Origin of the sequence: Salinivibrio sp. MA440, from assembly GCF_001996265.1 — a bacterium.
Classification (GTDB): Bacteria; Pseudomonadota; Gammaproteobacteria; order Enterobacterales; family Vibrionaceae; genus Salinivibrio; species Salinivibrio costicola.
In genome coordinates, this window is sequence record NZ_MUFI01000016.1 from 1 (window position 1) to 57,671 (window position 57,671).

Sequence of the window (57,671 nt, forward strand, 5' to 3'; positions counted from 1 at the left end):
ACATTAGTCAGAATTTTATATCGCAGAGGGTTGTTGTTAAATTTCATCAACGCACACTGCTAACGAGATTTAAACTGTGATCTTAGTTCATTAATGTTTACTATCTGTTTGTTTTTAAGTGTTTTTTGTCTATTTTGTAATGCGCTTCCAGCCAGTTGACAGAACCTCAAATGTTCTGCACGATTAGCCACGAAGTTTCAGTGAACTGGCATTTTGTGCTTCGCAGCGTGTGCTGCCGGTAACAGAGTGACAGTCACCATAAAACAGAGTTCCATGAAAGAACTCATAATGACTAAATAGAAAAGGCAGTGGATTAACCATGAAAAAGACTATTCTAGCAATGGCAGTACCAGCTCTGCTGGCTGCTGGCTCAGCATCAGCAAGCATCAACCTGTATGACGCAGAAGGCGTTAAAGTCGACGCATCGGGTGCCGCTGAAGTTCAGTACATCCAAGAAATCGGTAACAACCAAGACGGCAAATGGCGTCTAGACGATGGCGACTTCGCTATCAATACTGAAGTAGCGGTTTCAGACAAGCTTTCTGTCATCGGTGCAATGGCATTTGAATTTGAAATGAATGATGCCAACAGCAACAAAGACCAACTGAAAGGCGAAAGCCGCTCAAATGTCGAGAACGACGAGCTGTACGTTGGTCTAAAAGGCGATTGGGGTCAGTTTACAGCTGGTCGTCAGTATTTGTTGATGGATGACGCTGGTATTACCAAAGATTATGAGCTTTCTGTAAATAGCTTTGGTGCAGACTATGAGCAAGCCGCTCAAGTTGGTAAATATATTTACGATAACGGTACATTCTACGGTGCCGTGACATATAACGACAAAAGCGACGGCGTCGAAGATGGAAGTGCTAATTCACCAGCAGGCGACGATGTTCGTGTTTATGAAGGCCGTCTAGGTTATCGCGTAGCAGATATTGATGCGCGTGTTTACTATCAAAAAGCGGATAATGTTGATCGTGTAAACAATGACGACAAAGATGCCTACAACTTTGAAATCGAATATGCAGGTATCGAAAACGTAGGTATTGCTGCATCATATGGCCGCACATCATCTGATATCGGCGGAGTTGACACAGATACTGACTACATCTCTATCGCCGCTGACTACACCATGGGTAAAGCTACTTACGCAATCGGTTTTGATAACCAAGACGTAGATGGGCAACAAGACGATCTAAACGGTTACTACGCTAACGTCACTTATGCATTGCACAACAATGCAAAAGTATACGCTGAAGTAGGTGACAGCGATGGTGACGAACAAGATTGGGGTTACGTAGCAGGTATGGAAGTTAAGTTCTAATTGAGCTTAAACCCTATTGCTAAGTTATAGCACTGATTATAAAAGCCGCCTTAGGGCGGCTTTTTTCGTCTTACCGTTTGGAGTGACAATGAAAAAGTTAACAAGGGCCGCATGGATGCTGGGTGCACTGATGGCATCAAGTGTCATCCATGCAGCGGAAATTACCTCCGCCCGTCATATTGAATTTTTAGTGGTGGATGGCAGCAAAATCAGTTTTGACAACTGGGCGCCGCAGCAGACCATTGAACTTGCTAATGGCACCCACCAGTTGGTGATGCGCTTTGATGGCGAAGTGCAACGCGGCAGTAAAGAGGTAATTTTTACCTCGCGTCCGTATTTGTTTGAGCTAGACGTTGATGGCCGCGATGCCACCATTAACATTGATACTAATCTAAGAGTGAAAACCCAGGCGACCAGCTATTTTGATGATAACCCACAATGGCAGGCTGAGTTTGATAATGGCGAGGTAATGCCGTTAGAGGCCGTCGAGCTTAAAGGTGATGGCTTTGGCGCCTATGCCGATATGGAAGCGCTGGTGGCCGAGTACAACCGCGAAAACGGTATTATTATCGACCAAGGTGAAAGCAAAAACCTTAACGACGTATTAGTCGAGGTCGACGACCAAGGACAAACCTCTATTAAAGGCGATGCCTTGTCGCAGCTTAAGCTTTGGTACACCAAAGCCAGCGACCAAGAGCGTAAAACCTTCCGTCGTTGGATCATTGATCAAGATTAAGCGCGTGTTCGGGGGAGGCGTGGTAGTCAGTATCACCCATTTGACAGCTTTAAACGGTCAAGAAAAAACGCGCCCAGCTGATGCTGGGCGCGTTCCGTTTAAGCCACGGTGAGACAAGCGAAAGTCGACCTTGGGCTCACACCGATTTACGGGGGCCCGTTGTCGCACGGCGAGTGGCCGGATCGTGATGATAATAGTTTGATGCGCGGCACTGCGGACAGCGCTGCTCCGCGGCATCCTTGATTAAATCATCGAGTGGAATGTCACTCTCACAATCGGCACACAATCCGTAAATTTCCAAATCCATGGCACACAAAGCCGCATCGACTTTTTCCAGACGTTCACCGAGGCAACGAATTGCACCAGGCAGGCCTTGGCTTTCTTTGATCAGCTCTGTGACAGTCAGGGTGTCGCAATGCTTGTCCCAGTCTTCACGCAAACGCGTGGTTAAGGTGGCGATCAGCTCGGCACGCTCACGAGTGAGCTTACGCCGCAGCTGCGCAAGAGTATTTGTATCCATGGTCAGTTCGCTTGATTGGCTAAATGACGTTTATCATGACCCAATGCACCAAGTTGTTACCCTGATGTAAATCAATAATCGGATTAAAACCTTACAAAACGTCCGTTTTTAGCGGGGCCAAGCTAGGCTATAGTAACCGCTCACTGATGGTATGTTGTTGTGAGCGTTGTAACCTATGAGTCACGAATTTAAAGAACCTTATAACCTAAAGTATTTTATCGGCTTTTTGTTGGTCTTACTGATCCCCACCTTACCCGCAAGCCTCACTTGGCTCGGGATTGTATTTGGCGGTTAATCACCGCCTTATTCAATACTGCCTCATTTTTCCTAAGCTCGCCCTGTACCCATTGCGGCTGGATCACTACACTGGGGTAAGAGGGTCACCCTGGTGACGCGCAGCAATAAGGGCAAATTGGCTATGCAGTCAAAAGCGGTGCAGTCAAACGCGCCACAGTCAAAAGCGCGACAAACAACACCCGCGCCGCCAGCTCCATCCGTCGCTTGGCGTTGGGCGTGGAACGGTTTGGGTTGGTTTTGGGTCGCACTCGGTGCCGCCGGGGCGTTTTTGCCTGTGTTACCAACAACCCCGTTTTTGTTGCTCGCAAGCGGCTGTTTTATGCGTGGCTCCCCCCGAATCGCCAATTGGCTTCATGCCCATCCAACGTTCGGGCCAATATTGACTGACTGGTACCAACAACGCGCCATCAGCCGGCGGGTCAAAAAGCGGGCAACGGTGATGATCGTGGCCAGTTTCTCATTCTCAATGTACATGGTGCCAGCACTCTGGTTAAAAGGCATGCTACTGCTTTGTCTGATTGTGCTCTTATGCTGGTTTCTCCGCCTGCCTGAGACGGAATCTGTTGCTGGTACGGCCGAAAATTCATAACATGGCGGTTTGCGTTTTTTACCGATGAGAATTGGCCATGAGCAACGACAACTTGGATGTGATTAAACAAAGCATTCAAACCATTCCTGATTACCCTAAGCCAGGCATCTTATTTCGTGATGTCACCAGCTTGATGGAAGACCCGACCGCCTACCAGGCCACCATTGATACCCTGGTAGCAAAGTATCGGGATCAAGGCTTTACCAAGGTGATTGGCACCGAATCGCGCGGCTTTTTATTTGGCGCGCCCTTGGCCTTAGCGCTGGCATTGCCATTTGTGCCGGTGCGCAAGCCAGGCAAATTGCCACGGGCGGTGATCAGCGAAAATTACCAGCTAGAATACGGTGAAGATACGCTTGAGATCCACAGTGATGCCATTGATGACGGTGATAAAGTGCTGGTGATCGATGACTTGCTGGCCACCGGTGGCACCATTGAAGCCACGGTCAAATTAGTGCGTCGGTTGGGCGGCACCGTGGAACACGCCGGTTTTGTGATTAGCTTACCGGATATTGGCGGTGAGGAAAAACTGACGGCGCTTGGCGTTAGTGTGTACAGTTTGTGCGAGTTTGCCGGCCATTAATGGTGAACACGACGCTGGGCCTTGGGTCATTTATCAGCCACTAGGAAGCCAATTGACATGAGTTATCAAGTTCTTGCACGCAAATGGCGCCCCCATAACTTTGACGCGGTGGCGGGGCAGAGCCATGTGCTGACGGCGCTCGCCAATGCGCTCGATCATGACCGCCTGCACCATGCTTACCTGTTCAGTGGAACGCGGGGAGTGGGCAAAACCACCATCGCACGTATTTTTGCCAAAGGATTAAATTGCGAGCAGGGCGTGTCGTCCTCACCGTGTGGCCAATGCGCCACCTGCCGTGAAATTGATGAAGGGCGTTACGTTGACTTGTTGGAAATTGATGCAGCGTCACGCACCAAGGTAGAAGATACGCGCGAGCTGCTTGATAACGTCCAGTATAAACCCGCACGCGGACGGTATAAGGTGTACCTGATTGATGAGGTCCACATGCTGTCGCGGCATAGTTTTAATGCCTTGCTTAAAACGCTGGAAGAGCCACCCGAGTATGTGAAATTTTTGCTGGCGACTACGGATCCGCAAAAATTGCCGGTGACCATTTTGTCGCGCTGCTTGCAGTTTCATTTAAAACATTTTGACGCCAGTCAGATCCAAACCCAGCTCGATTACATTCTTGGCCAAGAGGGCGTCGAAGCTGACGCGCGCGCGCTGATGCTACTGTCACGTGCGGCAGAAGGCAGTATGCGCGATGCGCTGAGCTTAACCGATCAAGCGCTTGCGCTCGGTAACGGTCAGATTAGCACCCGCGCAGTAGCAGAAATGCTAGGGACCTTAAGCAGTGACAATGCGTTGTTGTTACTGGAAGCATTAGTAAATCAAGATGCAGTTGAGCTGATGAATGGGCTGGCGCAGATTGCACAAATTGGCGTCGAATGGGATGGGTTGCTTAAAGAGCTCGCAGGCCAGCTTCATCAAATTGCGTTGGCGCAAACACTGCCACAAACCCGCGATGATGCAGAGGGTGATCACGCGCGCATACAGGCTTTAGCGTCGCGCTTAACGCCGCAAGATGTGCAGCTATGTTACCAAATAGCGCTGCAGGGTCGACAAGATTTACCCTATGCCCCCGATGGACGTGCGGGGCTAGAGATGGTATTGCTGCGGATGTTGGCGTTCCAGCCGGTTAAAACGGTGCCTTATGAGCCGGTGACTATTGCCGTGCCCGAACACGCCCCAACGTCGCAGGCGCAGCCAAGCGCCTCAAGTATGGCGTCAGACGCACAGCCCAAAGCGGCGAGCGAAAACCCTGATCCGACACAAGCAATTAGCGCATTAAAAGCGCAAGTTGCCGCGTCGGAGCGCCGTGGGCCTGCCTCATCCGAATCATCTATCTCGGCGACACCCTCTGCGCCTGACACTAGGCCGGCCGATCCGATCGCATCTGTGCCTGATCACGCTTCGTCGGCGGCTGATCACGATGACAGCACACCGATATCGCCTGCATCGGCTCCAGCTAAGGATACGACGCCAGCAACGGACGCATCAGACGTGCCAGCCAGTGAGGTACCCGCGTCTGCGGCATCGAGTTTGATTCAAGCCCGCAACCAGCTGCGTAGCAGGATGAAGCGACAAACCAGTCAGACAGAGTCTGGCGCAAAAAAGGCGAGACAGACACCGGCCAAGAGTGATGCATTATCTGTGTTGGATCGCGTTGCGACCGCTGCAGAATCGACATCGCCTGTGTCTGACGCCAACTCAGTCGCGACCTCCACCGCAACGTCATCTGAGCCGGTGCCCGCACGGCAACGCGACACATCATTGGCGGCGACGGAGCCTTATCAATGGCGTCCTTCTCAGCCCCAAGCCAAGGCGCCAGCCACCGTGTCGTCGTTGACGCCAAAGGCGCTCAAACAAGCGCTTGAGCATGAGAAAACGCCAGCAATGCGCGATAAGTTGGTGCAGGAGACTAACCAACAAGATCCTTGGTGTGCGTTGGCCGATAGCCTTGAGGTCGAGCGGCTGGTGAAACAAATGGCGCTCAATGCCGCTATGGTGCGTGAAGGCGACCAGGTTCGGCTGACATTAAGGCCTGATCAATCACATCTGAATACCGAAAAAGCGCAGCAACAATTAACTCAGGCCTTGACGACGGCATTGGGTGCCCCCATAACCTTGGAGGTACAGCTCGGGGAAGCGGGAATCACACCGTTAGAGCGGCGAGAGCAGCTCTATCAACAAAAATTAGCGCAGGCGACACACAGCCTGCATAATGATCCGAATGTCACTTTTATGCTTCAACGCTTTGCGGCGGAGTTAGAGGAAGACAGCATTCGACCAATTTAAGACACCTAACCAAGAGAGAGAATTATGTTTGGTAAAGGCGGCATGGGTAACATGATGAAGCAGGCGCAGCAAATGCAAGAGCGCATGCAGAAAGTACAAGAAGAAATCGCCAGCATGGAAGTGACAGGCGAAGCGGGCGCAGGCATGGTGAAAGTCACCATGACAGGCAGCCACAGCATCCGTCGTGTCGACATCGACGATAGCTTGATGGAAGATGACAAAGACATGCTGGAAGACTTGATCGCGGCCGCATTCAACGATGCTGCCCGTCGTGTTGAGGAGCAACAAAAAGAGAAAATGGCGGACGTGACAGGCGGTATGCAGTTACCACCAGGCATGAAAATGCCATTTTAATCTATGCGCACCAGCCAGTTACTTGAACAGCTGATGGACTCGCTGCGTTGTTTACCTGGGGTGGGTCCCAAGTCGGCGCAGCGAATGGCGTATCATCTTTTGCAACGTAATCGCCAAGGGGGGCTTGCCCTGGCGCAGTCACTGAGCACGGCAATGACCGACATTGGCCACTGCAGCCAGTGCCGGACATTTACAGAGCAAGACGTGTGTGCCATTTGTGATAACCCGAAACGACAAGCAACCGGACTGATTTGTGTGGTTGAAAGCCCGGCCGATATTGCCGCCGTTGAAGCGACCGGCCAATATGCCGGGCGCTATTTTGTCTTAATGGGGCACTTGTCGCCATTAGATGGGATTGGGCCGGCAGATATCGGTTTAGACGTTTTGGAAAAGCGCTTGCAAAGTGAACCGATTGAAGAGCTTATTCTGGCGACCAATCCCACGGTAGAAGGGGAAGCCACGGCGCAGTACATCGCCGAGCTTTGCCAAGAACACCAAGTGGGCGCGAGCCGTATCGCCCACGGTGTCCCCATGGGTGGTGAGCTTGAATTGGTGGATGGCACCACGCTGTCGCACTCCATTATTGGCCGCCAACAGCTTAAATACCGCTAACGGCGTCAATATCGCTAACCGCTTATCAAGCCTAACCGCCCGGTTAGGCTTTCTTTTTCTCAACTGATGTTTATTTGACCAGTCACACCTTGAAAGCGGCTGATGTGGCCCTTATATCCTGGGGTACTGAATATGAATTCTTCGTGACGTGGGTCGATTACCCACTCAGCCTTTAAACATCATAGTGTTAGGTAGATTGACATGAGCGTGAAAACCCCAGAAAAACACCAGTTTGGTTCAGATACCTCCAAATTGCTGCAGTTGATGATCCATTCTCTCTACTCAAACAAAGAGATCTTTCTTCGAGAGCTGGTCTCAAACGCGTCGGACGCCGCGGATAAGCTGCGCTTTAAAGCGCTATCAGCGCCTGAGCTGTATGAAAACGACGGTGATCTGCGTGTTCGTCTGTCTTTTGATAGCGAAGCCGGCACACTCACCGTGTCTGACAACGGCATCGGCATGAGCCGTGACGATGTTATTGCCAATCTCGGCACCATCGCCAAATCAGGCACCGAAGAGTTTTTAAAACAACTGAACGAAGACCAAAGCAAAGATTCCAACTTGATTGGCCAGTTCGGTGTCGGTTTTTACTCCGCCTTTATTGTCGCGGATAAAGTGACGGTACGTACCCGTGCTGCAGGGCTTGGAGCTGACGAAGCGGTGCAATGGGAATCGACCGGTGAAGGTGAATATACACTTGAGCCTGTTAGTAAAGCGGAACGTGGCACCGACATTACGCTGTACCTCAAAGACGATGAGAAAGAGTTCCTTAACGACTGGCGCCTGCGTGAAGTGATCGGTAAATATTCGGATCACATCGGTATTCCGGTTGAAATGTGGACACAAGAGAAAGACGAGGAAGGCAACGAGACTGGCGAAGGCAAATGGGAGCAAGTGAACAAAGCGCAAGCGCTATGGACCCGTGCCAAGTCCGATATCTCTGCTGAAGAATATAAAGAATTCTATAAGCATGTTTCGCATGATTTTGCAGAGCCGCTAACCTGGAGCCATAACCGGGTTGAAGGTAAAAATGATTACACCAGTTTGTTGTATATCCCCTCTAAGGCGCCGTGGGATCTTTATAACCGCGAGCACAAACATGGACTGAAACTCTATGTACAGCGCGTGTTCATCATGGATGATGCGTCACAATTTATGCCAAGCTACTTGCGCTTTGTACGTGGTTTGATTGATTCTAACGATTTGCCGCTCAACGTGTCGCGCGAGATCTTACAAGATAACAAGATCACCCAATCGCTGCGGGGGGCGTGCACCAAGCGTGTTCTGTCGATGCTAGAAAAACTGGCCAAAAATGATGCCGACAAGTATCAAACATTTTGGCGAGAGTTTGGCTTGGTGATGAAAGAAGGCCCAGCGGAAGATTTCAGCAATAAAGAAAAAATTGCTGGCTTGCTGCGTTTTGCTTCAACCCAAGAAGACAGCGCTGAGCAAACGGTGTCGTTGGCCGACTATGTGTCGCGCATGAAAGAAGAGCAAGACAAGATCTACTACATCACGGCAGATAGCTATAACGCCGCGAAACACAGCCCACACTTGGAGCAGTTTAAAGCCAAAGGCATTGAAGTGATCTTGATGTACGATCGCATCGATGAATGGCTGATGAGCTACCTGACCGAGTTCGATGGCAAATCGTTCCAAGCGATCACCAAAGCGGATCTCGACCTCAGCCAATTCGACGATGAAGAGGCAAAAGCAGAGCGCGAAGAAACCGAAAAAGCGTTTGAATCTGTGGTTGAGCGGGTGAAATCTCACCTGGGTGAGCGGGTGAAAGATGTGCGCACCACGTTTAAGCTTTCAGACACCCCAGCTGTGGTTGTGACTGATCAGTTTGAAATGGGCACACAAATGGCGAAGTTGCTAGAAGCCGCTGGCCAGCAAGCGCCTGATGTGAAATACATTTTTGAGCTAAACCCAGAGCATGATCTCATCAAGCGCATGGCGGATGAAAGCGACGAGCAAAAATTTGGTACTTGGGTAGAAATGTTGCTCGGCCAAGCGATGTTGGCAGAGAAGGGCAGCATGGATGATCCGTCAGAGTTCTTGGCGTCGGTCAATCAACTTCTGACCAAGGTATAATCGACACAGGTCGAGACAATCAACATACTCAGTGACGAACGACAAGCCCGGCCGGATGCCGGGCTTGATAGCGTTTGGCTAAGCGTGTATGTTTCGGGTCTTTGCGGCGATAGACGCAGTTTAACGAAACCTAAATAATCATAAAGGGGATCACTATGCGCATCATTCTTTTGGGTGCACCGGGCGCGGGTAAAGGGACGCAAGCGCAGTTCATCATGGAAAAATACGGGATTCCGCAAATTTCTACCGGTGACATGTTGCGCGCCGCGATTAAAGCGGGCACTGAGCTTGGTTTAAAAGCCAAAGCAGTTATTGATGCGGGCGAATTGGTGTCTGACGACATTATTCTTGGCCTAGTTAAAGAGCGTATCTCGCAAGATGATTGTGCCAACGGCTTCTTGCTAGATGGGTTCCCACGTACGATTCCGCAAGCGGATGGTCTTAAAGAGATCGGTATCGCGATCGATTACGTACTCGAATTCGACGTTCCGGACGACGTTATCGTAGAGCGTATGAGTGGTCGCCGTGCTCATCTGGCCTCTGGTCGCACCTATCACCTGGTTTATAACCCACCGAAAGAGGAAGGGAAAGACGACGTGACGGGCGAGCCGCTGGTGGTGCGTGATGATGATAAAGAAGAGACAGTGCGAGCGCGTCTAAACGTGTATCACAATCAAACGGCACCACTGATTGCGTACTATAAAAAAGAAGCCGATGCCGGCAATACCCAGTTTGTCACTTTTGACGGCACCCAAGCGGTTGAGCGGGTTAGCACCGAGATTCAAAAAGTACTCGGCTAATCAGCGCCACGCCCGATGCGGTGTAACCCTATGACGTCATCGGTATGACGGATAGCAGAAACCGGAGCAGACGATTAGTCGCTCCGGTTTTTTTATGGCAAGCTGTATGTCACTCATTACTATTATTCGCTCTTTGACTGAGCCGATGCCAAGGACAACCATAATGACAGAAAATAAACACCAAGTTGGCGTGCTATTGGTCAACTTGGGGACGCCAGATGAACCGACGCCCGCCGCTGTAAAGCGCTTTCTCTCTGAGTTTTTGCATGATCACCGAGTGGTCGATTTAACCCGCTGGTTATGGTGCCCATTATTACACGGCGTGATTTTGCCTGTACGGTCACCCAAGGTCGCCAAACTGTATCAAAGTGTATGGATGGAAGAAGGCTCACCGTTAATGGTGTATGCCAAACGTCAGCGTGATGCGTTAGCGAAACAAGTAGATATGCCAGTTGCTCTGGGAATGACGTATGGTACACCGTCAATCATCCAGGGCATTGAGACGCTGGAGCAACAAGGCTGTGAAAAGGTTCTAATCGTACCGCTTTACCCACAATACTCGGCCACCACCACCGCGGCGGTCTTTGATAAGGTAGCCAAATCACTCAAAGGGCGACCACGTATTCCCGAATTGCGCTATGTGCATCATTATCACGAGCACCCTGCTTATCAATCCGCTTTGGCGGCGTCGGTGAAACGCCACTGGGAGCAGCATGGAAAAGGGGATCGCTTGTTATGTTCGTATCATGGGATCCCGCAGCGTTTTGCCGATAATGGCGACCCGTATCCGCAGCATTGTCAACAGACCACCGCGTTGCTCCAAGCCGAATTAGGTTTGCCAGATGATGCCATTATGATGAGTTATCAATCACGGTTTGGCCGTGAAGAGTGGCTGAAGCCTTACACCGACAAAACCTTGGAAGGGTTGCCAGCCCAGGGGGTCAAAACGTTAGATATCATGACTCCCGCGTTCTCATCTGATTGCTTGGAAACCTTAGAAGAAATCGCCGGAGAGTGTCGTGATATCTTCTTAGAAGCCGGTGGCGAAGCCTTTCGTTTTATTCCATGCTTAAACGATGACAAGGCCCACATTGATTTACTTGCCGCGCTGGTGGCAGACCATACGCAAGGCTGGTAGGCGAGAAAATTCGTAGGCCAGACGCTACGCAGGCGCAAATTCTGTGATAGAATTCGCGCCTTCCTTCCATTAGCCAAGTTACACGAACCATGAAATTTCCAGGACAACGTAAGTCTAAACACTACTTTCCGGTTCATGCCCGGGATCCTTTGCTCAATCCTGCCACGGACCGCGGCTTTAAGCGCCCTCATGTCATCGGCATTGACCAAACCTTGGTCGATATAGAAGCGAAAGTAGGTGATGAGTTTCTGGAACGTTATGGTTTAAGCAAGGGCCACTCATTGGTGATTGATGATGAGCGTGCCGAAGCCTTGTATCAAGAGCTAAAAGATAACAACTTGGTGACGCATGAGTTTGCCGGCGGCACCATTGGCAATACCTTACACAATTATTCCGCATTGGCTGACGATCAGTCGATCTTGCTAGGGGTAATGAGTCAGGATATTCGTATTGGTAGTTATTCTTATCGGTATTTGTGTAACACCTCTAGCCGGATGGATCTGAACTACCTGCAACCGGTTCAAGGCCCGATTGGTCGTTGCTATGCGCTGATTGGCGATTGCGGTGAGCGTACGTTTGCCATCAACGAAGGCTTGATGAACCAACTCCATCCTGATTCGATTCCTGAGCATATCTTTGAAAACGCCTCGGCGTTGGTACTGACTGCGTACTTGGTCCGTTGTAAAGAAGGCGATCCGATGCCAGATGCGACCATGCGTGCGATCAAATATGCCAAAAAGCATAATGTGCCGGTAGTCATGACATTGGGCACCAAATATGTGATTGAACAAAATCCACAGTGGTGGCGCGATTTTCTCGCTGAACACGTCAGTGTGGTTGCCATGAACGAAGATGAAGGCGAGGCGTTGACCGGAGAAAGTGATCCGCTGTTGGCGGCTGACGCGACGCTACAATGGGTGGACATGGTGCTTTGCACCGCAGGCCCGATTGGCCTATACATGGCCGGCTACAGTGAAGACAAAGCCAAACGTGAAACGTCACTACCGCTGCTACCTGGTGCGATTCCTGAGTTCAATATGTATGAGTTCAGCCGTCCAATGATCAAAGCCGATTGCGAAAACCCAATAAAAGTGTATTCGCATATTGCCCCTTATATGGGTGGACCGGAACGGATTAAAAATACCAATGGCGCGGGTGACGGTGCACTCTCTGCGTTGCTACATGATATGTCAGCCAACCGTTACCACCGTGACAATGTGCCTAACTCGCGTAAACACCAGTATCCATTTTTGACCTACTCGTCTTTCTCTCAGGTGTGTAAATACGCCAACCGTGTGAGCTATGAGGTATTGGCGCAGCACTCACCACGTCTTTCTCGCGGGTTGCCAGAACGTGAAGATAGCCTGGAAGAAGCCTACTGGGAACGCTAAGGCGAGAGGCTTTGAATGCGAATAAAAAAACCGCCAATTTGGCGGTTTTTTATTGCGAGGATAAGTACGTTGTTATTGATACGCCTTTTCATGGACAGTGCGTACGGCGCGGCCAGAGGGATCGGCCTGGTTTTTGAAAGATTCATCCCACTCAATGGCTTTGGCACTTGAGCAAGCAATTGATGGGCCGCCAGGAACGCATTTCGCCGCATCGTCGAGCGGGAAAAGCTCTGCGAAGATTTCACGATACATATACGCTTCTTTGGTGGTCGGCGTGTTGTATGGAAAGCGAAATTCAGCGGTGGCTAACTGCTGGTCGCTGACCTTTTCGTCGGCAATGGTTTTTAAGGTATCAATCCAGCCATAGCCAACCCCATCGCTAAACTGCTCTTTTTGTCGCCATGCCACTGATTCAGGCAGTAAATCGCCAAAGCACTCACGAATGATGTGTTTTTCCATTTTACCGTTACCGCACATTTTATCGTCCGGTTTGATTTGCATCGCCACTTCCAAAAATGCTTTATCGAGGAAAGGTACACGGGCTTCCACCCCCCAGGCGGCCATCGATTTGTTGGCGCGGGCACAATCGAACATGTTTAGCGCGAGCAGTTTACGCACGGTTTCCTCGTGGAATTCTTGTGCGTTGGGCGCTTTGTGGAAATACAAATATCCGCCAAAGACTTCATCGGCGCCTTCACCGGAGAGCACCATTTTGATCCCCATCGCGCGAATTTTGCGTGACATCAGATACATAGGTGTAGAGGCGCGAATAGTCGTCACATCATAGGTTTCAATGTGATAAATCACATCGCGAATGGCGTCTAGCCCTTCTTGAATGCTGTAAGTGAATTCGTGATGAACAGTCCCTAGATGATCGGCAACCTCTTTGGCTGCTTTTAAGTCAGGCGCGCCTTCAAGACCAATCGCAAATGAGTGCAAACGCGGCCACCAAGCCTGGCTTTGGTCATCATCTTCAACGCGGTTCGCCGCAAACTGTTTGGTGATCGCAGAGATCACGGAAGAATCGAGCCCGCCAGAGAGTAATACGCCATACGGCACATCGGTCATGAGCTGACGGTGTACGGCACTTTCTAACGCCTCTTTGAGCGCGGCTTTATCGGTGCGGTTGTCTTTGACGGCATCATAGTCCATCCAATCGCGCTTATAGTAGCGGACAGGCTCACCCTGTTTACTCCATAAAAAGTGACCAGGAGGGAATTCGCTGATGGTTTTACATACCGGTGTCAGTGCTTTCATTTCTGACGCTACATAATAGTTACCGTGCTCATCATGGCCGTGATACAGCGGAATAATGCCAATATGATCGCGGCCAATCAAGTAGGCATCTTGCTCTTCATCGTACAAAATAAAGGCAAAAATACCGTTTAAGTAATCCAGCAGCTCAGCGCCTTTTTCTTGGTATAACGCCAAAATAATTTCGCAATCTGATTCTGTTTGGAACGGATAATCCGCCGCGAATTCGGCACGAAGCTCTTTGTGATTGTAGATCTCACCGTTCACTGCCAACGCTTGGGTTTGTTGTGGGTTATAAAGTGGCTGCGCACCACTGTTAAGATCGACAATCGCAAGGCGCTCATGGACCAAAATAGCTTTATCTGATGAATAGATCCCCGACCAGTCAGGCCCTCGATGGCGCATGGTTTTTGACATTTTGAGCGCAACGTCACGCAATTGTTGCGGATCGGTTTTAATGTCGAGCGCTCCAAAGATTGAACACATAATTTTCCTCTCCATAGTGTTGATTGATGTGCTGTGGCAGCCATGTGCTGTGGCAGTCATATGGTGCCAACGTGGTGGCCACAATGTAGAGACACTGTGCCTCGGGGAGAGGAAATGCACAAGCAGGTAAAACAAATTCGTTATCTAAATCGTGCCAGTGATGAATATTATTTAAAAATAACGATAAATAGCGAATAAAAACTAAAAATAGCACAGATAGCATACAAAAACGCACAAGAAGCGTCAGCGTCTTGTGCGTCATAAGGGAGAAAACAGCGATAAAACGGCGCTAGTCAGCCGATGACGAAAAGCGCTCTCGCACATGGCGGGCAAAGCCACTGCCTGCTTCTTGGTAGATATTAAAGGCTTCGTCCACACCCAGAGCCTTAAGTTGCTCCAACTCATCTTGGTACTTAGCAATCGCGGCCACTTTGCCCTTAAAGGGCGTTTGTCGAATTTGTTCCAGTGCCAGTGTATTGGCTTGGCTATTGGGCATCGCAAGTAAAATCAGTGATACGTTGCCATTTGAGACCGCTCGGGACCAAAAGTCGGGGTCGGTGGCATCACCCAGGATCACCTGCCGTCCTTCTTGCTGGTGGTGAGCGACGGATTCCTCTCGGGTATCAATCCCCACGATGGGCTGCTGGTGAGTGGTTGCCAATTCATCGTATGCGCCCGTGCCGATACGCCCCATCCCCAATACTAATATGCTGGCGTCACCGAGATTAATGGGTTGTTCACTGGTGTGAAGTTTATCTGGAGCACGCTCGGGTAACCAGCGCGAGGCCCATGTATACAACGCGTTACTAAAGGTATTTAGCGGCGCAGAGAAGATAAAGCTGAGCGAGACTGCGATAGCAATAGAGACAAGAATCGGCCCAGGCATTAATCCGGTTTGGTACGCCAGTCCACCGACAATGAGACCAAATTCACTGAAGTTGAACAAGGTAAGGGTGGTAAACAGCGCGGTGCGCACACGATAGCGAAAACCACTAACGACCCAATAATACAAAATGCCTTTTATCGGCAGCAGTAACATTAAAATCAACGCAAAACTAAAACTTTGCCAAGTAGGTTGCTCGGATAAGCCAATATTGAGGAAAAAGCAGATTAAGAATAACTCTTTAATATTAAATAGAGATTTAGCCATTTCTGATGCGCGGGGATGGCTGGCGAGTAACATTCCCAAGATGAGCGCGCCTAAATCAGGCTTGATCCCGACCGCGCCAAATAGCCCGGCGCCAGCAACCAGTGCAAGGAAAATAGCGTAGAGTACCAGCATTTCCCCATGGCCTGCCTTATCGAGTAGCTTGCCGAGTACGGGCTTGAGCAGAGGCAAAGCGAATAACAATAATGCGGTCAGATCAGGTGTTTTTCCTGAGATGGCTGTCAAAAAGATCACCGCGAAGATGTCTTGCATGATCAGCATGCCAATCGCCAAGGTGCCATACGTCGCGTTGAGTTCGCCTTTATCTTGTAAGGCTTTAATCGCAAAAACGGTGCTAGAAAAAGATAACGCAAAACCGAGTAGCAGCATCTCTGACAGGCCCATGCTTGATAGCATGGGAAGACTCAAGGCTTTCAGGCCCATTAGCGCTAAGGTAAAAAAGCCGGTTGTCAGCACATTGTGCGCGGTAGCTCCAAACCAAATTTCTTTGGCAAACAGCGTTTTGACATCGAGCTTTAACCCAATTGTGAAAAGGAGAAGGGTGACCCCTAGTTCGGCTAGCTGGGTGATCACGGGGGTGGATTGATACCCCATTGCATGGAGAGCAAAACCGGCGAGCAGAAAGCCAACTAAGGGGGGAAGGTGGCAGCGCATTAATATGTAGCCACTAACAAAAGCGGTTGAGATAAAAACCAGTTCCATATTTTATACTTATTCCAGAGTTGAATGAGACAACGTCTTGTCTGTCACGTGGCTATAATGTACACGTTTTGTGGTCAATCTGTGAATGTAAAATAGTCACTAACTTGGCCGATGAGGGATAAATGTGAAAAGGGAGAAAAACGGGCTTACAGAGGAGCAAGCCCGATAGCATTATTCTTCGAGTAACTGTTGAAGGAGTTCACCGTTTAGCATCGCACGCTTGACTAAAGCAAACGCCGCCATAGTCGGCTGAGTTTGTAAATCCGCGCTAACGATCGCCAGTTTTTGGTGGAAGCTTGGCAGTGACTGGTTTTCTACACAGCGCTCAATGGCGGGGAATACCACACTTTTGGCGGCGGTGATCTTACCCGCAATGACGACCAGCTGTGGGTTAAACAGGTTGACCGTCATCGCGATCGCTTTACCCAAATGATTACCGACTTTGACTAAAACTTGACGGGCCAGCTCATCGCCTTGCTCGGCGGCTTGGCAAATGGCCTCGATGGTTAACGTTTGATCGTGCGTTAGGCTGCTGGGATGCCCTTGAGCCAATAATTGCTGCGCATGCTCAATGATGGCCTCGTTTGATGCGACGGTTTCCAGGCAGCCAAAGTTACCACATTGGCATTTCTTACCGAGAGGGTCGATTTGAACATGCCCGAGTTCACCCACATTCCGGTTGTGACCGAGAAAGATCTGGCCATTGACGATAATCCCTGCCCCGGTTCCGTGATGCACACTGACCAGCATTGAATCGTAGTAGTCTTGACTGGCGCCAAAGTAGTGCTCAGCGAGTGCTTGTCCTCGAATGTCGTTGCCAACAAAGGCTTGCACGCCAAATTCATCGCGCAGTGTATCGGCGAGCGCGAGTTGCTGAATATTAATATTGGGCATGTACTCGACCACACCAGAATCTGGGTCGACCAAACCTGGCATCACAACCGAAATGGCAATGAGCTCTCGAATGGCATGTTGGTGGGTATCAATAAATTGGCTCACGATATCGATTAAGCCTTTGACCAACTGATCTTGATCTTGGTAATGAAAGGTTTCACCGTGCTCAGCCAGTGAGGCGCCGCTTAAGTCATACAAAGATAGCTCAATAAAATGACGCCCCAATCTTACGGCAAGCGTATGAAAAGGGGCGCACTCGGTGGTCAGTGAAATGGCGCGACGTCCACCGGTTGAGGCCTGTTGCGCCACTTCTTTGATCAGGCCTCTTTCCAAGAGTTGGCGGGTTATTTTTGTCACACTTGCAGGAGCCAGTCGACTCACATCAGCAATTTGTATGCGTGAAATAGGCCCTTGTTGATCAATGAGTCGATAAACGGCTGCGCCGTTCAATTGCTTTACGAGATCGACATTCCCAATTTTTCCGCCAGTCATAGGTGTCCTAGCTGTGTAAATAGTGCCCGTTTACGATCGTTGCTTGAATGTTGATTGAACGGTCAAAAATGGCAAGATTCGCGACTTTTCCGGGACGAATACTGCCATAATGCTGATCAATGCCCATTGCGCGAGCAGGATAGAGCGTCGCCATCCGCAAGGCTTCATCCAAGGCGATCCCTACATGCTCAACACTGTTATGCACCGCTCGGTCCATCGTCAATGCTGAGCCGCCAAGTGTACCATTTTCATCAACACACTTACCGTCGCGGTAATATACTTTCTTACCTACAAAAATAAAGTGATCCATGTCAGCTCCTGCTGGTGCGACTGCATCGGTAACCAAAACTAATTTATCCCTTTTTACTTGGTGCGCGAGTCGAATATTGGCATATGACACATGAAAGCCATCAGCAATCACGCCGGTATAAACATCGGGAGTATCATAAATCGCACCGACCATCCCAGGCTCGCGCCCTGTGATCGATGTCATGGCATTAAACAGGTGCGTAGCAAAGCCGATACCATTGGCGAAGCCCTCTCTCGCTTCAGCGTAGGTCGCATTGGTATGTCCTGCCGAGACAATAATCCCTGCCTTTGTCAGCGCCTGGATATGGGCGCGGGGGGTGAGCTCGGGCGCGACAGTAACTTTTGTAATGACGTCTGCGTTATCGCATAAGTAGGCAATCATGTCATCGCTACTTGGGCGAATATAATCAGCGCTATGTATCCCTTTTTTTTGAGTATTTAAGTAAGGCCCTTCTAAATGCAATCCAAGTGCTTGATGTGGGTGCTTGGCTTTATGGTCCCGCATTGCCGCGACAGCGGCTTTCATATCGGCATCAGAGCTGGTGATCAGGGTAGGCAGGAAATTAGTGCAACCTGATTTAAGATTCGCTTGGTGCATGGTGTCGATGGTATCGGACGTAATGTCATCATTAAACATCACGCCGCCACAGCCATTCAGCTGCAGATCAATAAAACCAGGGCTAACCATCGCACCTTCTAGACTGCGTGTTTCAATGTCAGTGGAAAGCGCATGTTGTGGGCATACGTCTGCAATCAGGCCTTCCCGAATGACGATGGCATGATCATCAAGTACCTCATGGCCAGTAAAAATCCGGCAGTGGGTTAGGGCATACATGCTTAAATTCCTTATAAATGATGGATATTTTGGGCTTCAAGCTCTTGAAAGTACTTCACCGTTTTGACTTTTAGCTCTGCGGTTGAGGGCGAGTCGCACACAATCATGGCCTTGGGATGAAGCTGCAGTGCCGAGACGGTCCAAAGATGATTGACGGACCCTTCCACCGCCGCTTCGAGCGCTTGCGCTTTATTGGCACCAGTAACCAGAATCATGACTTCTTCGGCATCGAGTAGCGTACCAACACCGATGGTGAGCGCGTGTTTTGGCACTTGATTGATATCATTATCAAAGAAGCGAGAGTTTGCCACACGCGTGTCTTCGGTCAAGGTTTTGATCCGAGTTCGCGATGCTAACGAAGAGGCCGGTTCATTAAATGCAATGTGGCCATCGTTACCCACACCGCCCATAAAGAGATGAATTTTGCCGTAGGCTTTGATTTTTTCTTCATAGCGTTGGCATTCCGCCTCGATATCGGTCGCATTTCCATCAAGCAGGTTGATGTTTTTTTCCTGAATATCAATGTGGTTAAAGAAGTTTTCATACATAAAGGTACGATAGGCCTGCGGATGATTGGCCGGGATACCACAGTATTCGTCCATATTGAATGTCACCACATGTTCAAAGCTGATTTCGCCTTTTTTATGAAGTTTAATCAATTGGTTGTAGGTATTCAGTGGGGTGCCACCGGTCGGCAAACCTAACACAAAAGGGTGGTCTGCGGTCGGGGCAAACTGGTTAATGGTATCGACGATGTAACGCGCCGACCAAAGACCAACTTGCTGGCTGGTTTGTAAAGGAATGAGTCGCATGAGTCACCTCGGTAATCGGTTCCGTAATCTAGGCTCTAGCATAACGGATATGTGCATTTATTTTTATCATAAAATAAGTTTTATGATCAGGCTAACAATTTTCTTCTGTTTTGGGGTTATTCGGTGATGATTCTCACAAATAGCACGGGTTTAATTTGCGAAGCGAATTTATTGCCATAAACTGCAAGTGAGTAACATTGCTTTACAAAAGAAGTGATTTAATAAAAAGTCCTTGAGTGAATGCTCAAGTGGTGGTTCCAGCAAAGGCGCATAGACGCACAATTGCTGAACACAGAAAAATACACAGGGGGAACGACGGTGAATATTCTTGGTTATGCACAACGTATAGGTCGTGCGCTGATGGTGCCGGTAGCGGTACTACCTGCAGCTGCGATCTTAATGGGGGTCGGTTACTGGCTGGATCCAACCGGTTGGGGCGCAAATAACGCCCTTGCTGCTTTTATGATTAAGTCAGGCGCGGCGATCATTGATAACATGTCCGTCTTATTTGCCATTGGTGTGGCATATGGGATGTCAAAAGATAAAGACGGTGCGGCGGCACTGGCGGGCTTTGTTGGCTTTATGGTGATCACCACGTTATGTGCCCCAGGCGCGGTTAGCCAAATTGGTTTAATCGATATTTCTCTGGGTAACAATGAGTTAGCGTTTAGCAAAATCAATAACCAGTTTATCGGTATCTTGATTGGTGTGGTATCGGCTGAGCTTTATAATCGCTATAGTGGCGTTGAGCTGCCAAAAGCGTTGGCCTTCTTTAGTGGTAAACGCTTGGTACCTATCCTGGTATCTGTGGTGGCTATCGCCATTTCGTTTGTACTGATGTTTGTTTGGCCTGTGGTGTTTGGTGGCCTGGTTCACTTCGGTGAAAGCATTACCAACTTAGGCGCCGCCGGTGCGGGTATTTACGGCTTCTTTAACCGCCTGCTTATTCCAGTCGGGCTGCATCATGCGCTGAATGCGGTATTCTGGTTCGATACCGTCGGGATTAATGACTTGGGTCGTTTCTGGCTCGGTGCGCAAGGCCTAGAATCTGGTGAGGCGATTAAAGGCACTACAGGCATGTATATGGCCGGTTTCTTCCCCGTGATGATGTTTGGCCTACCGGGTGCAGCGTTGGCTATCTATCACACCGCTCGCCCAGAGAATAAAGCACGTGTGGCATCGATCATGATTGCTGCAGGTTTTGCGTCTTTCTTTACCGGGGTGACTGAACCGCTTGAGTTTGCCTTCCTGTTCGTCGCGCCAGTGCTATTTGTCTTGCATGCGTTCTTGACCGGTATTTCGTTGTTCATTGCTGCAACGTTCAACTGGACGGCAGGTTTTGGTTTCTCGGCAGGCCTTGTTGACTTGGTGTTGTCTTCGAAAAACCCCGTCGCCAACGAATGGTATATGCTTCCTGTCATGGGGCTGGTGTTCTTTGTGCTCTACTATGCCACCTTCCGAGCGGCTATCATGGCAATGAACTTGAAAACGCCAGGTCGAGAAGATGACGCGGTTGAAAGTGCGCCTGCCAACAACAATGGCAAGAGTGATAACCGTGAACTTGCGCGTCAATACTTGAAAGCATTAGGCGGCCATCAAAACCTGACTTCGATTGATGCCTGTATTACGCGTTTGCGTCTGTCAGTTGCTGACCGTGATATTGTTGATGAAGCGAAGCTGAAAGCGATTGGTGCGATGGGCGTGGTCAAACTCGGCGAAAATAACTTGCAGGTTATCCTCGGTCCATTGGCAGAGATTATTGCCGGGGAGCTCAAGCAGATCCCTGAAGATGAAGATCTCTCCAAGGTGTCGTTGCCTTAAACTTAGTTTGAATGATGAATAATGACGATGAAAACGCTCAGCAGGTTGCTGGGCGTTTTTTTATCCACGGAGCATGTTGGTTTCGTCTAAAAAAGTAACAATTAAGAGGGCGTAGCAAAGACAATCACAACAACGGGTTGAGTCAGAGGGCGGAATAGGCGATCATAACGTCTATGTAGCTTTAAAATTCGCATTTTTGATACGAGGTAACCTTGATGAGTGATGCTGAAGCTCGTCCCACTAACTTTATTCGCCAAATCATTGATAAAGATTTGGCGGAAGGGAAACACACAGCGATCGTGACACGTTTCCCACCGGAGCCGAATGGGTATTTGCACATTGGCCATGCTAAATCAATTTGTTTGAATTTTGGGATTGCGCAAGACTATCAGGGTGAATGTAACCTGCGTTTTGACGATACTAACCCAGAGAAAGAAAACGTTGAGTATGTCGCGTCAATCAAGCGTGATGTGCAGTGGCTAGGCTTTGATTGGGCGGGAGAGGTGCGTTACTCCTCAAACTACTTTGATAAGCTTTATGGTTATGCCATCGAGTTGATTAAAAAAGGATTGGCGTATGTTGAAGAGCTAACGCCCGATGAGATCCGCGAGTATCGCGGTACCCTGACGGCGCCGGGCAAACATAGCCCTTACCGTGAGCGTACTGTTGAAGAAAACCTCGCACTGTTTGAAAAAATGCGCGCGGGGGAGTTCGAAGAAGGAAAAGCTTGTCTACGAGCCAAAATAGACATGGCATCGCCGTTTATGGTGATGCGTGATCCTGTGCTTTATCGCGTTCGTTTTGTCCATCATCACCAAACTGGGGATAAGTGGTGCATTTACCCAATGTATGACTTCACCCACTGTATTTCTGATGCGCTTGAGGGCATTACTCACTCACTTTGTACGTTAGAGTTTCAAGACAACCGTCGATTGTATGATTGGGTACTGGAAAACATCACCATTGATTGCACACCTCATCAGTATGAATTTAGCCGTCTGAACCTCGAATACACGGTGATGTCGAAACGTAAACTCAATCAATTGGTGGAAGAACAACTCGTTAATGGTTGGGATGACCCGCGTATGCTGACTATCTCTGGCTTACGTCGTCGCGGCTATACACCGGCGTCGATTCGTGAGTTTTGTCAGCGTATTGGTGTCACTAAGCAAGACAATACCATTGAAATGAGCTCTTTGGAGTCTTGTGTCCGTGACGACTTGAACGACAACGCACCGCGCGCAATGGCTGTTCTTGATCCCATTAAACTGGTGATTGAAAACAAAACAGACGGTGTTGAGTGGCTTGACGCGCCGAATCATCCGAACCAACCCGAAATGGGAACCCGCCAGGTACCCTTCTCGAGTGAAATCTGGATTGAGCGCGAAGACTTCCGCGAATCAGCAAACAAAAAATATAAGCGTCTGGTGTTAGACAAAGAAGTGCGTTTGCGTAATGCCTATGTGGTGAAAGCAGAACGCTGTGACAAGGACGAAGACGGCAATATTACCACGGTGTATTGTCGCTACGACCCCGATACGTTAGGGAAAGACCCAGCCGATGGTCGTAAAGTCAAAGGTGTTATTCATTGGGTATCTGCCGATAAGGCGTTACCTGCTGAGTTCCGTTTGTATGATCGCCTCTTTACGGTACCTAACCCAGCAAGTGCAGATAACTTTGCCGAGACGATTAATCCAGAATCACTGCAAGTACAGCAAGGCTATGTCGAGCCAAGTATGCAGAATGCGCCGGCTGAAAAAGGTTATCAGTTCGAGCGGACGGGCTATTTCTGTGTCGATAACAAAGATAGCCAACCCGATGCACTTGTTTTTAACCGAACAGTGAGCCTAAGGGATACTTGGGCGAAAATAGAAGGGAAGTAATAAAAAGCCGGCGTGTTTATCACGCCGGCTTTTTTGTTGTTATGTCACACCGTTAGTCGGTGTGCATCGATTAATCTGCGTTGTGAATGGAAGGATCGGCTTTGCAGTCGCCCTCCTGACAATGGCCATACAGATACAGGCTATGGTTGGTTAATTTCACATTAAAGCGGGCGGCAATCTCTTTCTGACGCTCTTCAATTAAGTCGTCAGAAAACTCAATGACTTTACCGCAATCAAGACAAACTAAGTGATCGTGATGATGCTGTGTCGCGAGTTCAAAGACCGATTTACCGCCTTCAAAATGGTGACGCGTTACAATGCCCGCATCATCAAATTGGTTTAATACGCGGTAGACCGTCGCTAGGCCAATTTCTTCGCCTAGATCAATTAACTTCTTATACAGGTCTTCGGCACTGATGTGCTGGCAATCTGGCTGTTGCAGCACTTCTAGGATCTTGAGTCGTGGGAGCGTGACTTTCAGCCCAGCTTGCTTCAACGCCTGGTTATTGTCTGACATGTGTATCTACCTGTTTTCTGTCTCTGTGAAGACAGTTGGATTAGCAAGGAAATATTCTATAAGACTATCAAAATTGCACTGCTCTCGCTACATCAGCCATGCTTTCTGCGTACGAAAATTGTTCATCTGTAGTTGCATCAATGTTTACAAGATGTGAATATTGCCTGGTTGGACCAGATAAGGAAGTCAATAGACCATGAATCGTTTCTATAAGCCACGAGTGGTGAAGTGGGCACTTAATAGCTGGCCACCGTTTTGGGGTGCCGGTATTCGTATTGAAAACATCAGCCCTGACTTTAAACGTGTCAATATGCGATTGAAGTTACGTTGGTGGAACAAAAATGCCAATCGTACTCAATATGGCGGCAGTATCTTCTCCTTAACTGATCCTGTTTACGCATTGATGTTAATGGGTATTTTAGGGCCACAGTACCATGTGTGGGACAAGCAAGCTGATATCAATTTTATCAAGCCTGGGACTACCGATTTATATGCAGATTTTGTGATCAGCGAAGCGGTATTAACTGATATTCAGCACAAGGCAGGGCAGGGTGACAAGGTGTTACCCGAATTTGTGGTGCATGTGAAAGATGCACATGGCGAGGTAGTTGCAGAAGTCAAGCGCACGCTGTATGTGAGAAAGAAACGGCAATACCGTGATATCTCGCCCAAAGAAGCTGCGTAATAAAAAACGCCAAGGCTAAGCTCGCCTTGGCGTTTTTTCGTCTCTCGAATCAGTGTGTCTTAGTCTTCGAGTTCGGCTAAACACATTTCTTCGTGAATTTGCTTAACCCATTTGCTCACACGTTCGTCGGTCAACTCTGGTTGGCGATCTTCATCAACGCATAAGCCGACAAAATGGCTATCATCCACAAGGGCTTGCGAGGCTTCAAACTCGTATCCTTCCGTTGGCCAGTGACCAATGATGGTCGCGCCCTTGGCTTCAATAATATCACGCACTGTGCCCATTGCATCACAGAAGTACTCTGCGTAATCTTCTTGGTCACCACAGCCGAAAATGGCAACGAGTTTGGTGGAAAAGTCGATTTGCTCTAGCTCGGGAAAGAAATCATCCCAATCACACTGCGCTTCACCATAATACCAAGTTGGGATCCCGATCAGCAGCAGATCGAAGTTATCAATATCTTCTTTGCTGCTTTTCGCGATGTCTTGCACGTGGACCATTTGCTTGCCCAGCTGCTTTTGAATGCTTTTCGCAATTGCTTCAGTGTTGCCTGTGTCACTACCAAAGAAGAGACCTACACTCGCCATATAAAAATACCCGTTTTTGTCAGTGGGTTGCTGTTTGCAACTAACTCGAATTTAAGAAAAAGCCGTGCTTTTTCACACCCATATGCATAGGCGATTATTCTCCGTTGGGTTAGCCGATACCGACGCCTTCCCAAACCAATTGAATAACCCCTTTTACGATAAAGCCGACACAGCCTAGCGTGAGCACAAACCAGACGATGCGTCGACCGAATACTGGTACGTTGCCCTCACGTAACACGTCTTTAATTGCCATGCCGATAAAAAAGAAAATCGCGGCGAAGACGAGATCTAGACCAATTTTTTCGAGCAATTGAAAGTGCTCGTAAAGCATGCGTGCCTCCATTGAGCACCGACTTCTGCGGCGCAATATACCACAAGGGTTGCTTAACTGTTAACGCTCGCCCGGCATTAAAAAGCGTTCGATGACACTTGCGACCACGGCTGGTTTTTCTGCATGTAGCCAATGCCCTGTGCCTGCCACCATGTGCGCTTTTGAATGGGGGAACTGCGCGACAATGGTATCGCGATGCTCAGACTGGATGTATTCAGAGTTCTGTCCTTTAACAAATAATGTTGGGCCTGAATACGGTCCAAAGGCTGTCCACCCCATGATGTCACGATAACCGTGATAAAGATTATCAATATTAAAGCGCCAGTCGTAGTGACCGTGATCGGTTTTATAGAGTGATTTCAATAAAAATTGGGTCACACCTGGGTTTTCGATCGATCGATTCATGATCGATTGCGCTTGCTGGCGATTTTCTAAGGTAACTGTTTGGGTCTCGCGTAGTGCGTTAAAGACATTGTCATGTCGGCTAACTTGATAGTCGACGGGGGCAATGTCCATCACAACCAGCTGCGAGACGCGCTCGGGAAAACGCTGGGCGATGGCCATGGCGACTTTGCCGCCCATCGAATGGCCCACCAGCGTGACCGTCTCAAGACGTTGCGCGTTCATCCAAGCAACCACAGCATCTGACTGGCTTTGATAATCCATACTCTTAGTATGATAGGACTGTCCATGGTTGGGGAGATCAATCTGATAGACACAAAAATGCTGAGCAAGGCTTTTAGCTAGCCCACCTAAATTATCCAGATCCCCAAATAAACCGTGGATTAATACGAGTGGTGACCCCTCACCACGAGATTTTCCATTTAACAACACGTTGCTTTTCTCTCAGATTACTGGCTTTAACGTAGAGTATACCTATCTATCTCTGTATAATCGCCCGTCAAACGATAAACAGGACGCGATGAAAAACAATGAAAACGATTGAGGTTGACGACGATCTATACCGTTATATTGCCAGCCAAACCCAGCATATTGGCGAAAGTGCATCAGACATTTTACGTCGCCTATTACTGTCGGATGCGGCACCGCAGCCCAGTCAAGCTGCGCCGACGACGTCCTCTCGTTCTAGTGGCATTGTTGTCAGTAAAGATGCTGGACGGAGTGTGTCCACTGATCGTGTCAAAGCGATGCGAACGCTTTTGATCTCAGATGAGTTTGCCGCACAAGATCGTGCCATAGGCCGTTTTATGCTTGTCCTAACCACTTTATACCGTGTTGATCAGCAAGGTTTTGCTGATGGTATGGCGTTAAAAGGACGTACTCGTCTGTATTTTTCCGATAATCCACAAACACTGTTGGAAAGCGGCAAAACAACCAAACCTAAACAGATTCCAGATACACCTTTTTGGGTCATCACCAATACCAACACTGGTCGCAAACGCCAAATGGTGGAGCAGTTGATGGAAAAAATGCAGTTCCCCAGTGATTTGACCGAGAAGGTTGTGAACGCGATTTAATCTATGCCACTCATGGGAGAAGAGAAATATGGCAGTGCATCCCCAAGCAGGACAACGCGCACAAGCAGCAGACTTGTGTGATATTCCTGCGCTTGTTACGCGTTTTTTCCAAGCTCAACCTCGACCAGGGCAACCCGAACAACAAGTTGCTTTTGGTACGTCAGGTCATCGCGGGAGCGCATTAAGCACCACCTTCAATCGTGATCATATTTTAGCGATTGCACAGGCAATCTGTGATGAACGCCAAGCCCGTGGCATCACAGGGCCAGTGTTTGTCGGTAAAGATACGCATGCATTGTCTGCGCCTGCGTTTGGGGCGGTCATACAAGTGTTGGCGGCGAATCAGGTGCAAATTATCGCACAGGCAAATCAGGGCTATACGCCAACACCGGGCATTTCCCAGCAAATTCTGGCTTATAATCGTGATCATGCTGAACAAGCGGATGGCATTGTCATTACCCCTTCACATAATCCACCGCAAGATGGCGGCATTAAATATAATCCGCCACATGGCGGGCCGGCAGAGGGAGAAATCACCAAGGCGATCGAATCCCGAGCCAATCGATACATCGATACCTATTTAGAGGGTGTTCAACACATCGATATTGATGCGGCGATGGCCAGCGACTATTACGTTGAAAAAGATCTCGTGACCCCTTATGTTGTCGGTCTGACTCAGGTGGTTGATATTGAAGCTATTCAAAAAGCGGGATTAAAGCTGGCTGTTGACCCTTTAGGTGGTGCAGGTATCGCCTATTGGCAACAGATTGCGACTCAGTATCAACTCGATATTACCTTGATTAACGATCATGTCGACCCGACGTTTGGCTTTATGCCGCGCGATAGTGATGGCGTTATCCGGATGGATTGTTCGTCTGCTTATGCGATGGCTGGGTTGCTCGCTTATAAAGACGATTATGACTTGGCTTTTGGTAATGATCCCGACTTTGATCGTCACGGCATTGTGACCCCCGCCGGTTTGATGAATCCTAATCATTACTTGGCGGTGTGCATTGATTATTTATTCCGACATCGTCAGCAGTGGCCTGCAGGGTTAGGTGTCGGTAAAACACTGGTGTCTAGTGCCATCATCGATAAAGTCGTCAATGACTTATCACGCCCGCTGGTTGAAGTCCCGGTCGGCTTCAAGTGGTTCGTGCCTGGTCTGCATGAGGGGACGCTTGGCTTTGGCGGTGAAGAGAGTGCGGGGGCGTCGTTTTTAACCTTTGATGGTCAGCCTTGGTCTACCGATAAAGATGGTATTATTCTTTGCTTACTGGCGACAGAAATCCTGGCGGTGACGGGGCTGACACCACAGGCTTATTATCAAAAGCTGGCGGATAAACATGGGGATCCTGCCTATAACCGTTTGCAAGCGGTCGCCAACGCGCAACAAAAGCAGGTGCTGAGCCAACTGCGTCCGGAAATGGTGACAGCTGACACCTTAGCAGGGGATGTCATCACTGCTAAATTGACTCATGCACCGGGTAACGGCGCGGCAATTGGCGGACTCAAAGTGGTCACGGATCATGGTTGGTTTGCGGCTCGCCCATCAGGAACCGAAGACATTTATAAAATCTACTGTGAGAGCTTTAAAGGCGAGCAACACTTGCGCTTGATTGAACAGGAAGCGCAACAAATTGTCGATCGCGTGTTTGAGCAACAGGACGTCTAGCGCGCTGTTTCCGTTCTCCGTTTGCAAAAAGCGTGCACGATTAAGTGCGCGCTTTTTATTTTTTGGGGGCGGGCGAAGGTGCGTTATTAGGCCAAGTGTTCGGCACCACGAACCAAGGTGTTTGTGTGTTATCTAACAAATGACACGTGCGGTCTATGTTACCGAGACTGCCTGAGACCATGGGGGGTAACTCCCCAAATTCTGGCAGAGATAACCATTGATCGCGGGCCAACATGGCAAATTCTCTGTCTGTTGGCAGTTCGTCAGGCCAGCACCACCAACCACCGACACTTGCCGCATTAACGGGAGGCCAGTCGGGCAGGTCAGTATCCTGGCTGTAATGACGGTAAAGCCGGCCTTGAACCATTAAGCGTTTTTGGGTGGGCCGCCAATGAGGAAACTGTTGGCAAAAGCTTGGATGACTCGACAGAGCCAATTGATGGTCAATCATGCGCGCAACTTTAATATCGAGTGCATCCTTGGCATTCGGACCCAGCCAGCGATTCTGATGAGCAAGATAAAATTTTACCGCGACTTCCCAGTGTTCTAACTGCCCTTGGTACTCAATCAAAAAATCAATGGCACCTCGTGTTTTTCCAGCCTCATTAACCTGTATTTCCTCTGCTTCTAGTCGCAAGTGCGGATGATGATGGATTAACTCAGTGAGCAACCATTGATAATAAAAGCCAATTCGCTTAGGGCCCGCGTACGGTTTAGATGCCGATACCGAGATGGCCGAGAAAAGTCCGTGCGGCACCAGCGAAAATTGCTCAGAAGACAACAACGGAAATTGGCGTTGTAGCCATTTTATATCCGCCTGTATTTGTTCCCTATTGGCAAACAACGTGTCCGGTGAGTGGTGTGACCGCAGATAAGCCATAATTTAATTACCTTGTTAATCGTTTGTTAATACCAAAAACGTATTTTTAGGATAGAAAACCAGCAAAATGTAGTAATACTACAAAAATAATGATAGACTTCACACATAACTGGTCAGATGAGTGAGGTTCGCTATGTATAAACCGTTCGATAAAACCCGTGTTGTTCTGCGTCGTTGTGTTGTCGTAGTGGCGGGCATCACTTGCCTGCCAACGCTGATTGCGCCATCGCTGGCTTCTCGTATTTATAGTCATTTGCACCAAGTATGGCTTAAAGACAGCACCAAACCTGTATGGCTGGCTGAGTCCGAGAAAGTTGGGGGCTATCTGTAACCCGCGAAGACGTGACTTAAACGCGCAACTTTGTGTGGTTGAAAAAGGCGGTTAGCATCAATGCTAGCCGCTTTTTTTATCTTTGCTTGTCAGGTTACACTGTTGCCATTGTCTCGCAAGTGAATGTGATTGCTATGAATAATTTCCAGCTAGAAGCCCTGCTTAACGCTGAACTGAAACCTGAACAAGTTAAAGACTACAGCCCAAACGGATTACAAGTTCAAGGCCGCGATAATGTACAAACCATTGTTACTGGCGTGACGGCCTGCCAAGACTTAATTGATAAAGCAATTGAATATCAAGCCGATGCTATCTTGGTTCATCATGGCTACTTTTGGCGTGGTGAGTCGCAATCAATACGCGGCATGAAGTATCAACGGATTAAGATGTTGATTGAAAACGGTATCAACTTATACGGTTACCATTTGCCGCTTGATATCCATCCCACATTAGGCAACAACGCCCAGCTAGCCAAACGATTGGGGATTGAGCTCATAGGTGGCTTGGAGCCCAATAATCCAGTCTCCATTCCTGTCTATGGCAAATTATCAACACCGATGACACTTGGCCAATTCGAGCAACAAGTTGCGACCGTGCTTAACCGAACGCCACTTGTCGTTGACGGTGGCAGGACAGCACGGATAGAGACCGTCGGTCTGTGCACGGGAGGGGCGCAAGACTTTATCGACTTAGCCGCCGAGCAAGGCATGGATGCGTATTTATCGGGTGAAATTTCTGAGCGAACCACGTTTTCAGCGCGCGAGCAGGGTGTGCATTATGTTGCCGCGGGGCACCATGCAACAGAACGTTATGGGGTTAAAGCGTTGGGTGAGTGGTTAGCTGACCATCATGGGCTTACCACGCACTTTGTCGATATCGACAATCCGGCATAAAAAAAGCCGCCTATCGAGGCGGCTTCGTTAGCTCTATCATCAAGGTGTCGCAGTTAATCGCGTTTATCCATTGGCGTGAATTCACGCTGGGTATAGCCTGAGTAAAGCTGGCGTGGACGACCAATGCGCTTGTGTGGATCCGTATGCATTTCGTTCCAATGAGCAATCCAACCGATCGTCCGCGACATCGCGAAGATAACGGTAAACATCGATGTTGGAATACCGATGGCTTTGAGGATGATGCCCGAGTAGAAATCGACATTCGGATACAATTTCTTGTCGATGAAGTATTGATCGGAGAGTGCGATGCGTTCTAACTCCATCGCCACATCCAATAACGGGTCTTGAATTTGTAGCTCTTCAAGCACTTCATGACATGCTTCGCGCATGACCGTTGCACGTGGGTCATAGTTTTTATAAACCCGGTGACCAAAGCCCATTAAGCGGAAAGGATCATCTTTATCCTTAGCGCGTTCAATGTACTCAGGAATATTATCGACATGGCCGATTTGCTCGAGCATGCGCAAGCAAGCTTCATTGGCCCCGCCATGTGCCGGCCCCCACAAGGACGCGATACCGGCAGCAATACAAGCAAACGGATTGGCTCCCGATGATCCCGCTAGGCGTACCGTGGATGTTGAGGCGTTTTGCTCATGATCCGCGTGTAGGGTGAAAATCTTATCCATCGCGCGCGCAACTACCGGATTCACCTCATATTCTTCACATGGTGTGGCAAACATCATATGAAGGAAGTTCTCTGCGTAGTCCAGATCGTTACGTGGATAAATAAATGGCTGGCCAATCGAATACTTGTAACACATAGCCGCCAGGGTAGGCATCTTCGACAGCAAACGAAACGCCGTAATTTCACGGTGTTTATCATTGTTGATGTCGAGAGAATCGTGGTAGAACGCGGCAAGCGCCCCTACAACCCCGACCATAACGGCCATAGGGTGAGCATCACGACGGAAACCATGGAAGAAACTCGCGATTTGTTCGTGAACCATGGTGTGGCGCACGATCATAGAACGAAAACCATCGTATTGTTTTTTTGTAGGGACTTCGCCGTAGAGCAGGATGTAACAGACTTCTAAGTAATCAGCGTTATTGGCAAGTTGATCTATCGGAAAACCACGGTGCAGTAAAACACCCGCTTCGCCGTCGATGTAGGTGATTTGCGAATCGCAAGATCCTGTCGCAACAAACCCTGGATCAAACGTGAAGTAACCTTCATTGACTAGCTTGCGCACATCGATCACATCCGGGCCGACAGTGCCTCCGATAATCGGCAGTTCGATTGGTGCTTTCCCTTCGATATGTAGGGTAGCTTTCTTCTCTGCCATAACAATCTCCTTTGTTATTTTATAATCCCATCCAGGATACGGACCCGACCGTTTTACCGATCGACCTCTATTATGTCAATTTTTAACCTATCGATGTGTGCGTCAGTTAATAACTTATGTGCGTTAGTTAATAACTTATTTGCAATGGGGGTTAAATATCTGTTGTGAGATTCCGGTCAATTTTGTGCGTTTGTAATTGTCTGTTACGCCACGTATACTTTTTTGAGGTCTCTGGGCAAATCAGTATCCTAGAGCGTTTAGGGGCTCAAACACCTTTCCTAACTGACGTGATCCATTCACCGAAAATTGCAGTTATAAGCAATAAGGTACATGAAGCGCGTTACGCAGATGTTGCAGGTCTTACGCTTTGAGTACTGAGGTTCAGAGAGTGTAATAACTATAAATGCTCAATAGAGCTGAGTGGGCAATATCGTGAAAGAAAGAAAGTCAAGACCCGTAAACCTCGACCTTAAGACGATTCGCTTCCCCATTACAGCGATTGCGTCTATTTTGCATCGGATATCAGGTGTGATCACCTTTGTTTCGATCGCCATCCTACTGTGGCTGCTTAGCCTGTCTCTCTCTTCTCCTGATGGATTTCAATCTGCTGCTGCGATACTCGATACCTTCTTCGTCAAGCTCGTACTTTGGGGCATTTTGACGGCGCTGGCTTATCACATCGTTGGCGGGATTCGTCATTTAATCCAAGACCTGGGTTACTTTGAAGAGCTGGAGTCGGGGGCAAAAAGTGCCCAAGTCTCGTTTGTAATTGCAGGCGTGCTAGCTGTGTTGGCGGGGGTTTTAGTATGGTAACAAAAAATATTTCATCGGTGGGTCGCAACGGTGTGCACGATTATGTGCTGGTCCGAGCTACTGCGATTCTCATCACACTTTACACACTTTATATGGTCGGTTTTGCCGTCTTTGGCCCTGAGATTACGTATGCCTCATGGACAGCGTTTTTCGGCCAGACCAGCACGAAGGTCTTTACCATGTTGGCCCTGGTCTCTGTGCTGATCCACGGCTGGATTGGGATGTGGCAGGTGTTGACTGATTATATCAAGCCAGCCTTGCTGCGCGGTGTATTACAGCTTGCTGTTGTCGCCACGCTTCTCATCTATGTGTTTGCCGGTTTCTTTGTATTGTGGGGTGTGTAAGTGAGTATTCCAGTTCGCGAATTTGATGCAATCGTTATTGGAGCAGGTGGCGCCGGTATGCGCGCGGCACTGCAAATATCCGAGCAGGGCCTAACGTGTGCGCTGTTATCTAAAGTGTTCCCAACTCGCTCTCATACTGTGTCAGCACAGGGCGGGATTACAGTGGCACTGGGTAACTCGCACAAGGATAATTGGCAATGGCATATGTACGATACCGTCAAAGGCTCCGATTATATTGGTGATCAAGACGCTATCGAATACATGTGTAAAACAGGCCCGCAGTCAGTCATTGAGCTAGAGAAAATGGGATTACCCTTTTCTCGCTTTGAAGATGGTTCGATCTATCAACGACCCTTTGGCGGTCAATCAAAAGAATTTGGGGGCGAGCAAGCGGCACGTACCGCCGCGGCAGCAGACCGAACTGGCCATGCCTTATTGCATACGCTCTACCAACAAAACATCAAAAACAAAACGACGATTTTTTCAGAGTGGTATGCCCTTGATCTGGTCAAAAACCAAGATGGAGTGATTGTCGGTGCAACGGCGATGTGCATGGAAACGGGTGAGATTTGTTACTTCAAATCGAAAGCAACCGTGTTGGCGACTGGGGGCGCAGGCCGTATTTATCAGTCAACCACCAACGCGCACATCAATACCGGGGATGGTGTCGGTATGGCGCTCCGTGCTGGCGTACCGATGCAGGACATGGAAATGTGGCAATTCCACCCCACAGGCATTGCGGGTGCCGGTGTCTTGGTGACAGAAGGCTGTCGTGGTGAGGGTGGCTATCTACTTAATAAAGATGGTGAACGCTTCATGGAGCGTTATGCGCCTAATGCAAAAGACCTTGCGGGTCGTGACGTGGTTGCCCGATCAATGATGATCGAGATCCGAGAAGGACGCGGCTGTGAGGGGCCATGGGGCCCACACATTAAGCTGAAGCTCGACCATCTCGGCAAAGATGTACTGGAATCGCGCTTGCCGGGTATCTTGGATTTGTCGCGCACTTTTGCACATGTCGACCCGATCAAAGAGCCGATTCCTGTTATCCCAACGTGTCACTACATGATGGGAGGCATTCCAACGCAAGTATCCGGCCAAGCCATTAAACAAGATCCACTGGGCAATGATATCGAAGTTCAAGGGCTTTTTGCCTGCGGTGAAATCGCCAGTGTCTCTGTACATGGCGCCAACCGCTTAGGGGGCAACTCGCTCTTAGACTTGGTTGTCTTCGGCCGTGCAACAGGGTTACACCTAGGGGAAACCTTGGCAGCGCAGGTGGAAGCAAGAGACGCCAGTGAATCAGACATTGAAGCCTCTCTGGCTCGCGTCAATCGCTGGAATAGTACTCAGCAGGGTGAAGACCCAGTAGAAATTCGCAAAGACCTTCAAGCGTGTATGCAAGAAAACTTTTCGGTGTTCCGAGAAGGTGAAGCGATGGAAAAAGGGCTGAAAGAGTTGGATGCTATCCGTGAGCGACTCAAAACAGCACGCCTTGATGATACATCAACAGAGTTTAACACCCAGCGCGTCGAGTGTTTGGAGCTGGAGAACCTGATGGAAACTGCCTATTCAACGGCGGTCTCCGCGTATTATCGGACGGAAAGCCGTGGTGCTCATGCGCGCTTCGACTACCAAGAGCGTGATGACGAGAATTGGTTGTGTCACTCCATTTATAACCCAGAAACGGAAACCATGTCCAAGCGCGACGTCAATATGGCGCCTGTGCATCGTGACGCTTTCCCACCGAAAGCACGTACTTATTAAGGGGGTCGAAACGATGAACGTTAATTTTTCAGTCTATCGCTATAATCCAGATGTGGACGATGCGCCATACATGAAGGATTACACACTCGACGTCCCTGAAGGGTCAGATATGATGCTTTTGGATGCGCTGTTTCAACTCAAAGAGCAGGATCCAACCCTGTCATTCCGTCGCTCGTGTCGAGAGGGGGTCTGTGGCTCTGACGGTGTCAATATGAACGGTAAAAATGGGCTGGCATGCATCACGCCTTTATCCTCGCTAATGGATAAGTCGGAGATTGTTATCCGTCCGTTGCCTGGTTTGCCCGTAGTGCGTGATCTCATTATCGATATGGGGCAGTTCTATGAGAACTACGAGCGCGTCAAACCTTATTTGATCAACGATGAGACACCACCGTCGCGTGAGAACCTTCAAGCGCCGGAAGATAGAGCAGAGCTTGATGGTTTGTATGAGTGCATCATGTGTGCTTGCTGTAGCACCTCTTGCCCGTCTTTTTGGTGGAACCCTGACAAGTTCGTCGGCCCTGCAGGCCTTCTTGCTGCCTATCGCTGGCTAGCAGATAGCCGTGATACGGCAACTGAAGAACGGTTATCTGATCTAGACGACGCTTTTAGTGTCTTCCGTTGCCACGGAATAATGAACTGTGTCAGTGTATGTCCAAAAGGGCTTAATCCAACCAAGGCAATTGGGCACATTAAGTCAATGCTGATTCAGCGCGGCGTTTAAAACGCTGAACCAATAACGTAGATAAAAAATGCCCCGTTCTAGGACGGGGCTTAATAACAGGTAACCCGGCTTAGAACCGGTGTTTGGATAAATAACTAGTGGTTAAGGGATAACAATGCAAAATGGCGTGATGAAGGCTTGGTTAGAGTCTTCTCATTTGGCTGGCGCCAATGCAACGTACGTAGAAGATCTCTACGAAATGTACCTCAGTGACCCGGAGTTAGTTGATCAAGAATGGAGAGCGGTCTTTGACCAGCTACCAGTGGTGAGTGATACCGCGGTAGAACAACCCCACTCTCGAGTTCGCGATTACTTTCGACGCTTAGCTACCGATACATCGCGTGCAAGTGCTTCAGTCAATGATCCAGATGTAGACGCGAAACAAGTCAAAGTTCTTCAACTGATCAATGCGTTCCGTTTCCGTGGCCATCAACAGGCCAGTTTAGACCCCCTCGGATTATGGAAACGTAAACCTGTCCCCGATTTGTCACCTGACTTCCATTCTCTTAACGAGCAGGATTTTAACGAAACCTTTAATGTCGGCTCATTTGCAATTGGCAAAGACAATATGCAATTAGGTGAGTTGTATGACGCACTGCAAAAGACCTATTGCGGGTCAATTGGTGCTGAGTACATGCACATTACAGATACCGAAGAAAAGCGTTGGATTCAAAGCCGCCTCGAATCAGTTGTGGGACAGCCACAATTTAGCGAGGAAGAGAAGCTCACCTTTTTGGAAGAGCTAACGGCAGCAGAAGGCCTTGAACGGTATTTGGGGGCTAAATTCCCTGGGGCAAAACGTTTCTCGCTTGAAGGGGGCGACTCGCTCATTCCTATGCTCAAAGAGCTTATTCGCCATGCGGGGAGTAAAGGTGGGCGTGAAGTGGTTGTTGGGATGGCTCACCGTGGTCGACTCAATGTTTTAGTCAATGTGCTAGGCAAAAAGCCGTCAGAGTTATTCGATGAGTTCGCAGGGAAACAAGATGAAAGTTGGGGAACCGGTGATGTGAAATATCATCAGGGGTTCTCGTCTGACTTTGCGACCCCAGGTGGTGACGTTCATCTTGCTTTGGCGTTCAACCCGTCACACCTTGAAATTGTTAATCCAGTGGTCATGGGCTCCGTGCGTGCGCGTCAAGACCGACTCGAAGACAGCACAGGCTCAAGCGTACTGCCGATCACCATTCATGGCGATGCGTCGATTGCGGGACAAGGCGTGGTGCAAGAGACCTTTAATATGTCTCAAGCGCGGGGCTTCCAAGTGGGCGGCACGGTGCGGATTGTGGTGAACAATCAGATTGGTTTTACAACCTCAAATCCGGCAGATTCTCGCTCAACCCAGTACTGCACCGATATCGCGAAAATGGTTCAGGCGCCGATTTTCCACGTCAATGCCGACGATCCCGAAGCGGTAGCATTTGTGTCGCGTTTAGCGCTTGATTTTCGTAATGAGTTTCAACGCGATGTGGTCATTGATTTGGTCTGTTATCGCCGTCATGGCCATAACGAAGCGGATGAACCGAATGCCACGCAGCCGATGATGTACCAGAAGATCAAAAAACATCCGACGCCGCGCAAACTCTATGCGGATGTACTTGATCAACAAGGCATTGCTAACCTAGAAAAAGCGACCGAATTGATCAACGAATACCGCGATCTGTTGGATAGCGGTGAATGCGTAGTGAAAGAGTGGCGCCCAATGGTGTTGCACTCGGTCGACTGGACCCCTTATCTCGGCCACGACTGGACGGTTGAGTGGGCGAACAAGTTTGATGCCAAACGGCTGAAAGAGCTTGGTAACCGTATCTGTCAATTGCCAGATAGCCATACGCTACACAGCCGAGTCGGTAAGCTTTACAAAGATCGTAAAGCAATAATTGATGGTGAAAAACCTGTTGACTGGGGGATGGCCGAGACATTGGCCTATGCCACGCTGGTGGACGACGGCAAGCGTGTTCGTATTACGGGCCAAGATACTGGTCGTGGTACTTTCTTCCATCGTCACGCGGTGTTACATAACCAAGGCGATGGCAGTACCTATGTCCCCCTTGCCAATATCCATAATAAGCAAGGGCCGTTCGAAATTTATGACTCTGTGTTGTCTGAAGCGGCCGTCGTGGCATTTGAGTATGGCTATGCGACCGCAGAGCCGGGTGGCTTAACGGTATGGGAAGCGCAATTTGGCGATTTTGGTAATGGCGCGCAAGTTGTGATTGACCAGTTCATCAGCTCTGGCGAGCAGAAGTGGCGCCGGATGTGTGGTTTAACCATGTTGCTCCCTCACGGTTATGAAGGGCAGGGCCCTGAGCACTCTTCCGCGCGCTTAGAGCGGTATTTGCAATTATGCGCCGAGCAAAATATGCAGGTCGTGGTGCCCTCGAGCCCCGCTCAGGTTTATCATATGTTACGCCGTCAAGTTGTTCGCCCGATGCGTCGACCATTGGTGGTTATGTCACCTAAATCCTTGCTACGCCATCCGCTTTGCGTATCCAGTCTAGAAGATCTGACAGAGGGCGATTTCCAACCCGCTATCGGTGAAATGGATGATCTGGATCCAAGCAAGGTGAAACGGGTAGTTATGTGTGCCGGTAAGGTCTATTACGATTTGCTGAAAGCACGCCGCGAGCAAGAAATCGATGACGTAGCCATTGTTCGTATCGAGCAACTTTATCCGTTCCCGCTTGAGGCGGTGAAAGAAGTGATTGCGCCTTACGGCAACGCAAAAGACTTTGTATGGTGTCAAGAAGAGCCACAAAACCAAGGGGCTTGGTACAGCAGCCAGCACAATTTCCGTGCAGCCTTACCGGATGGTGCCACACTCAGCTACGCTGGGCGTGCCGCCTCGGCATCGCCAGCGGTAGGTTATATGTCTGTACACCAGAAACAACAAAAAGCGTTAGTACAAGACGCTCTGACCCTAAAGTAAGAACTAGAACATTAAGGATAAATACGATATGACAATCGAAATTCTGGTTCCCGATTTACCCGAATCTGTGGCTGACGCAACGATTGCCACATGGCATAAACAGCCAGGTGACTCGGTAACCCGTGACGAAGTACTGGTTGATATTGAAACAGATAAGGTCGTGCTAGAAGTTCCCGCTCCTGCAGATGGGGTACTGGAATCTATCATTGAAGATGAAGGGTCAACCGTGCTGGGCAAACAAGCGATCGCCAAGCTGAAAGAAGGGGCTGTCGCGGGTGAACCAACCAAAGATGTGCCCGCTGAATCAGAGGCATCACCGGATAAGCGCCACACTGCGTCGCTAGAAGAAGAGAGCAATGACTCTCTGAGCCCTGCCGTCCGTCGCTTATTGGCTGAACATGATCTTTCTTCGGATGCGGTGAAAGGCACGGGTGTAGGCGGACGCATTACCCGAGAAGATGTGGAAGCGCACCTGAAGAAGCAGCCCGCGCAAAGCAGTGAGCAGAAAGCGGCGACCCAAGATGTGCCGCCAGTGGCAGAGCGAGGCGAGAAGCGTGTGCCGATGACGCGTTTGCGTAAGCGCGTGGCAGAACGTCTGCTCGAAGCAAAAAACAGCACCGCGATGCTAACTACATTTAACGAAGTGAATATGAAGCCAATTATGGAACTGCGTAAGCAGTACCGTGATTCGTTTGAAAAGCGTCATGATATTCGCCTTGGTTTCATGTCTTTTTATGTCAAAGCGGTCGTTGAAGCCCTTAAACGTTATCCAGAAGTGAATGCGTCAATAGATGGTGATGAGATTGTGTATCACAACTATTTTGACGTCAGCATGGCGGTTTCTACCCCGCGTGGTCTGGTAACGCCTGTACTACGCGACTGCGACAAACTAGGCTTTGCCGATATCGAAAAAGGTATTCGTGACTTAGCCATAAAGGGGCGTGACGGCAAGTTGACCGTTGATGAACTCACCGGAGGTAACTTTACCCTGACCAATGGCGGTGTGTTCGGCTCATTAATGTCAACGCCGATCATTAACCCACCTCAATCTGCCATTCTTGGCATGCATAAAATTCAAGATCGCCCAATGGCGGTAGATGGCAAGGTTGAAATCTTGCCGATGATGTACCTTGCGCTTTCCTATGATCACCGCCTTATTGACGGTCGTGAGTCGGTTGGTTTCTTGGTCACCATCAAAGAGCTCCTTGAAGACCCAACACGTCTACTCCTAGACGTTTAATGGTGTTATCGACCTCATTTTGAGGGAAATAAACCGTTTTGAAGGGGACGGAGGTCCCCTTCTTTGGAAAGCATAAAGATACAATAATGGACACTAACACGGATAGAACATCATGAATCTGCACGAATATCAGTCAAAGCAGCTGTTCGCTGAATATGGTCTACCAGTTTCAGAGGGCTATGCCTGCGATACACCACAAGAAGCTGCTGAAGCAGCCGATAAAATTGGCGGCAACAAATGGGTTGTGAAATGTCAAGTTCACGCCGGTGGCCGCGGAAAAGCGGGCGGGGTGAAACTCGCGAACTCAAAAGAAGAAATCCGCGAATTTGCACAGAAATGGCTGGGTAAAAACCTAGTGACATTTCAAACGGACGAGAATGGCCAACCAGTCAGCAAAATTTTGGTTGAGTCTTGCACCGATATCGCTAAAGAGCTTTACCTGGGCGCCGTGGTCGACCGTGGCTCGCGTCGCGTTGTTTTCATGGCATCCACCGAAGGCGGTGTTGAAATAGAAAAAGTCGCCGAAGAAACGCCAGAGCTGATTCACAAAGCATCGATTGATCCTTTGGTTGGCCCACAACCTTACCAGGGTCGCCAACTGGCATTTAAACTTGGCTTAGAAGGTGAGCAAATCAAGCAGTTCACTAAGATCTTTGTCGGGATTGGTCAACTGTTCTTGGATAAAGATGTTGCCTTGGTTGAGGTAAACCCGCTGGTGATTACTGAACAAGGCGATTTGCATTGCTTGGATGCAAAGCTAGCGATTGACAGTAATGCGGTATATCGTCAGCCGAAGGTGCGTGCGATGCACGACCCGAGTCAAGACGATGAGCGCGAAGCGCATGCGGCACAGTGGGAGCTGAACTATGTTGCGCTAGACGGCAACATTGGTTGTATGGTGAATGGTGCTGGCTTGGCAATGGGGACCATGGACATTGTTAACTTGCACGGTGGCAGCCCTGCCAACTTCCTCGATGTGGGAGGCGGTGCGACAAAAGAGCGTGTGACAGAAGCCTTTAAAATCATTCTGTCTGATAGCAACGTAAAGGCGGTATTGGTGAACATCTTTGGCGGCATTGTGCGCTGTGATCTGATTGCAGATGGCATTATTGGTGCGGTTGAAGAAGTCGGCGTTAAAGTGCCTGTTGTGGTTCGCCTTGAGGGGAATAACGCAGACTTAGGCGCCAAAAAACTGGCCGATAGTGGTTTGAACATCATTGCGGCAACATCGCTAACCGAAGCCGCACAGAAAGTCGTTGCTGCCGCGGAGGGTAAATAACAATGTCAGTGCTGATCAATAAAGAAACCAAAGTTATCTGCCAAGGATTTACGGGCGGTCAAGGAACCTTCCATTCCGAGCAGGCGATTGAATATGGAACCCAAATGGTCGGTGGCGTATCACCGGGCAAAGGCGGCACGACTCACCTCGGCCTTCCGGTCTTTAATACCGTGGCAGACGCGGTTGAAGCGACCGGCGCCACTGCCTCGGTCATTTATGTGCCAGCGCCTTTTTGTAAAGATGCCATTTTAGAAGCGATTGACGCCGGGATTGAGCTGATCGTCTGTATTACCGAAGGTATTCCAACGCTGGATATGCTGGAAGTGAAAGTGAAACTGGATCAAGCAGGGGTGCGAATGATCGGCCCTAACTGCCCCGGTGTGATTACCCCCGATGAGTCTAAGATTGGCATTATGCCAGGACATATCCATCAGTCGGGTAAGGTAGGCATTGTTTCACGCTCAGGCACCTTGACTTATGAAGCGGTAAAACAAACAACCGATGAAGGCTTTGGCCAATCAACGTGCGTTGGAATTGGTGGTGATCCGATTCCAGGCTCCAACTTTATCGACATCCTCGCGATGTTCGAAAAGGATCCTGCCACCGAAGCAATTGTAATGATTGGTGAAATCGGTGGTACCGCCGAAGAAGAAGCCGCCGCGTACATTAAAGCGAATGTTACCAAGCCGGTTGTGGCTTATATTGCTGGTGTGACTGCGCCTCCAGGCAAACGTATGGGCCATGCGGGTGCAATCATTTCTGGTGGTAAAGGTACCGCAGACGATAAATTTGCGGCCTTGGAAGCGGCAGGCGTGACAACAGTGAAAAGCTTGGCCGATATTGGCAAAGCACTACGTGAAAAAACCAACTGGTAATGTAATTTTCCAGTCACGCAAAGCCCAAAGCCGCTCATGTGAGCGGCTTTTGTCGTTACAGGGAAGACGTTAAGGCGTTAGCAAAGGCCTGCGCGTTTTAACAGCATAAACGTGTTTAACGTTTAGACTCGTTCAGACTATGATCGTCTTCAAGCTATGATCGTATTCAGGCTATGATCGCATTCAGAGTATGATCGCATTCAGGCCATGGTCGCAGATACTCAGGTAACGGCGCGAGAGGGGACCAGCTGCGTGAGCATAAATACACTGGCTGCAGCAACCACTACTGACGGCCCTGCGGGCGTATCATAAAACCAGGATCCAGCCATACCCAGCATCACGGCGAACATGCCAATCAGGCTAGCAAAAGCAGCCATTTGCTCTGGCGTAGACGCCAGTCGGCGGGCTGTTGCAGCGGGAATGATCAGCATGGATGTAATAATCAGCGCGCCAACAAACTTCATCGCCAATGCGATCACTAAACCAATCAATAGCATCAATAAAAGCCGCAGTCTTTCGACCGCTATCCCTTCGACTTTAGCCAGCTCTTCACTGACGGTCATCGATAGAAGTTGTTCCCAATAATATCCCAGTACAGCAAGCGTAAAGCAGGCGCCGACCGCGAGCCAGGTAAGGTCAGAAAACGAAACCGCCAGCAGATCGCCAAACAAATAGGCCATCAAATCAACCCGCATGTTGTCTAAAAAGCTGACCGCCACTAAGCCCAAAGACAGAGCGCTGTGTGCCAATATCCCGAGTAAGGTATCGGTAGAAACCAGATGTTGGCGTTGCAGACCAACCAACAAGATCGCGAGAAGCAAACACGTCACTACCAGCGCGAGATTTAAGTCAATTTGGAGCAAAAACCCAAGCGCGAGCCCAAGTAATGAAGCGTGTGCTAAGGTATCGCCGAAATAGGCCATCCGACGCCAGACCACAAAAGAGCCTAATGGCCCAGCAATGGCAGCGATAAGTAGGCCACCCATAATAGGGGCAAGAAGGAACTCAATCATGGTGGTGCTCTTGGTGATCACAGCTTACAGGCTGGCCTGCAAGATCATGTTGGTGATGATGGTGGTGATGATATAACGCCAGTTGTTCACTGGTTTGACGACCAAACATCGCGACATACGATGGATGCTGAGATATGGCGTCGGGTGCGCCAGAGCAGCACACATGGTGTTGAAGGCAAATGACGTCATCGGTCTTGGCCATGACTAAATGCAAATCGTGTGACACCATTAATACCGCGCATTCTAGTGTATCGCGCAGGTGCGCGATGAGGCTATACATTTCTAATTGGCCGCTGACATCGACCCCTTGCACCGGTTCATCTAACACCAGCACATCCGGCTGTTTTAAGATCGCACGCGCCAAAAGAACACGTTGTGTTTCACCGCCCGAAAGCGTGTGCATATTGGCGTATTGCAATGATTCTGCGTTGACGGTTTTCAACGCGTGATCAATTTGGGAATTGGTATAGCGTGTTCCTAGGCGAATAAATCGGTCAACCGTCAAAGGCAGTGKCTGGTTAAGCTGAAGTTTTTGTGGCACATAGCCTATCTTCACCCCTTTAGCGACGTGAACTATACCCGCTGCGGGCTTCACTAAACCAATTAATGCTTTGACTAAGGTTGATTTCCCCGCGCCATTTGGACCAATGAGCGTGGTAATCTGTCCTCGTTTTAATTGCATAGAGACCTTGTCCAGCACATTTCGGCCGTTATAGGTCACCGTCACCGCGTCAAGCGAGACTAGCGAATTTGTCATAGTGAAAAAAAGCATTGTGAATTGGAATTGTTATAATATAACATTTCTGCCCGTCGAGAAAACAAAAGAATGAGAGGAATGATGACAGCTCGTATTATTGGTGGACTTTTTGCGCTATTGCTGGTGATGCCGGCTCACGCGATCACGGTGATGACAACCATTAAACCGCTTCAGCTTATTACGGCAGGACTCATTGCCGATGATGATCGTTTAGACGTGCTGCTACCTCCTGGCGCATCACCGCATGGCTACGCCCTGAAACCTTCGGATATTCGCGCGTTGAATCAAGCCGATATTACCCTATGGGTCGGGCCCGAACTCGAACTGTTTCTCGATAAGTTATTAACCGATAAGCCCTCGGTGCTGACGCTATCTCAGATTGAGGGGATGCCACTGCGTGATTTTGACGGCGCCCATGATCATCATGGCCATGATCACGGTGAACATAACATCGACCCTCATCTGTGGTTGGGTCCAGACACCACACGGGTAGCCGCGCAAGCGATTACCGCGGCTTTAATTGAGGCGGCGCCGGATAAAGCGGCGATCTATCGGGCTAACCTTAACCGTTTTAATACCCAGCTAACCCAAACCGTCGCGGATATTGAAGATGAGTTATCCACGCATATGCAGTCAGGCTACTTTGTCTTTCATGATGCCTATGGCTACTTTGAAACGGCCTTTGGCCTCGAGAAAACCGGCCATTTTACCGTGGATCCAAGCCAAAAACCGGGCGCTAAGACGTTAGTAACCATTCGCCGAGGATTGCTTAATCATGATGCGACCTGTATCTTCACTGAGCCGCAGTTTAATCCTGCACTGATTGATGCTGTGACCCGACATAATGACGTCAATGTCCTCGAACTCGATCCATTGGCGACGTCAATTCAGGTAACGCCTGATGCCTATCAGGTGTTTTTAAAAGATATGGGAAATCGTTTCGCACGTTGTTTAAAGCATGAAACTACTCACTAACTGGTTAGCTGCTACGGCTCGGCTACCACGCCAGCACAAGCTAGCACTCGCATCATTATCTCTTTTAGTTGGCGCTGCCTTGATGTGGCAGCCCCATCCTTTTTCCTCTTCACGTGATCGCCAACCGATACCTATCCCGAACGATACGCAAAATATCACCTCCGTCGAGCACAGTGAGCCTATCGAACAGGGTCTGGATGCCGATGATCCTGCACTTCGCGTACCGGAAGATGCATTAGAAAAAGACATCACCTCGGAAGCACCGCGCACCCACCAACACACGGTGGCTGCCGGCGATACGTTGGGAGGTATTTTTTCCCAATACGGACTTCCGATCAGCCAGCTTTATCAAATGCTTGATGAAAATGAACGCGTGGGTGACATCCGTCGTGGTCAAAACATGGAATGGCAGGTCGATGAACAAGGACGGTTATTAACGTTCACCCTATACCAATCGCTCAAATACCGGGATCAGTATCGTTTTGAGCAGGGGAAGGTAGCGTATGCGCGTTTAGAAACCAAAGGGGATCGTGAAAAAGTCACCGTGATTGGTCGTGTCAACAGCAGTTTTTACCAACAAGCTCGCCAAGCGGGGCTAACCCCTAATCAAATTCAAAACCTGGTTTCGGCATTACAATGGCGGTTTGACTTTGGACGCCAATCGCATCGAGGCGATCAGTTTGCGATTCAGGTGGATAAAGAGTTTATTGACAATAAACCGGTCTCATCTGGAGATATATCCGCCATGCTCTATCGAGCGGGAGATCGTGATATCTTCATTTATCGACATACGGATGGCCGTTTTTATGATGAGCAAGGGCAAAGCTTAGATCGTGCCCTGCGCCGCATCCCTACGGCGAAACGCTACCGGATTAGCTCATCGTTTGATCCTCACCGCAAGCATCCCATTACGGGGCGTATTTCTCCGCATAACGGGACCGACTTTGCTACCCCCGTTGGGACGTCGGTGCTAGCGGCAGGTGATGGCGTGGTGGTGAAAGCGCGCAAACACCCGTTAGCAGGAAACTATGTTGTCATCAAACATGGTCGTGAATACTCAACCCGTTATCTCCATTTACACCGGATTTTGGTGAAACCTGGCGACCACGTATCAATGGGACAACGGATTGCGCTCAGTGGCAACACGGGACGCTCGACCGGCCCACACCTGCATTTTGAGTTATTAAAGTACGGCCACCCTGTGAATCCCATGAAAGTGCCGTTGCCCGAAGCTCATCCCGTGCCGAGTCAGGAGAGAGGTGAGTTTCAGCGTCAAGCAAAACATGCGCAGCAAGCATTGGAGCAGCGTCTTAATGGGTAATAAATATTAAAAATGTGAGGACTCGCTCACATTTGGGGAGGCAGGGTTTTCTTTCGTAGTGACTAGCAGGACACTACAAGGCTTAACCCTGCAACCCTGTCTCGCATTTTATACATGAAACGCCAATGTCTTTGTTTTTTATGGTTGGCTCTTGTTCTCCTTTGTCTGCCTTTGCATGCGCACGAACCACTACAAACGTCATTTCAATCTTATCCGGGGCTCAGTGCGCTTGGTGATGTGCGTGATGTCGCGGTCCAACCCTCAGGCGGTATGTGGCTGCTTAATAATCAAGGCGATATTTATTTCTTCGATGGACAACAATCCCACCCTCTAGACGAAACGCTGACCTTACCTGACGAAAAAATAGTGACCATCGCCTATGCCCACCAAACGTTATGGCTTGCGGGCCAACGAGGTATTTATCGCTTTCGCACGGGTGACAATACGCTAATCCAATATAAGTTGTCAGACAGCGGCAAAGACACACGCGGCGAGAGTCAACCTCGATTAGCCGCGGTGAATAACACGCTGTGGTATATCCAAGATGGACAATTAAGCCGTTATCACGTTAAAGAGAATCAATTTCGTATTTGGCGAGCTGGTCAATGGCGTGCGGACCATACTTGGCTTACCGCTGAGCACCGATTAGTCGCGATCGGCAAAGGTTTGTATCAGCTTACCGATGACGGTATTCGCCAACTCACGCGCTTTACAAGCTCTGTGACTGCGATAACGGCAAAGGGAGATAGAGCTTGGGTCAGTACTGAACGAGGTGTCTACCTCTTAGCGTTATCAGACCGTGCGGTTCAAGCACAGCATCTACTTAATACCCAAGGGGGTTACCAGCGCCTAACGGTTGGCTCCGGTGGGCTTTGGGCGGCGCGTGCCGATGGCGTCTATTTTCTCTCTATTGGCGGGGAAGCAACGCCCGTGTGGCAGCCCGGCGCTCGGTTAATACCGGGAAAGTCAGTCACCTTTTTGTGGGGCGACTTTGAGGGCGGCGTCTGGTTTTCAACCGATAAGACAACCCGTTATCGCGCGCCTGGGCAACGCTGGATTTCGCATCAACATCAGGATGTGCCAACAGCGATGACACAAGGTTTTCTGGCCAGTAGTGATCCTCGGGGGCTGTATTCAGGCGGTTGGCGGAATTTAAGCGCTGACCTCACGCTCCCCGAGTCTCTCTCGTCACTCTCGGCTCAGCATTTATATGTCGACTCAAATGGCGTTATGTGGCTGGCGTTCAAGGATCGCCTCATTCGCTATTGGCCTGAATCTGAAAAGGTTATCGATTATGGCACCGACTGGCAATCTGATGCGGGCGATATATTAGGCTTTTATGATGATGGCAGAGGGAGTGTTTGGATTCGTCATCGCCAAGGGCTGACGCGTTATCGTCATGATCAGTTCCAGCCGATACCGCTCATGGATGCCTTACTACCCATCGTTGATCTCTATGCCGATGAGCAAGGGCGGGTATGGTTGGTGAATAACAAGGGGCTATATCAATACAACCCAAACTTATCTGATTCAACCTCGGTGGCGTACCTAGCATTGGAGAATGAAGCCTTTCGCTGTATCACTGGAAATCGAGATGGTATCTGGGCGTATAGTAATCAGGCTTTAATCCACATTGCACCACGAGGTTTTATCCGCACTTTCCGACTGCCTTCTGAGTCTGAGCAAGTGGCTTGTTTTGCGTCTCGCCCGCATCAGTTGACCATTCTGGACGCTGAAAATAAGTACGTGATTGAAACCGACCAACTCGCGTTTTCGCTGCGTAAACCGCCTCAGGTGGTGATCGGGGCTCTGTGGCAGCAACATAAGCGCTGGCGTGTTGGCCCACGCCAGCAGACCGCAATCACACTGCTCGAAAAAAGCCCGGTTAACGTGTCTTGGGGAAGCTGGCCGCCAGAGCGTCAGGTCTCTCGTATTCATTACCAATTGGTCCCTTACCGACAATCTGGCCAGTCTTTGGCTAAACCGCTGGCCGCTTGGCAGCAAACCGGAAGAGAAACCTTCTCGTTAGCGAATATGGTCGGAGGGCACTATCAGCTTCGGATTGCCATTCCGCGTGATGGCGCGTCGCATACTGTACTGGATATGAGGGTCTCTATGCCGATATTGCCTCACCTGGTGAGCGGTGTCATGCTGATACTCTTTGTCAGTATTGTATTAGCCGCAGTTAGGTTAGCGTTCAAACAACGGCACCAGGTTGGGCAGCATACTGATTTTCCCTTGGATCATGCCGGTGCATATCCGCTTTTTCAGTCCACGTTGAAACCCATGTGGACTGAATACCAAGCGCTCGCTGTGCCGAGTGAAACTAAAAAACGAGAGGGTGCAACGGAGGCCTTGGCGGAATCCTCGGATGCTGGGTGACGTGATCACGACAAAACCGTTAATCCTTGAGTAACAAGCGCCTCTCTAAACTGACTCACAAGTGCTGTTTGCTGTGACGGTGAGCGCGGCGTCGCCTGGAGGTGCCCCCAGATTGGATTGGGCCATACTGCATCGTCGCGAAATCGCGCAACATGATGGAGATGAAGCTGCGAGACCAGATTACCAATTGCTGCAATATTGAGCTTATCGGGAGCAAAAAGAGATTCTAGACAGCTTGCGACCAGGGCGGACTCTTGCCAGAGTGTTTGTTGATCGCTTGGGCTGAGATGATGGATTTCTTCGATGCCACTTACCCGAGGGATAAGCAAAAGCCATGGACCAAAATCTGCGCCTGCAAGGCGTAATTGGCATAATGCAAAATCGCCGACATACGCGCTGTCAGCGGCTAAACGAGGGTGAAGACAAAAAGACATAGCCACTCCGTATTGAAATGAATCTCGCCAGCTTATATCACAACCGACGAGTGGGTCACGGCAAATAAAAAGCCCACCGACAAGGTGGGCTTCACTATTAGGTTATCTCGTCCGCTTAGCCATTACATGCGTTCAAGCGTATTGATGCCCAATAGCGCCAAACCTTGCTTGATGGTTTTCGCAGTGAGTGCGGCCATGCGCAAGCGGCTTTGGCGAGTGTGTCCTTCTGAGAGCAGGATTGGGCAAGCTTCATAAAAGCTAGAGAACAAGCCTGCAAGCTCAAAGAGGTAACTACACATTAAGTGCGGCTGTCCTTCTCGGGCTACAGATTTCACGGCTTCTTCAAATTGCAGTAGCTTAGCAACCAATGCTTTTTCTTTTTCGTGCTCAATGATCATCTCACCGTCAAGCGCATCCCGATCGACGCCTGATTTTGCAAAGACTGAGGCAACGCGAGTATATGCGTATTGCATGTAAGGCGCGGTATTCCCCTCAAAGGCCAGCATATGATCCCAGTCGAAAATATAATCGGTAGTACGGTGCTTGGAGAGATCGGAGTATTTTACCGCTGCCATCGCAACCGTCGTCGCGATATTCGCTTGCTCGGCCGCATCCATATCAGGGTTCTTTTCAGCAATCAGTGCTTTGGCACGCGTTTCTGCTTCGTCCAATAGGTCAGCAAGACGCACTGTGCCGCCCGCACGTGTTTTAAACGGTTTGCCATCTTTACCCAGCATCATGCCGAATGCATGGTGCTCCAAGCTAACGGTTTCCGGAACATACTCGGCTTTACGAACAATGGTCCAGGCTTGCATTAGGTGTTGATGCTGGCGTGAATCAATGAAATACATCACGCGATCAGCGTTAAATTGTTCATAGCGATACTTGGCGCAAGCAATGTCGGTGGTGGTATAAAGAAAGCCGCCATCACGTTTTTGGATGATCACACCCATCGGCTCGCCATCTTTATTTTTATATTCGTCGAGAAAGACCACCTGAGCCCCATCGTCTTCGACCGCGATGCCTTTTGCTTTTAAGTCTTCAACAATACCCGGCAGCATATCGTTATAAAGGCTCTCGCCCATGACATCTTTTGGTGTCAGGGAAACGTTTAGACGGTCATAGTTCTGCTGGTTCTGCTCTAACGTGACTTTAACGAGCTTTTCCCACTTCTCTTTGCAATAGGCATCGCCACGCTGCAATCGCACCACGTAGTCACGTGCGGTGGCGGCAAAGGCTTCGTCTTCATCGTAGCGCGCTTTAGACTCACGATAGAAGTTTTCAATATCGCCCAGCTCCATAGAGATATCATCACCGCGTGACTCGTGCAGCTCGAGGTTAGCAATCAACATACCGAATTGCGTTCCCCAATCACCTAGGTGGTTGGCCCGTGTAACCTTGTGACCCAAAAACTCTAATGTACGCACCACCGCATCACCGATAATGGTGGAGCGTAAATGACCAACGTGCATTTCTTTAGCAACGTTAGGTGCCGAGTAATCGACGACAATATTTTGCTTATCTTGTTTCTCGATACCTAAGTGAGCGTCGGACAGGGCGATATCCGCCTGTTTAGCCAGCCACTGATCGTTTAAAAAGATATTGATAAAGCCTGGACCGGCAATCTCTGCGCGACTTGCCATCTCACCGAGATCAAGCGCGTCCAATACCTTTTGGGCAAATTCACGCGGGTTCGTCCCGATCTTTTTGGCTGCACCCATCACGCCATTGGCCTGATAATCACCAAATTGTGGTTTTGCAGATTGACGCACTGCTGCTGGTGTGCCCTCAGGCGCACCCGCCGCAACCATGGCGGCAGAAACTTTTTCGTTAAGAAGACTTTGAATATTCACTTGCTTACCTTTACTACTAGCCGGGCTGATTATGAATGACCCGTTATGTGGGTTTCCAGCTTATCAATACAAGAATCCGCCAACACTGCATTGCGCGAGAATGAAGCGTGCAAACACAGTGTTGGCGGGATGCTGTATTGTCGCGAACCATGACGTTCATCGACGCGGATGATCCCTAATGATACCCATAAAACAGCAGGCATTGGCAATAGTTATTCACCGCCTTCCTTGATATCTTTACGCGCCGGAATACAACGAGCCTTTTTTCCCTCTCGGAGGTTACCAATTATGATGCCATTAAAGGCAAAGTCGTAGTGCGAGATGACACCACTTTTTAGATAAAATCAACCAGTTGCTTACACAGGTTCTTATGATCTCAACAATGAGGTAGAGGCCAGCGCCGGTGCGCTGGCAATCGATGGCAGTTTGGTGAGAATAAGGAGGCTGAGCTATAAAATCACGGTTTTATTGCCGTGTACGAAGACGCGATCGTCGATAACGCGAGCGATCGCTTGGCTGAGCACGCTTTTTTCTACGTCCCGGCCAGCTTTTGCCATATCTTGTGCGCTAAAGCTATGATCAACATGAATCACATCTTGGCCAATAATAGGGCCCTCATCCAAATCGTTGGTCACGAAATGGGCGGTCGCACCAATGATTTTGACCCCGCGCTCGAAGGCTTGATGATAGGGGCGTGCACCAATAAAGGCAGGCAAAAAGCTATGGTGAATATTAATAATGCGATGCGGATATTGGGCGACAAAATCTGGCGTTAGCACCCGCATATATTTGGCGAGAATAATATAATCAGGCTGGTGGCCTTGAATGGCCTTAATCATCGCTTGCTCGTGCTCGTCGCGACTTAATCCTTCATGGCTAACAAAGTGAAACGGGATATCAAACCGCTCGGTTAAAGGCTGTAACTTATCGTAATTCCCTACCACAGCGGCAATCTCTATATCGAGCGATCCGTCATACGCTTTCATCAAAATATCGCCGAGACAATGCGACTCTTTGGTGACCATGATCACCACACGTTTGCGACGCGAACTGACTAATTGACGCTGACTGCCGGGTGGTAATGCGTGGTCAAGATCCAATAGCAAGGTATGATCGTTGAAAATTCCCTCCAGCTCGGTGCGCATATAAAACTGACCGGTGGCGTGATCAACGTATTCGCGGTTATGAATAATATTGAGTTGGTGTTTGTAGCAAATATTGGTAATGGTAGCGATTAAGCCTTGAGCGTCAGGGCAATCCGTGAGTAGTGTTTTTCGTTCCATGCTGATACTGTGCTGCTTATTATTAAACCCTCGGTTTTACCCTGTCTGGCGGGCTAGGTCAAAGTGATTTTCGCAGTGATCTTGGCTTTCGACCCTGAATGGTTTGATCCATTTTGGGGGTTTGGCATAATGCTCTCTTTCCCCTGTGTATTTATCCAATGATCCGTAAGGTTTTCTCAGAGACGGGCGCGCTGGCTAAAGCCATTAACGGCTTCGTGCCTCGCCAACCGCAAACAGATATGGCGATCGCTGTCGATACGGCCATTCGTGAACAAGGCCAGTTAGTGGTTGAAGCGGGCACAGGAACCGGGAAAACCTATGCCTATCTGGCCCCGGTGTTGTTAAGCGGCAAAAAAGCGATTATCAGTACCGGGTCGAAAAACCTGCAAGAGCAGCTCTACCATCGCGATTTACCCTTGATGAAGTCTGCGCTGGGCTATACCGGTACCACGGCGCTACTCAAAGGCCGGGTCAATTATCTTTGTCCTGAACGTTTAGAGCGGCAAATCAGCGAGTGTCACCGCCCAGATAGTGAACCGGGACAACTGAGTCAGTTGGTCAAAATTCGTGAGTGGTCATCGTATACTGAATCGGGCGATTTGAGTGAATGTGAGGCGCTTGCCGAAGACAGTCCGCTCATTCCTGTTGTGACCTCCACCAATGATAACTGTCTGGGGAAAGACTGCCCGAGCTATGAAGATTGTTATGTAGTGAAAGCGCGGCGCCGCGCGATGGATGCCGATGTGGTGGTGGTGAATCATCATTTATTTTTGGCAGATGTCGCCATCAAAGAAACCGGCTTTGGTGAACTGATCCCAGATGCCGATGTGATGGTGTTTGATGAAGCGCATCAATTGCCCGATATCGCCAGCCAGTATTTTGGCCAGTCTTTGTCAAGCCGACAGCTTCAAGATGCCGCGAAAGATATTCATATCGCCTACCGGACCGAACTTCGTGATACCCGCCAACTGGAAAAAGTGGCCGATCGCCTCTCGCAAGCAGCGATGGATATGCGGTTAGTAATGGGGGAGCCAGGGTTTCGAGGCAATTGGCGCGAGCTTCAAGCGTCGCCCGTGGTTGAAAAAGAACTGGTGCGACTGTCCGATGCCCTCGATTTAGTTCATGACGTTGTCAAGTTGTCGCTTGGGCGAAGCCAGTTATTGGATGCTGCATTTGACCGTATTACGCTGTTTAAAGCCCGATTAACGCGCCTTCGCGATACGTCGATAACCGGATATTCCTACTGGTATGAATGTACACGCCATCATTTTAGCTTGAATATTACGCCATTATCCGTAGCGGACCGTTTTCGTGAGCAAATGGCCGAACAAGGCGGTGCATGGATATTCACCTCGGCCACCTTGGCCGTAGAGGGGGATTTTGGCCACTTTAATCACCGATTAGGGATCGATGCCAAACAACAAATGACGCTGGAAAGCCCGTTTAATTATCCAGAACAAGCTCGATTGTGTGTGCCACGTCATGTCCCTGAGACCAATAGTTATCGCCGTGCGAATAAATTGGCCGCCATGCTCGGGCCGGTGATTGAACGTAACCAAGGCCGTTGCTTTTTTCTCTGCACGTCGCACCAAATGGTCCGTGAGCTCTCGGCGTTATTTCGCGAGCAGTTGTCATTACCGGTGTTGATGCAAGGCGAAATGCCTAAACAGCGCCTACTGGCAGAATACTTGTCTTTAGGTAACGCGCTACTGGTGGCGACAGGGGCATTTTGGGAAGGCATTGATGTACGAGGCCAGGCCTTGAGTTGCGTTATCATTGATAAGTTGCCGTTTGCGTCGCCGGATGATCCTTTATTAAAAGCACGCATTGAAGACTGCAAATTGCAAGGTGGCGATCCCTTCGCTCAGGTACAAATTCCCGAAGCAGTGATCACGCTTAAACAAGGCGTGGGGCGATTGATTCGTGATCAACAAGACTATGGCGCATTGATTATCTGTGATAACCGCTTAGTCACCCGTGCCTATGGCGCGACCTTTTTACGCAGTTTACCTGCTATCCCACGGACACGGGAGCTTAACCATATTGACGATTTTTTGTCGCCCTCAGAGGCGGACAATAAAACCGTTCACTCGCATTTATCACATCAACCTATAGAGGGTTAAATGACGCTAAAAATACTTGCCGTCGATACGGCGACGGAGAATTGTTCAGTGGCACTTAGTTGTGGCGATCATGTTATTTCACGCAGTGAAATCGCCCCACGCGAACACACGAATAAGATCCTGCCGATGGTTGATGAAGTCCTGGCAGAAGCCGGCGTCGCACTCAGCCAGGTGGATGCGTTGGCGTTCGGCCGCGGGCCGGGCAGTTTTACCGGTGTACGCATTGGTATTGGTATTGCCCAAGGACTCGCTTTTGGCGCGGATTTGCCCATGATTGGCGTGTCGACGCTAGAGGCGATGGCGGCACAAAGCTACCGACTGAGCGGCGCAACCCATGTTCTCGCTGCGATTGACGCGCGGATGGGCGAGTTATATGTCGGTCAGTACCAACGCACACAAACAGGCCGTTGGCAGTGTTTAGGTGAGGAAGTGGTCGTCGCACCCGATGCGCTTTCACCTCACTCGAACCAAGGTGTTTGGACATTGGCAGGAACCGGCTGGCCTGCCTATCCTGATCTAGAGGCCCAGTTGGGATTGCAAAGCGTCAGGTCAGACGTGTTGTACCCGCAAGCGCAAGATATGATCGCGATTGCACAACACGCGTACCAGTCAGGAGAAGCGGTGGCCGCCGAGCTAGCCAGCCCCACCTATTTGCGAGATAAAGTCACGTGGAAGAAATTACCCGGGCGAGAGTAGGCCGGTAGTCGGTCGGTGAGCATAGGAAGCGAATATGGTATCGATTAACGGTGTACCGTCCCCACAGACGACCCGATCGAATCAATCCCAGCGTGCGGCAAACAAACAGAAAGCCACACGCAAGCAAACGCCGAAGACGACGCAAGTTGCCAACGCGGTTCGCCAGCGCGTTGACCCAGTGTCGGTTGCGCAAGCTGAGCAAGCGCAGCAACAGGTGCAGTATGATTTACCTGATGGTCGAGGTCGGCAGGCAATGGAATCTTACTTCGCCGTGTTAAACCAAACACGGCGAGAGGAACTGTTGAGCTTGGTTGGGGTCGATATATACGTTTAATGGCGCACAAAAGGAGCGTGTTGTATGAAACCTTATTGGCTAGTCGTTCTTGGTGCCTTGGTTTTAACCGGCTGCTCAACGTTGCCGGAGACACTCAAAGGACGCATGGATCAGCCCGTGACTGAATATCCAGTTGTGGCGAAAATGACTGAGGCGCAACGAGGCGAAGAAGTGCGCTTAGGCGGGGTGATTGTCGGTGTCAACAACCGGGAGTCTGACTCGGTTGTAGAAATCGTAGCTTTACCAATCTCAGATGCGGGACGTCCCGATATTAAGGCCTCATCCCTCGGGCGTTTTAAAGCCGTTTTTGATGGGTTTGTGGAGCCTGCTGATTATGCCAAAGGGCGGCCGATTACCATTCTCGGCGACTTTGACTCACGCCAGCAAGGTATGGTCGATGCGTACGCCTATGATTACCCAGTGCTTAAGGTGAAAGGACATCAATTATGGAATATTGAGCAACAAGTGATTGATGATGACAGGCCGTATTGTTACGGGTCGTATTGTTCTCGACTTCGTATCGGTGTCGGTACCGGGCATGTGCAAAGCGTGATTACCCTTCCTTAACTCATAACGGGTCGCCATGCTATCCACACCGTTAAGTGCAAAGCTTGATGCTTTATTGGCCCAGCCCCCTGAGCAAGTGGGCCTTTGCTCGGGGTTGGTCACCACATCTATCCCGCTTGCAGACATTCAGGTAGCGGCGGCTGTGCGTACGCCCAGCCATGGCGCACCGACATTAGTGTTCATGCACGGTTGGCAAGATAATCTCGCGAGTTTTCATTCGCTGCTTCCTTTATTGCCGCAAGATTTTGGGCTCATTCTGTTTGATTGGCCAGGGCATGGTTTATCGGAACACAAACCCGGTGATTATTATTATCCGTTTTTTGACTATCTTGATGATCTGCACCAAGTGCTGAACCACTCATCGCTCTCGCTGCTCGGTCACACAGGGCCGGTGGTGCTGGTGGGTCATTCACTGGGTGGGGTGGTCGCTAGCTGTTATGCGGCCAGTTTCCCCGATAGTATTGATGCCATGGTGACCATTGAAGCGCTCGGCCCGATCGCGGAACCTGAGCAGACGGTCACTGAACGTTTTGCGAACAGCTTGAATCAACGGGCCATTTTACGAGCAAAGGCCCCCCGTTACTTTGATTCGGCGCTTAAGGCGCTACGGTTACGCGCCTCGATAAATAAAGTGTCGCTTGAGGCACTTCTGCCTTTGGTGGCTCGAGGACTTTCGGTGGGTACACAAGGCGTACGCTGGCGTCATGACCCCAAATTAGGCGCAGAAGCGCTTTATCGGATGTCGCCAGCTCACAGTGAGTCGATTATTCGAGCGATCAATTGCCCAGTACTGGCGATTCGGGCGACAGATGGGTATCCTGCATTTCGCTCAACAGATGCGGCCATCCGGGCAACGTGGTTTCAACAACTCACCCTCGCTGAGCTTCCCGGAACCCATCATTGCCACCTTCAACAACCGCAACAAACTGTGTCGTTGATAACGGATTTTGTGACCAAAATTCAAACGCGCACTTAAAATGCTCGTGTAAAAATAATGTTAACGTTATGGTAGGCAGGTTAAACACTTGTTTGAATTATACCTTGCGTCGATCGAAGTGGGCAAAATAGCCGACCAGCAGAAATATAGGAGAAAGCCAGTGGAAAAGGTATGGCTTAATCGTTACCCGTCGGATGTGCCGGCGGAAATAGATCCAGATGCTCATCGCTCCCTTGTTGAAATGTTTGAACATTCTGTTCAACAGTACGCCGACCAGACTGCCTTTATTAATATGGGGCAGGTGATGACGTTTCGTAAATTGGAAGAGCGTAGCCGCGCGTTTGCGGCCTATTTGCAAAATGAGCTGAAGCTGAAAAAAGGCGATCGCGTTGCGATCATGATGCCAAACCTGCTGCAATATCCGATTGCTTTATTCGGCATTTTACGTGCCGGTTGTGTTGCTGTTAACGTCAATCCGTTATATACCCCTCGTGAGTTAGAGCACCAGCTGACGGACGCGGGAGCAAAGGCCATTGTGATTGTCAGTAACTTTGCCCATACATTAGAAAAAGTGGTCGACAATACCCCAGTCAAGCATGTGATTTTGACCAGCTTAGGCGAGCAACTCCCGCGCGCCAAAGGAACCTTGGTGAACTTTGTGGTCAAATACGTGAAGAAAATGGTACCCAAGTATCATTTACCTCATGCCACATCGATGCGCCAAACGCTGAGTCGTGGTCGCCGAATGCAATACGTTAAGCCTTTCTTGAAAGGCGATGATGTCGCTTTCCTCCAGTACACGGGTGGCACCACTGGATTGGCGAAAGGCGCTATCTTAACCCACCGCAATATGTTGGCGAATGTCTATCAAGCAAAAGGTACCTACCAGCCGGTGCTTAATGCGGGTGAAGAAGTG

The 57,671-nt window shown here is 49.5% G+C and carries 52 protein-coding genes (1 of these 52 running past the window's edge); 35 read left to right on the forward strand and 17 right to left on the reverse strand.

Annotation, left to right across the window (positions count from 1 at the left end; translation table 11 throughout):
* Positions 1-319 precede the first annotated feature (319 nt).
* A complete protein-coding gene (locus tag BZG80_RS06810) occupies positions 320-1,321 on the forward strand; it encodes a porin (RefSeq protein WP_077679022.1) in 1,002 nt (333 codons plus the stop codon).
* A gap of 88 nt (positions 1,322-1,409) precedes the next feature.
* Positions 1,410-2,057, forward strand: coding sequence for a YccT family protein (locus tag BZG80_RS06815; protein ID WP_241833875.1), 648 nt, complete (start codon positions 1,410-1,412; stop codon positions 2,055-2,057).
* Between the two features lie 136 nt (positions 2,058-2,193).
* On the opposite strand, the gene BZG80_RS06820 is transcribed toward BZG80_RS06815, so the two are convergent.
* Entirely contained in the window at positions 2,194-2,577 is a 384-nt protein-coding gene (locus BZG80_RS06820; RefSeq protein WP_021022488.1) for a conjugal transfer protein TraR, read from the reverse strand.
* Between the two features lie 418 nt (positions 2,578-2,995).
* Here BZG80_RS06820 and BZG80_RS06825 point away from each other — a divergent pair, with 418 nt between their 5' ends.
* The 9 genes from BZG80_RS06825 (at position 2,996) to BZG80_RS06865 (ending at position 12,736) form a co-directional block, all read left to right on the forward strand.
* Positions 2,996-3,463, forward strand: coding sequence for a YbaN family protein (locus BZG80_RS06825; RefSeq protein WP_077668856.1), 468 nt, complete (start codon positions 2,996-2,998; stop codon positions 3,461-3,463).
* Positions 3,464-3,500: 37 nt separating this feature from the next.
* Positions 3,501-4,046, forward strand: a complete 546-nt coding sequence (gene apt / locus BZG80_RS06830; RefSeq protein WP_077679023.1) for an adenine phosphoribosyltransferase — start codon at positions 3,501-3,503, stop codon at positions 4,044-4,046.
* Positions 4,047-4,103: 57 nt separating this feature from the next.
* Positions 4,104-6,344: a DNA polymerase III subunit gamma/tau gene (gene dnaX, locus BZG80_RS06835; protein WP_077679024.1), complete on the forward strand. Its 2,241-nt coding sequence runs from the start codon at positions 4,104-4,106 to the stop codon at positions 6,342-6,344.
* Between the two features lie 24 nt (positions 6,345-6,368).
* On the forward strand, positions 6,369-6,698 hold the full coding sequence (locus tag BZG80_RS06840) for a YbaB/EbfC family nucleoid-associated protein (protein WP_021022483.1): 330 nt from the start codon (positions 6,369-6,371) through the stop codon (positions 6,696-6,698).
* Positions 6,699-6,701: 3 nt separating this feature from the next.
* Positions 6,702-7,310, forward strand: a complete 609-nt coding sequence (gene recR / locus BZG80_RS06845) for a recombination mediator RecR (protein WP_021022482.1) — start codon at positions 6,702-6,704, stop codon at positions 7,308-7,310.
* A gap of 201 nt (positions 7,311-7,511) precedes the next feature.
* Positions 7,512-9,407, forward strand: coding sequence for a molecular chaperone HtpG (gene htpG, locus BZG80_RS06850; RefSeq protein WP_077676843.1), 1,896 nt, complete (start codon positions 7,512-7,514; stop codon positions 9,405-9,407).
* Positions 9,408-9,562: 155 nt separating this feature from the next.
* The gene (adk, locus tag BZG80_RS06855; RefSeq protein WP_077679025.1) at positions 9,563-10,207 is read left to right on the forward strand and encodes an adenylate kinase; all 645 of its coding nucleotides are present in this window, start codon (positions 9,563-9,565) and stop codon (positions 10,205-10,207) included.
* A gap of 163 nt (positions 10,208-10,370) precedes the next feature.
* A complete protein-coding gene (gene hemH / locus BZG80_RS06860) occupies positions 10,371-11,345 on the forward strand; it encodes a ferrochelatase (RefSeq protein WP_077679026.1) in 975 nt (324 codons plus the stop codon).
* 89 nt (positions 11,346-11,434) lie between these two features.
* Positions 11,435-12,736, forward strand: coding sequence for an inosine/guanosine kinase (locus tag BZG80_RS06865; RefSeq protein ID WP_077460153.1), 1,302 nt, complete (start codon positions 11,435-11,437; stop codon positions 12,734-12,736).
* A 72-nt stretch (positions 12,737-12,808) separates the two neighbouring features.
* Here the strand turns inward: BZG80_RS06865 and asnB are convergent, their stop codons facing one another.
* The 5 genes from asnB to nagB all read right to left on the reverse strand — a co-directional run bounded on the left by asnB (position 12,809) and on the right by nagB (position 19,688).
* Positions 12,809-14,476: an asparagine synthase B gene (asnB, locus tag BZG80_RS06870; RefSeq protein WP_077575876.1), complete on the reverse strand. Its 1,668-nt coding sequence runs from the start codon at positions 14,474-14,476 to the stop codon at positions 12,809-12,811.
* Positions 14,477-14,765: 289 nt separating this feature from the next.
* On the reverse strand, positions 14,766-16,346 hold the full coding sequence (locus BZG80_RS06875; protein ID WP_077575875.1) for a cation:proton antiporter family protein: 1,581 nt from the start codon (positions 16,344-16,346) through the stop codon (positions 14,766-14,768).
* Positions 16,347-16,517: 171 nt separating this feature from the next.
* Entirely contained in the window at positions 16,518-17,732 is a 1,215-nt protein-coding gene (gene nagC / locus BZG80_RS06880) for a DNA-binding transcriptional regulator NagC (RefSeq protein WP_077575874.1), read from the reverse strand.
* Between the two features lie 7 nt (positions 17,733-17,739).
* The gene (gene nagA / locus BZG80_RS06885) at positions 17,740-18,876 is read right to left on the reverse strand and encodes an N-acetylglucosamine-6-phosphate deacetylase (RefSeq protein ID WP_077647055.1); all 1,137 of its coding nucleotides are present in this window, start codon (positions 18,874-18,876) and stop codon (positions 17,740-17,742) included.
* 11 nt (positions 18,877-18,887) lie between these two features.
* Positions 18,888-19,688 carry a glucosamine-6-phosphate deaminase gene (gene nagB, locus BZG80_RS06890; RefSeq protein ID WP_077460159.1) on the reverse strand — a complete coding sequence of 267 codons (801 nt, stop codon included), beginning with the start codon at positions 19,686-19,688 and terminating at the stop codon, positions 18,888-18,890.
* A 318-nt stretch (positions 19,689-20,006) separates the two neighbouring features.
* Between nagB and nagE the strand changes: the two genes are divergently transcribed.
* Both nagE and glnS read left to right on the forward strand, forming a co-directional pair.
* Positions 20,007-21,509: an N-acetylglucosamine-specific PTS transporter subunit IIBC gene (gene nagE / locus BZG80_RS06895; RefSeq protein ID WP_077679040.1), complete on the forward strand. Its 1,503-nt coding sequence runs from the start codon at positions 20,007-20,009 to the stop codon at positions 21,507-21,509.
* Between the two features lie 215 nt (positions 21,510-21,724).
* Positions 21,725-23,392: a glutamine--tRNA ligase gene (gene glnS / locus BZG80_RS06900; protein ID WP_077460161.1), complete on the forward strand. Its 1,668-nt coding sequence runs from the start codon at positions 21,725-21,727 to the stop codon at positions 23,390-23,392.
* Positions 23,393-23,462: 70 nt separating this feature from the next.
* Here the strand turns inward: glnS and fcrX are convergent, their stop codons facing one another.
* Positions 23,463-23,909 (reverse strand): ferric iron uptake transcriptional regulator FcrX, encoded by a 447-nt coding sequence (fcrX, locus tag BZG80_RS06905; protein WP_021022470.1) that lies wholly within the window; start codon positions 23,907-23,909, stop codon positions 23,463-23,465.
* Between the two features lie 196 nt (positions 23,910-24,105).
* Here fcrX and BZG80_RS06910 point away from each other — a divergent pair, with 196 nt between their 5' ends.
* Positions 24,106-24,594, forward strand: coding sequence for a DUF4442 domain-containing protein (locus BZG80_RS06910; protein WP_021022469.1), 489 nt, complete (start codon positions 24,106-24,108; stop codon positions 24,592-24,594).
* Positions 24,595-24,653: 59 nt separating this feature from the next.
* Here the strand turns inward: BZG80_RS06910 and fldA are convergent, their stop codons facing one another.
* The 3 genes from fldA to BZG80_RS06925 all read right to left on the reverse strand — a co-directional run bounded on the left by fldA (position 24,654) and on the right by BZG80_RS06925 (position 26,346).
* A complete protein-coding gene (gene fldA / locus BZG80_RS06915) occupies positions 24,654-25,181 on the reverse strand; it encodes a flavodoxin FldA (protein WP_077460163.1) in 528 nt (175 codons plus the stop codon).
* A gap of 109 nt (positions 25,182-25,290) precedes the next feature.
* The gene (locus BZG80_RS06920; protein WP_021022467.1) at positions 25,291-25,512 is read right to left on the reverse strand and encodes a DUF2788 domain-containing protein; all 222 of its coding nucleotides are present in this window, start codon (positions 25,510-25,512) and stop codon (positions 25,291-25,293) included.
* A gap of 60 nt (positions 25,513-25,572) precedes the next feature.
* Positions 25,573-26,346: an alpha/beta fold hydrolase gene (locus BZG80_RS06925; RefSeq protein ID WP_021022466.1), complete on the reverse strand. Its 774-nt coding sequence runs from the start codon at positions 26,344-26,346 to the stop codon at positions 25,573-25,575.
* A 98-nt stretch (positions 26,347-26,444) separates the two neighbouring features.
* Between BZG80_RS06925 and seqA the strand changes: the two genes are divergently transcribed.
* A complete protein-coding gene (gene seqA / locus BZG80_RS06930) occupies positions 26,445-26,990 on the forward strand; it encodes a replication initiation negative regulator SeqA (protein WP_021022465.1) in 546 nt (181 codons plus the stop codon).
* A gap of 28 nt (positions 26,991-27,018) precedes the next feature.
* Positions 27,019-28,665 carry a phosphoglucomutase (alpha-D-glucose-1,6-bisphosphate-dependent) gene (gene pgm / locus BZG80_RS06935; protein WP_077679027.1) on the forward strand — a complete coding sequence of 549 codons (1,647 nt, stop codon included), beginning with the start codon at positions 27,019-27,021 and terminating at the stop codon, positions 28,663-28,665.
* 55 nt (positions 28,666-28,720) lie between these two features.
* Here pgm and BZG80_RS06940 read toward each other — a convergent pair whose 3' ends face one another.
* The gene (locus BZG80_RS06940; RefSeq protein ID WP_077679028.1) at positions 28,721-29,545 is read right to left on the reverse strand and encodes a DUF1853 family protein; all 825 of its coding nucleotides are present in this window, start codon (positions 29,543-29,545) and stop codon (positions 28,721-28,723) included.
* A gap of 133 nt (positions 29,546-29,678) precedes the next feature.
* On the opposite strand from BZG80_RS06940, the gene BZG80_RS06945 reads away from it, so the two are divergent.
* The gene (locus BZG80_RS06945) at positions 29,679-29,876 is read left to right on the forward strand and encodes a DUF2517 family protein (RefSeq protein ID WP_077679029.1); all 198 of its coding nucleotides are present in this window, start codon (positions 29,679-29,681) and stop codon (positions 29,874-29,876) included.
* 134 nt (positions 29,877-30,010) lie between these two features.
* Positions 30,011-30,769, forward strand: coding sequence for a Nif3-like dinuclear metal center hexameric protein (locus BZG80_RS06950; RefSeq protein ID WP_077575960.1), 759 nt, complete (start codon positions 30,011-30,013; stop codon positions 30,767-30,769).
* Positions 30,770-30,822: 53 nt separating this feature from the next.
* Here the strand turns inward: BZG80_RS06950 and BZG80_RS06955 are convergent, their stop codons facing one another.
* Positions 30,823-32,112 (reverse strand): citrate synthase, encoded by a 1,290-nt coding sequence (locus BZG80_RS06955; protein ID WP_077575870.1) that lies wholly within the window; start codon positions 32,110-32,112, stop codon positions 30,823-30,825.
* Between the two features lie 420 nt (positions 32,113-32,532).
* Between BZG80_RS06955 and sdhC the strand changes: the two genes are divergently transcribed.
* The 8 genes from sdhC to sucD all read left to right on the forward strand — a co-directional run bounded on the left by sdhC (position 32,533) and on the right by sucD (position 42,080).
* The gene (gene sdhC, locus BZG80_RS06960) at positions 32,533-32,925 is read left to right on the forward strand and encodes a succinate dehydrogenase cytochrome b556 subunit (RefSeq protein WP_021022459.1); all 393 of its coding nucleotides are present in this window, start codon (positions 32,533-32,535) and stop codon (positions 32,923-32,925) included.
* Positions 32,919-33,269, forward strand: coding sequence for a succinate dehydrogenase, hydrophobic membrane anchor protein (gene sdhD / locus BZG80_RS06965; protein ID WP_021022458.1), 351 nt, complete (start codon positions 32,919-32,921; stop codon positions 33,267-33,269). The genes sdhC and sdhD overlap by 7 nt, the downstream gene beginning before the upstream one ends.
* Positions 33,270-35,036, forward strand: coding sequence for a succinate dehydrogenase flavoprotein subunit (gene sdhA, locus BZG80_RS06970; RefSeq protein ID WP_021022457.1), 1,767 nt, complete (start codon positions 33,270-33,272; stop codon positions 35,034-35,036). It abuts the gene before it with no gap.
* 13 nt (positions 35,037-35,049) lie between these two features.
* On the forward strand, positions 35,050-35,760 hold the full coding sequence (locus BZG80_RS06975; protein WP_021022456.1) for a succinate dehydrogenase iron-sulfur subunit: 711 nt from the start codon (positions 35,050-35,052) through the stop codon (positions 35,758-35,760).
* Positions 35,761-35,875: 115 nt separating this feature from the next.
* Complete coding sequence (sucA, locus tag BZG80_RS06980; protein ID WP_077679030.1) at positions 35,876-38,686, forward strand: 2-oxoglutarate dehydrogenase E1 component; 2,811 nt, start codon at positions 35,876-35,878, stop codon at positions 38,684-38,686.
* 28 nt (positions 38,687-38,714) lie between these two features.
* Entirely contained in the window at positions 38,715-39,926 is a 1,212-nt protein-coding gene (gene odhB, locus BZG80_RS06985) for a 2-oxoglutarate dehydrogenase complex dihydrolipoyllysine-residue succinyltransferase (RefSeq protein WP_077679031.1), read from the forward strand.
* 112 nt (positions 39,927-40,038) lie between these two features.
* On the forward strand, positions 40,039-41,205 hold the full coding sequence (gene sucC / locus BZG80_RS06990) for an ADP-forming succinate--CoA ligase subunit beta (protein ID WP_077460170.1): 1,167 nt from the start codon (positions 40,039-40,041) through the stop codon (positions 41,203-41,205).
* 2 nt (positions 41,206-41,207) lie between these two features.
* On the forward strand, positions 41,208-42,080 hold the full coding sequence (sucD, locus tag BZG80_RS06995; RefSeq protein WP_021022452.1) for a succinate--CoA ligase subunit alpha: 873 nt from the start codon (positions 41,208-41,210) through the stop codon (positions 42,078-42,080).
* 221 nt (positions 42,081-42,301) lie between these two features.
* On the opposite strand, the gene znuB is transcribed toward sucD, so the two are convergent.
* Together znuB and znuC are read right to left on the reverse strand one after the other, a co-directional pair.
* A complete protein-coding gene (gene znuB / locus BZG80_RS07000; RefSeq protein ID WP_077679032.1) occupies positions 42,302-43,093 on the reverse strand; it encodes a zinc ABC transporter permease subunit ZnuB in 792 nt (263 codons plus the stop codon).
* A complete protein-coding gene (znuC, locus tag BZG80_RS07005; RefSeq protein WP_077679033.1) occupies positions 43,086-43,850 on the reverse strand; it encodes a zinc ABC transporter ATP-binding protein ZnuC in 765 nt (254 codons plus the stop codon). The genes znuB and znuC overlap by 8 nt, the downstream gene beginning before the upstream one ends.
* A gap of 81 nt (positions 43,851-43,931) precedes the next feature.
* Here znuC and znuA point away from each other — a divergent pair, with 81 nt between their 5' ends.
* From znuA to BZG80_RS07020, 3 genes are all read left to right on the forward strand, one after another.
* The gene (znuA, locus tag BZG80_RS07010; RefSeq protein WP_077679034.1) at positions 43,932-44,825 is read left to right on the forward strand and encodes a zinc ABC transporter substrate-binding protein ZnuA; all 894 of its coding nucleotides are present in this window, start codon (positions 43,932-43,934) and stop codon (positions 44,823-44,825) included.
* Positions 44,809-46,146, forward strand: a complete 1,338-nt coding sequence (mepM, locus tag BZG80_RS07015; protein WP_077679035.1) for a murein DD-endopeptidase MepM — start codon at positions 44,809-44,811, stop codon at positions 46,144-46,146. Before znuA ends, mepM begins: the two co-directional genes overlap by 17 nt.
* 114 nt (positions 46,147-46,260) lie before the next feature.
* Positions 46,261-48,528, forward strand: coding sequence for a hypothetical protein (locus BZG80_RS07020; RefSeq protein ID WP_077679036.1), 2,268 nt, complete (start codon positions 46,261-46,263; stop codon positions 48,526-48,528).
* Between the two features lie 5 nt (positions 48,529-48,533).
* Here BZG80_RS07020 and BZG80_RS07025 read toward each other — a convergent pair whose 3' ends face one another.
* From BZG80_RS07025 to purU, 3 genes are all read right to left on the reverse strand, one after another.
* Complete coding sequence (locus tag BZG80_RS07025) at positions 48,534-48,962, reverse strand: HIT domain-containing protein (RefSeq protein WP_077679037.1); 429 nt, start codon at positions 48,960-48,962, stop codon at positions 48,534-48,536.
* 122 nt (positions 48,963-49,084) lie between these two features.
* The gene (gene argS / locus BZG80_RS07030) at positions 49,085-50,815 is read right to left on the reverse strand and encodes an arginine--tRNA ligase (protein ID WP_077460177.1); all 1,731 of its coding nucleotides are present in this window, start codon (positions 50,813-50,815) and stop codon (positions 49,085-49,087) included.
* 449 nt (positions 50,816-51,264) lie between these two features.
* The gene (gene purU / locus BZG80_RS07035) at positions 51,265-52,098 is read right to left on the reverse strand and encodes a formyltetrahydrofolate deformylase (protein WP_021022444.1); all 834 of its coding nucleotides are present in this window, start codon (positions 52,096-52,098) and stop codon (positions 51,265-51,267) included.
* A gap of 158 nt (positions 52,099-52,256) precedes the next feature.
* Between purU and BZG80_RS07040 the strand changes: the two genes are divergently transcribed.
* From BZG80_RS07040 to fadD, 6 genes are all read left to right on the forward strand, one after another.
* Positions 52,257-54,221, forward strand: coding sequence for an ATP-dependent DNA helicase (locus BZG80_RS07040; protein ID WP_077460178.1), 1,965 nt, complete (start codon positions 52,257-52,259; stop codon positions 54,219-54,221).
* Positions 54,222-54,917 carry a tRNA (adenosine(37)-N6)-threonylcarbamoyltransferase complex dimerization subunit type 1 TsaB gene (tsaB, locus tag BZG80_RS07045; protein WP_077575861.1) on the forward strand — a complete coding sequence of 232 codons (696 nt, stop codon included), beginning with the start codon at positions 54,222-54,224 and terminating at the stop codon, positions 54,915-54,917.
* Positions 54,918-54,951: 34 nt separating this feature from the next.
* Entirely contained in the window at positions 54,952-55,251 is a 300-nt protein-coding gene (locus BZG80_RS07050) for a hypothetical protein (RefSeq protein WP_021022441.1), read from the forward strand.
* 24 nt (positions 55,252-55,275) lie between these two features.
* On the forward strand, positions 55,276-55,818 hold the full coding sequence (locus BZG80_RS07055) for a Slp family lipoprotein (protein ID WP_077679038.1): 543 nt from the start codon (positions 55,276-55,278) through the stop codon (positions 55,816-55,818).
* 16 nt (positions 55,819-55,834) lie between these two features.
* A complete protein-coding gene (locus BZG80_RS07060) occupies positions 55,835-56,794 on the forward strand; it encodes an alpha/beta fold hydrolase (RefSeq protein ID WP_241833876.1) in 960 nt (319 codons plus the stop codon).
* Between the two features lie 121 nt (positions 56,795-56,915).
* Positions 56,916-57,671, forward strand: the start of a protein-coding gene (gene fadD / locus BZG80_RS07065) for a long-chain-fatty-acid--CoA ligase FadD (RefSeq protein WP_077661359.1). Its footprint extends 936 nt past the window's final position; 756 of the gene's 1,692 nt are visible here — the first part of the coding sequence; its start codon is at positions 56,916-56,918; its stop codon lies off the right edge, out of view.

Coding starts and splice junctions, on each gene's coding strand:
- BZG80_RS06875 (WP_077575875.1), bottom strand. CDS start 16,346: ATGGAACTGGTTTTTATCTCAACCGCTTTTGTTAGTGGCTACATATTA.
- BZG80_RS07040 (WP_077460178.1), top strand. CDS start 52,257: ATGATCCGTAAGGTTTTCTCAGAGACGGGCGCGCTGGCTAAAGCCATT.
- htpG (WP_077676843.1), top strand. CDS start 7,512: ATGAGCGTGAAAACCCCAGAAAAACACCAGTTTGGTTCAGATACCTCC.
- sucC (WP_077460170.1), top strand. CDS start 40,039: ATGAATCTGCACGAATATCAGTCAAAGCAGCTGTTCGCTGAATATGGT.
- BZG80_RS07060 (WP_241833876.1), top strand. CDS start 55,835: ATGCTATCCACACCGTTAAGTGCAAAGCTTGATGCTTTATTGGCCCAG.
- BZG80_RS07055 (WP_077679038.1), top strand. CDS start 55,276: ATGAAACCTTATTGGCTAGTCGTTCTTGGTGCCTTGGTTTTAACCGGC.
- BZG80_RS06975 (WP_021022456.1), top strand. CDS start 35,050: ATGAACGTTAATTTTTCAGTCTATCGCTATAATCCAGATGTGGACGAT.
- nagC (WP_077575874.1), bottom strand. CDS start 17,732: ATGACTGGCGGAAAAATTGGGAATGTCGATCTCGTAAAGCAATTGAAC.
- glnS (WP_077460161.1), top strand. CDS start 21,725: ATGAGTGATGCTGAAGCTCGTCCCACTAACTTTATTCGCCAAATCATT.
- znuB (WP_077679032.1), bottom strand. CDS start 43,093: ATGATTGAGTTCCTTCTTGCCCCTATTATGGGTGGCCTACTTATCGCT.
- purU (WP_021022444.1), bottom strand. CDS start 52,098: ATGGAACGAAAAACACTACTCACGGATTGCCCTGACGCTCAAGGCTTA.
- BZG80_RS06865 (WP_077460153.1), top strand. CDS start 11,435: ATGAAATTTCCAGGACAACGTAAGTCTAAACACTACTTTCCGGTTCAT.
- tsaB (WP_077575861.1), top strand. CDS start 54,222: ATGACGCTAAAAATACTTGCCGTCGATACGGCGACGGAGAATTGTTCA.
- BZG80_RS06950 (WP_077575960.1), top strand. CDS start 30,011: ATGAATAATTTCCAGCTAGAAGCCCTGCTTAACGCTGAACTGAAACCT.
- sdhD (WP_021022458.1), top strand. CDS start 32,919: ATGGTAACAAAAAATATTTCATCGGTGGGTCGCAACGGTGTGCACGAT.
- recR (WP_021022482.1), top strand. CDS start 6,702: ATGCGCACCAGCCAGTTACTTGAACAGCTGATGGACTCGCTGCGTTGT.
- BZG80_RS06820 (WP_021022488.1), bottom strand. CDS start 2,577: ATGGATACAAATACTCTTGCGCAGCTGCGGCGTAAGCTCACTCGTGAG.
- znuA (WP_077679034.1), top strand. CDS start 43,932: ATGACAGCTCGTATTATTGGTGGACTTTTTGCGCTATTGCTGGTGATG.
- hemH (WP_077679026.1), top strand. CDS start 10,371: ATGACAGAAAATAAACACCAAGTTGGCGTGCTATTGGTCAACTTGGGG.
- BZG80_RS07025 (WP_077679037.1), bottom strand. CDS start 48,962: ATGTCTTTTTGTCTTCACCCTCGTTTAGCCGCTGACAGCGCGTATGTC.
- asnB (WP_077575876.1), bottom strand. CDS start 14,476: ATGTGTTCAATCTTTGGAGCGCTCGACATTAAAACCGATCCGCAACAA.
- BZG80_RS06945 (WP_077679029.1), top strand. CDS start 29,679: ATGTATAAACCGTTCGATAAAACCCGTGTTGTTCTGCGTCGTTGTGTT.
- apt (WP_077679023.1), top strand. CDS start 3,501: ATGAGCAACGACAACTTGGATGTGATTAAACAAAGCATTCAAACCATT.
- BZG80_RS06825 (WP_077668856.1), top strand. CDS start 2,996: ATGCAGTCAAAAGCGGTGCAGTCAAACGCGCCACAGTCAAAAGCGCGA.
- odhB (WP_077679031.1), top strand. CDS start 38,715: ATGACAATCGAAATTCTGGTTCCCGATTTACCCGAATCTGTGGCTGAC.
- adk (WP_077679025.1), top strand. CDS start 9,563: ATGCGCATCATTCTTTTGGGTGCACCGGGCGCGGGTAAAGGGACGCAA.
- BZG80_RS06955 (WP_077575870.1), bottom strand. CDS start 32,112: ATGGCAGAGAAGAAAGCTACCCTACATATCGAAGGGAAAGCACCAATC.
- seqA (WP_021022465.1), top strand. CDS start 26,445: ATGAAAACGATTGAGGTTGACGACGATCTATACCGTTATATTGCCAGC.
- nagB (WP_077460159.1), bottom strand. CDS start 19,688: ATGCGACTCATTCCTTTACAAACCAGCCAGCAAGTTGGTCTTTGGTCG.
- fldA (WP_077460163.1), bottom strand. CDS start 25,181: ATGGCGAGTGTAGGTCTCTTCTTTGGTAGTGACACAGGCAACACTGAA.
- dnaX (WP_077679024.1), top strand. CDS start 4,104: ATGAGTTATCAAGTTCTTGCACGCAAATGGCGCCCCCATAACTTTGAC.
- nagA (WP_077647055.1), bottom strand. CDS start 18,876: ATGTATGCCCTAACCCACTGCCGGATTTTTACTGGCCATGAGGTACTT.
- sucA (WP_077679030.1), top strand. CDS start 35,876: ATGCAAAATGGCGTGATGAAGGCTTGGTTAGAGTCTTCTCATTTGGCT.
- BZG80_RS06910 (WP_021022469.1), top strand. CDS start 24,106: ATGAATCGTTTCTATAAGCCACGAGTGGTGAAGTGGGCACTTAATAGC.
- BZG80_RS06920 (WP_021022467.1), bottom strand. CDS start 25,512: ATGCTTTACGAGCACTTTCAATTGCTCGAAAAAATTGGTCTAGATCTC.
- BZG80_RS06840 (WP_021022483.1), top strand. CDS start 6,369: ATGTTTGGTAAAGGCGGCATGGGTAACATGATGAAGCAGGCGCAGCAA.
- BZG80_RS06815 (WP_241833875.1), top strand. CDS start 1,410: ATGAAAAAGTTAACAAGGGCCGCATGGATGCTGGGTGCACTGATGGCA.
- mepM (WP_077679035.1), top strand. CDS start 44,809: ATGAAACTACTCACTAACTGGTTAGCTGCTACGGCTCGGCTACCACGC.
- BZG80_RS06940 (WP_077679028.1), bottom strand. CDS start 29,545: ATGGCTTATCTGCGGTCACACCACTCACCGGACACGTTGTTTGCCAAT.
- BZG80_RS07020 (WP_077679036.1), top strand. CDS start 46,261: ATGAAACGCCAATGTCTTTGTTTTTTATGGTTGGCTCTTGTTCTCCTT.
- sucD (WP_021022452.1), top strand. CDS start 41,208: ATGTCAGTGCTGATCAATAAAGAAACCAAAGTTATCTGCCAAGGATTT.
- BZG80_RS07050 (WP_021022441.1), top strand. CDS start 54,952: ATGGTATCGATTAACGGTGTACCGTCCCCACAGACGACCCGATCGAAT.
- BZG80_RS06810 (WP_077679022.1), top strand. CDS start 320: ATGAAAAAGACTATTCTAGCAATGGCAGTACCAGCTCTGCTGGCTGCT.
- fcrX (WP_021022470.1), bottom strand. CDS start 23,909: ATGTCAGACAATAACCAGGCGTTGAAGCAAGCTGGGCTGAAAGTCACG.
- pgm (WP_077679027.1), top strand. CDS start 27,019: ATGGCAGTGCATCCCCAAGCAGGACAACGCGCACAAGCAGCAGACTTG.